Below are 40,480 nucleotides of genomic sequence, written 5' to 3'. Positions count from 1 at the left end.
CTACTTTTTTAAGAGTTCTAATATTTATTTGAGTCATATTGTTACTTAAGAGAACAAAATGGGGAAATTATACGGTATGTATCTTAAGGAAAACTTAATACAAGAGGAAAGGGGAAAGAAAGTAAATAACCCGGTTTTAAGCCCTGGAAAAATCAAAAGACAAGATACGTGAGATAGAGTGTCATTTGGTCCTCATCAGAGAAAGGGAAACCAAACGACGCCTGTTAAAGCTGAGGGGATTATTGAAAATTAACGGATGATCATTCAATGACATGCAAAACAACTTTTATCAACGCAGTTGTCTTGATAGCCATCAGTTTGCTTTGTCAAACTGCTCTAGTTATCGCTCAAGAACTGATACAGCCGAGCTTAACCTCTTCCTCCGCAGCTGGCGTTGAAAACACAGGTTTTTTTTAACCAGAAAACCTTGGCCTAGGGAAATTTTACTATAACAGCTTAAAATAGAATTGAATTTACTGTACGTAAAATTGAAGTAATTATATGCAATAAATGCGTATGCAGTTTAATAAAGCTCTCATAAAAAAACATTATTCTGGACATATACAAACCAGATTGAGCAAACAATGAGAAGCAAATATTGTATTCACCCTCTTAATCCTAATAATGGACCAGCCCTTGAATGTGACCCTAACTCTAACGAAGCTGTGACGTCATCGGATGATAACCCTTCTGTTTGGTATTTTTCTAATAATAACCGTTCAAGTGGTCGTGACTCACTATTTCGTTTAGGTAAAATACCTCATGAACAGGTCAACAAATTACACACCGAACTCTCTGTATTCGCGGGAAATATATATAAACTTATTTTGGGAAATCCTTATCCACAATACTTTGTAGGAAATATAGATCAACATGAAGATTTCGAGTTTATCGATCCTTTTGTAAGGGTGTGCAACAATGTTGAAAACTCTCTTTTGTGGAGAAAATGTTTATCTATAGATGATGAAAATCTCACCCTTTTTCAACAGTCTTACTCATTAGATGAAATAGAAAAGATCCCTCTTAAAGGTTTAACTTCATCTCTTGTAGCAGGCCTGTTTCTGGCAGAAGTTGATTGGAACTATGAAAATTTAGTCATAGCACCTGATGGAACCGTAGTAAAAATAGATCCGGGTCTATGTATTAATGATCTTTTTATGGAGGAAACAACGGAAGATATTCTTTTTAAATTAAAGAATCTTTTATTGCATTATGTTTATAAAATTGAAGATGAATCGTACTTCCCAGACTTAAAATTGCCCAATAGGGAAGGTTCAATAGAGGATTCTTATGAAGATTCAGAGCCAGCTCTTGCTGAGCTTATTCATGATAACATTTCTTTTTTATTTAATAATAAAAAAGAATTATTTCATACACTAATAGCTATAAGTAAACTTTCAGACGCAGTGGTTGAACAGGCCAAAAAAGATTTTTCACCAGAGTTCTCTGATTTTTCTAAAAAGCTTGTTGGACTTTTTTTAACCAGAATTGAACAATTTAAAAATGCGGCTGACTTACTCAAAGGGTTTAAAGAATATGCTACGCCTCGCCCTAAACAATATGCCCCCCTATTGAATAGACATTTTTTCTTTAGTCTTAACGTTACCACGCCCGAAGTAAAGGAAGACTCAAATTCAAACTTTTTTTATCTGCAGGATAAATCACTCAGCTGATTTGTATAAAACAAAATGAGGAAAATTGTAAAGGGTTCGTATTAAGGAAAAATCTACAAAAAGAAACTAAGTTTGTTAACAGAATAGGCGTTTAAGCTCTGGAAAAATCAAACGAAAGAATACTTGAAATAGAGGCTTGTCCCAAAGCTAAAGCCAATAATCTATCTATCCCTAACGCAACACCACTGCACGACGGTAAACCATGTTCCAAAGCCTGTAAGAGGTATTGATCTGCTGCAACTGGAGTCAGGCCTTGTTTTTTTCTGATCTCTTGATCGTTGGCAAAGCGTCTTGCTTGCGCTTGGGCTTCAGTTAACTCATGAAAACCATTAGCTAACTCTACTCCCTGGTAATAAACCTCAAAGCGTTCTGCAACGCCCTCGTTAATTTTTGCCAGAGAAGCCTGCGATGGAGGAAAATTATAAACCGCGACAGGAGCAGGCTCTTTACCCAGGAAAGGTTCAACTACATGACTCATTAATAAAAATAAATACTGATCTTTATCCTGCTCCTGAGGAGATAAGACATTATCCAAATGATATTGAATTAATAACTGATGTAATTGTTCTATCGAAGCAGTAAAGGGATCAATCTCACAGGCTTCAAGAAAAGCCTGTTGATAGGTTTTTATAATCATAGGCTTAGCACGAATAAGCGTTTGTAAGAGGGCATCCACCTCATCCATCAACGCATGATGATCAACGCCTAACTGATACCATTCCAATAAAGTAAATTCAGGATTATGCCATCGCCCTAACTCATCATCCCGAAAAACACGTGCTAATTGAAAAATGGGACCAGAACCTGCAGCAAGCAAACGTTTCATATGATATTCAGGAGAAGTTTGCAAACAATACGTCGCCTCCCTGAATATCGCTTTGATGTTACTCAAATAAACATCCGTTACGCCATACTGTGCCATCACCGGGGTTTCTACTTCTAAATACGAACGTTGAGTAAAAAACTGCCGAATTGCGGCCAAAAACTGAGCGCGCAGACGTAATGACTCTATAGAAGCGGAAGGTTGCCAGGATAGTTCAGACATGATTAATAAAAAATTCCTAACTCAAGACGTGCAGCTTCGGTCATTCTTTCTTGCGACCAGGGCGGTTCCCATACCAACTCAACAGAACAATCATTAACGCCTTCAACTTGATTCACCGCCTGCTCTACGGTACCAGGAAAAGTTTGAGCCACAGGACAACCAGGGGTAGTAAGCGTCATTTGGACGTCTACATGTCCTTCATCATCAATGGCCACATTATAAATCAAACCTAAATCATAAATATTGACGGGAATTTCAGGATCATACACCCCTTTAAGCGCCCCAATCACTGCCTCTTTCACTAGTTCTTTATCCTGTTTTCTCTTAAAGCCAAACATGAAGCCCCCTACAGACACCTATTCAGTTTTTACTACAGCGGTATCTTTATTTAAAGCCGCCTCCAAAGTATGCCAAGGTAAAGTGGCGCATTTGACTCGAGCGGGAAAAGCCTTAACTCCTGCAAGGACAGTCAATTTATCCATAGAACTCAGTTGAGTTTCTTCATCTAAAGTAAGCATATGATGAAAACGATGAAACAATGCATGCGCGTCCTCTATGGTCTTTCCTTTTACCGCTTCCGTCATTAATGAAGCCGATGCTTGCGAGATGGCACAACCACATCCTACAAAACTTAAATCCACGATCAAGCCGTCATTCAATTTAGCGTAAACGGTCAATTTATCACCGCATAAGGGATTAAAACCATTAGCCTGCGTCGTCGCATCATCCATGGTATGATGATTACGTGGATTGCGATTGTGATCAATAATGATTTCCTGATAAAGCTCTCGTAACTCGGCACTCATGCAAAAACCTCTTTTACTTTTTTCAGTGCTGCAACACAGTGATCTATTTCTTGCATTGTATTATAAAAAGACAAAGAAATTCGTGACGTGGCTGCAACCCCATAAAAATCCATCAAGGGCATAGCACAGTGATGCCCGCTACGTATGGCGATCCCTTCACTATCAAGAATCGTCCCTATATCGTGAGAGTGGATTTTGCCATGAACAAAAGAAATAATCGGTACTTTATGTTCCGCTGTTCCAATAATGTTAAACCCTTTTATCGATTCAATCGAAGCAGTAGCATAATTTAATAAATGGGCTTCATAGGCAGCAATCGCTTCCAAATCCAACGACTCTAAATAATCAATGGCGGCACCTAAACCAATTGCGCCAGCAATATTCGGAGTACCTGCTTCGAATTTTTGCGGAAGGGCCGCATATTCAGTCGTTTCAAAAGTAACGTAATTGATCATCTCTCCCCCACCTTGATAGGGAGACATGTTTTCTAAAAGCTCTTCTTTACCCCATAAAACACCTATGCCCGTGGGACCATACATTTTATGCCCTGAAAAAGCATAAAAATCACAACCTAAATCTTGAACGTCTATAGGTAAATGAGCTGTTGCTTGCGCTCCATCAAGTAAAACCTCAGCCCCATAGGCATGCGCCATCTCAATCATTTTTTTAACGGGATTAATGGTACCCAAAGCATTAGACGCGTAATTAATCGCGACAAATTTAGTGTTTTCATTTAATTTCTTTTCAAACTCATCAAGTAAAATTTCACCATCAAGAGAAATTGGGGCTACTTGCAGCTTGGCACCGGTTTGTTTACAGACCATTTGCCAGGGAACAATATTGGAGTGATGTTCCATATAAGTAATTAATATCTCTTCGTCGGGTAAAATACGAGGCGCAACAAGACTTTGAGCGACCAGATTAATGGCTTCGGTAGTACCGCGCACAAAAATACACTCACGAACTGATTTCGCATTGATAAAGCGTTTGACTTTGGCCCTGGCTTCTTCATAGTGCTCTGTTGCTCTAACGCTTAAAGCATGAACTCCCCGATGAACATTCGCATTATCATGCTCATAATAATTCGCCAGAGCTTGAATCACCGCCTTAGGCTTTTGAGTCGTCGCAGCATTATCAAAATAAATTAAATCATAATCATTGATCCTTTGATTTAAAAGCGGAAACTCATTACGAATCGCCTTAATTTCAAATGGTGAAAGTATTGAAGCATTTGTACTCATTTGCCTACCCCAGCTGTTGAGTTAATAAATTACCCATCCAATCAGCCAATTCACGATTGGGAATAAGTCTTAAATTATCCTGGGCAAATGCGTGGATTAAATAATGGGATGCTTCTAACCTGCCAATCCCGCGCGTCGCCAAATAAAATAAAGCTTCCTCATCCAATTGCCCCACCGTCGCACCATGAGAACACAGTACATCGTCGGCGAAAATTTCTAATTGTGGTTTGGTGTCAATTTCAGCATTGGCTGAAAGTAACAAGTTTTTATTTTGCTGTTTGGCATCGGTATGTTGTGCATCTTTCGCCACAATGACCTTGCCATTAAATACAGCTCGTGAACGGCCAGTTAAAATACCCTTATAATCTTGTTCGCTGGAACAATTGGGTACCAAATGGTGTACGGTTGTATGATGGTCTACGTGCTGCCCTTCAGCAGGGGCATAAATTCCATTCATAAGACATTGAGCATGCTCTTCTTGCAAATACATGCTGATATCACTGCGTACCAGTTTACCGCCCAAACTTAATGAATGGCTGGCAAAATGACTATGGGCTAATTGCTTAACCGATAAATGCCCCAGATGATAAGCGTCTTTACTTTCGTTTTGAATTTTATAATGGGTCAGTTGAGCCCCCGCCCCTACAAAAACTTCGGTGACTGTATTCGTCAAGTAACAACAGTCTGTCTCACCGCGATACTCTTCAATAAAAGTAGCCTGACTCTGCGCCTCAGCAATAATTAAATGCCGCAAATGAACAGCCTGGTTGGTTTGATCCTGAACATGAGTTAGAGCAATGGGCTCTTCGATACAAACCCCTTTAGGTATGTATAAAAACAAGCCGCACTGAATCATGACTGTATTTAAAAAATGAAAACCATGCTCCTGTTGTAAAATAGTTCCAAGATAAGGCTTAATAAGGTCGGCATGATCAACCAAAGCTACGGATAAAGGAAGAAGCAAAACACCAGAAGGTAACTTCTTAGCCAGTTCTTTTTCCCCGGAAATTAATCCATTGTGCATTAATAATTGGTGTTTTACCGGTAACTCAGAGCTTTTTAAACTCGTAGGATTTGCCTTAGAACTTTGGAGCGAAAAACGCTGCTTTAGCAAAGCATCTACATGGGTATATTTCCATTCCTCATCGTGTCGGGTAGGAAAACCATGACGATTTAATTCAGTTGACGCCTTAGATTGTAATTGAGCAAGCCAAGGATGGGGGGACAACCCTTTTTTTACCTGCTCTTGATAAAACTCTAAAATCTCGTTCATCACTGCTCCGTTTCCTCAAGCCAGCTATAACCTTTTTTCTCCAGTTCAAGCGCTAAAGACTTATCACCAGACATAATAATACGGCCATTCACCAGGACATGAATAAAATCAGGCTCAATATAATCCAGTAAGCGCTGATAATGAGTCACTAAAATAATGGAGCGTTCTGGCGAGCGCATGGCATTAACACCATGAGAAATAATACGCAAAGCATCTATATCCAACCCGGAATCTGTTTCATCAAGGATGGCTAATTTAGGCTCTAAAGCTGCCATTTGTAAAATTTCATTACGCTTCTTTTCACCACCAGAAAAGCCTTCGTTAATACTGCGATACAGGAAGCTTTCATCCATATCTAACAGCTGGCATTTTTCACGAATAAAACTCAAAAACTCTATAGCATCAAGGGTGTTTTTCCCCTGACCTTTACGAACTGCATTCACTGAGGCTTTAAGGAAATTGATATTAGTTACTCCAGGAATTTCTACTGGATACTGGAACGACATAAAAATACCAGCCTGTGCTCGCTCCTCAGGTGCCAAAGGCAGTAAATCATGGCCTAAATAACTAATTTCTCCACCAGTAACTTGATAAGAAGGATGACCAGCCAGTACTTTAGACAAAGTACTCTTTCCTGAACCATTAGGCCCCATAATGGCATGAACCTCACCTGCATTTACACGAAGGTTAATGCCTTTTAAAATGGATTGTGCATTTATTGCAACATTTAATTCATTAATTTTTAACATATTAGCCTACTGCCCCTTCTAAACTTATACCTAACAATTTAGTGGCTTCCACCGCAAATTCCATGGGTAATTCTTTTAATACTTGCTTACAAAAACCATTCACTATCATCGATACCGCATCTTCAGTATCAATGCCGCGTTGCTGACAATAAAACAATTGCTCTTCGCTAATTTTGGAAGTGGTCGCCTCATGCTCTACTTGAGCTGTTGGATTCTTCACCTCTATATAAGGAAAAGTATGGGCAGAACACAAACTACCCATCAGCATGGAGTCACACTGAGTATAATTACGCGCATTGGTAGCTGTCGGCGCAATACGAACCATACCACGGTATGCATTATGAGCATGACCGGCACTAATTCCTTTGGAAATAATGGTTGATCGAGTATTTTTACCAATGTGAATCATCTTGGTACCTGTATCGGCCTGTTGATAATTATTGGTTAAGGCAACAGAATAAAACTCACCGACAGAATCATCCCCTTGTAAGATCACACTAGGATATTTCCAGGTAATTGCAGAACCGGTTTCTATTTGTGTCCAGGAAATTTTTGAGCGCTTACCACGGCAAGCCCCTCGTTTGGTCACAAAATTATAAATACCGCCTTTACCCTCTTTATCACCAGGATACCAGTTTTGTACTGTTGAATATTTAATTTGCGCCCCATCTAAAGCAACCAGTTCAACGACTGCCGCGTGCAATTGATTTTCATCACGCATAGGAGCAGTACATCCTTCCAGATAAGACACATAACTGTCGGCATCAGCAACAATCAGTGTTCGTTCAAACTGACCTGTAGAGGCTGCATTAATACGAAAATAAGTGGATAATTCCATTGGGCAACGCACCCCCTTTGGAATATAAACAAAAGAACCATCGCTAAAAACAGCTGAGTTCAATGCCGCATAAAAATTATCTCTGTAAGGCACGACAGTACCCAAATATTGCATTAACAATTCAGGATATTTATGGACAGCTTCAGAGAAGGGACAAAAAATAACCCCTTTTTCCGCAAGTTTTGCCTTAAAAGTAGTCGCAACAGAAACACTATCAAAAACCGCATCTACAGCCACCCCGGCCAGCATTTCCTGTTCTCTAAGAGGAATACCTAATTTAGCATAGGTTTTCAGTAACTCCGGATCTACTTCATCCAGGCTTTTCGGTGCATCTTTTTTACTTTTAGGTGCCGAATAATAAGATATAGCTTGGTAATCTACTGGAGGATAGTGCACGCTAGACCATTCGGGATGAGGCATGGTTAGCCAATGTCTAAATGCTTTTAAACGCCATTCCAATAAGAACTCAGGCTCACCTTTAATGGCCGATAAACGACGAATAACGTCTTCATTCAATCCCGGTGGAAAGGTATCCACTTCGATATCGGTGATAAACCCATGTTGGTATTCTCTATCGAGCAGAGAATTAATTTGCTCACTGCTTTTAGCCACGATTTACTCCACTTGCTAATTGCCGGACGCGGTCAATATCCCGCGCCTGAAGAGTTGGTTTTGCCAATGCATCCAAACTCACACTATCCAGTGCTGTCTCTATTGCATGGCTTATTAATCGCCAATTACCCTGAATAGTACATACTCCTTGCAAAGAACAATCATTAGGTTGCAAGCTACACTCAGTAAAACCACGATGCTCTTCCAGGGCATAAATAATTTGAGATACTGATATTTCAGTAGCAGATCTTTGCAATCGATATCCTCCAGTCACTCCTCGTACTGAAGTCAACAGACCTGCGCCAGTTAAACGCTTCAAGATTTTACTTACCGTAGGTACAGCTAAATGAGTATGTAAGGCGATATCACGTGCGTTACACAATTCTTGCGCATGCTTGGCAAGATACACCATGACAACTGTTCCATAATCGGCCAATTTGCTAATGCGCAGCATAACACCCCCATATCAAATAATCTAGTACCGGATAAGTCTTAATTAAAGATAAATCACGGCAAGGCTTTCGTTCTCGACATCGTTTTCATTAAACTTGATGGAAACAATACTTACAGAGATCATTCCTGCGCAGGAATGGCGAGACACCTTAATTTATAGCAGTTAAACCGCCTGCAATCTCTACTTCCCAATACAAAGCACTTACTGCTAAACTTTACCCTCTATAGTATAAATATAGTACTAAATTGGTTCTATATGTGACAAAAGGCGAATAATACCTTATTGTAAAGGAACTATGCAATTAAAAGATTTTTTTTCATCTTGCTAAAGAGTTTAAAACACTTAAGAATAGAGAATAAAATCATTGTCTTAAGGAGGAAGGATGTCCCATGACAAAGAGCTCAGCGAACTGATGCAATCGGTTGCCGAAAAAAGCTTACAAATTATTGCTGACCTAAAGAAAAAACCTGCCCCACTCCCAGTCCTGGTTAACCAGTTCATTGATCTCACCGAACATTTTCAGAGTTTGATTACAGTCATTTTAAGAAATCCTGAAAAAGTAATAGAAATGCAGGTTTCTTATTGGGAAGATGCGGTAACTCTGGCTCAGTCCATGTTTCACTCCTGGCTAGAAGGCAAACCCATGCCAATCAATGATCATCGTTTTAGTGGTGATGATTGGCTTCACAATCCTTTTTTTAATCTGTTGAGCCAACAATATCTTTTAGCCAGTGAACATTTGAACTCCTTATTGGAAACCATGGAATACAGAGACAAAAATTCAGCGAAACGTCTGCAGTTTTTTACCAAGCAATATTTAGATGCCTTGTCTCCTTCCAATTTCCTCCATACTAATCCGCAAATTATGGCAGAAACCCTGGAAAGTCGAGGCAAAAATTTACTCCAGGGACTTCATAATTTACTGTCTGATCTGGAAGTAGATTCCTCCCGATTAACGATTAAAATGTCAGACCATACTGCCTTTAAATTAGGTGAAAATGTTGCGATTACCCCTGGAAAAGTAATATTTCGCAATGAAATGATGGAGTTAATTCAGTACACACCGCAAACGAAAAAAGTAAGCTCGGTTCCTTTGCTGATGATCCCACCATGGATTAACAAATATTATATTTTAGATTTAAGTCCTCATAATTCGTTAATTCGCTGGTTAGTAGCTCAGGGTATTACGGTATTTATCATCTCGTGGGTGAATCCCGATGCACGCTTTGCTAAAAAAAGTTTATTTGATTATTTACAAGAAGGCCCCAGAACTGCCGTTACAACCATTAAGAAGCAGTTAAAAGTTAAAGAGGTGAATACTTTAGGATTTTGTATCGGTGGAACCTTGCTTACAACACTCCTCGCTTATAATAAAGCCCATAATGACAAATCTATTCGCAGCGCCACCTTATTAGCATCCATGATTGATTTTAGCGATCCCGGGGACATTGCCGTTTTTATTGATGAACAACAAATTAAAAAACTGGAAGAGGAAATGGAGGCTAAAGGATACCTTGCTGGTAAATTTATGGCCTCAAGTTTTAACTCATTAAGAGCAAATGATTTAATTTGGTCCTTTTTTATCAAAAATTATCTGCGTGGCAAAAATCCAGTACCTTTTGATATCTTATTTTGGAATGCTGATTCAACGAATATGCCAGCCACAATGCACTCTCAATACTTACGGTGGATGTACTTGCATAACGATCTGGTAAAGCCGGGTAAAATTCGTCTCAATGATACCCCAATAGATGTTAGGACCATTGATAATCCTACGTTTTTCCTTTCCACCGAAAAAGATCACATAGCACCGTGGAAAACTACTTACATTGGCTTTCAATTAATGAACGGCCCCAAACGTTTTGTTCTGGGTGGTTCAGGACACATTGCCGGAATTATTAACTCACCCAATGCAATAAAGTATGGTTATCGTACCAATACCAACACCGAAGCCAGCCCAGAGGAATGGCTGGAACATTCAGCGGTCCATCAAGGCTCCTGGTGGCCGGAATGGCTCAAATGGCTTAAAACCCATTCTGGAAAATCCATACCAGCCCCGGAGTTTGACCAACTGTACTATGCCCCCTTAATGGATGCACCAGGTAGTTATGTACTTAAAAATAGTGAACATGAGGCTCATACATCCACAATCCCTGCAGAGACATCCCTGCCAAGTTAAGGATTTTTTACCTAATCCGTTCGAGTTGAGGAGGTGCTATCGCACCTCCTCAACCCAAACGCAATCAAAATAGTCCTTAAGGGCCGTATGCAGATATAGAGCTGGCTTTCGTTGTTCGGTGATATGCTCAAAAAGCATTATTAATCATGAGGTCACAGTTGATATTTCCGGAAACTATATTATTGAATACAGGCTTTTTGACACCTAAAAAGCTTTAACTTAATATATGAAAATTAGCTCTACCGTCAAAAATAATTCTACGGTCAAATAATAAAGCTCAGGATGGATTAAATGCGTAAATTGATGTTCATTGGGCTGATTATCTTACTTCAAACAGCATGCCAAAAAGAGGATAAATCGTTTAGTGGTTATGTTGATACAGATCTTGTCTATTTGTCCGCAGACTTTGGTGGACGACTTACCGATTTAGCAGTATTGAGAGGACAGTTAGTCACAAGTAATCAATTCCTGTTCCATTTGGAGCAAACCAGTGAGCTTTATCATGTTGAAATGAGTCAGCTAAACAGTAAATCCCTTCTCGCTCAACGTCAGCAAATTATGATTCAACAGCATTATAACGAAATAAATTATCGTCGAATTGTAGATATGCGTAAACAAAATGCAGCAAGTCAAAATGATCTGGATGCTGCCCAAAGAGATTTAAATGTTTCAAAACAACAATTGGCTGACATCGACTTTAAACTTAAAAGTAGCCACATTGATACCGCAGATAATAAATGGCGAGTAACACGTAAGGAAAACTTTGCTCCGGAACGTGGAATTATATTCGATACCTATTATACAAAAGGGGAATTTGTTCAAGCGGGTTACCCTATTCTCTCATTGATTACCCAAAATAATATTAAGGCCATATTTTTTGTTCCCGAGAAAAAATTGAATCAGCTACGTATTAATGCGCCAGTTAATATCAGGACCAATCAGAATGCTAATTTTGCTACGGGACATATTTTCTACATTTCAAATATCGCTGAATATACTCCCCCTATTATTTATTCCCGCGAGGAACGTGAGCGATTAGTATTCAGAGTTGAAGCAAGAATTGATGCTCCCGATTTAGAAAAAATACATCTCGGCCAGCCCGTGACTTTGGAATTAGCTTAATGAGTGATTATGCTATTGATGTTAAAGGGCTAACCAAAAAATTCGATAAAAAAGTTGCGGTGGACCACATTGCCTTAAAAGTAGAAAAAGGAGCTATCTTTGGCTTTCTTGGTTCAAATGGCAGTGGAAAAACAACTACCATCCGGATGATTTGCGGTCTTTTAACTCCCACAGATGGAGAGGGATATTGTCTGGGTTATGATATTAAAACTCAAAGCGATAAGATAAAAACACACACAGGGTACATGCCTCAAAAATTCAGTTTTTATACTGGATTAACCGTTTATGAAAATCTTCGTTTCGTTGCCGATATTTTTCAAGTCAAAAATCGAGTCGCAACAATAGAGGAAATGATTAAAGAGCTAGGTTTTGAAGACTATCGAAACATACAAGCTGGCAGTTTATCAGGGGGATGGAAACAAAGACTGGCTTTGGCCTGTAGTATACTACATAAGCCCCAACTATTATTTTTGGATGAGCCTACAGCGGGCGTCGATCCCAAAGCCCGTAAAGAATTTTGGGATTATTTACATAAGATATCCTCCCGTGATGGCACTACCATCCTCGTGACCACTCATTATATGGACGAAGCCGAAAAATGCACAAACCTCGCCTATATTAATTTAGGAAAACTATTATATACCGGCCGCACACAAGACTTAGTTCCTCAATCTAAAGTTAAAACCTACATATTGGAAGTCAGTAGAAAAGAACAAAGTCCATTACTCGAAAACATAGAGGATTCATACCCGAAGCTATTAGCTTCTATCGTCAATAATGAATTACGAATTTCATCCTCCAATCACGAACTCCTGAAAAAACTAATTGAAGATAAAAAAGATTTATTATTTAAAGAAGTTACCCCTTCTTTTGAAGAAGTTTTTATTGGATTAATGCGATGAATTATAAAAATCTAATTCAAGGAATCTCTTTATCGCGTCTGTTAGGTTTAATCCGTAAGGAATTTATTCTCATCATTCGCGATCACGGCACCATCGCTATGTTAGTAATCCTTCCGATTATGCTACTTATTCTCTTTGGCTTTGCCATTGAATTTGATCCGAAACATCTACCCACTTCGATTATTAGCTATGATAATACCCCATTAACCAGAAATTACATTAACAGTCTCGAAGCATCAGGATATTTTAGAATGACTAAAGAGATATCCGATGAAAATAAAAAAAATCAGGATTTCGCTAATGGGAAAATAAGCTTTGCCTTTACTATCCCGCCTAATTTTACTCGTAAATATATTCGTAATGAAAATCCGCAATTATTGGTTGAAATCGATGGTTCAGATCCCGGAAGCAGTGCTAGCGCTCTGGGCAATGCGCTCCCCATACTGAATCAAACACTGGACACGTTTAATAAGCAAGGTTTGGGTTCCCCATCTCCAACAAACTCCAAAAGGAGTGTTAATCTGGTTATTCACAGGCTTTACAATGAATCCAATACCAGCTCTTATAATATCGTTCCGGGGTTAATTGGTGTGTTGCTGACTTTAACCATGGTAATGCTTACATCAACTGCGATTACCTCAGAAAAAGAATCCGGTACGATGGAAATGTTATTAAGCACCCCCTTAAAACCAACTGAGATTATTCTTGGTAAGGTGATCCCTTACATCGTTTTAGGGTATTTACAACTAACAAGCATTTTAATTTTTGGCAAACTACTGATTCATATTCCTACTGAAGGAAATTTAATTTTGCTTTACCTAGCTGCTGCACCGTTTATTATTGCGAATTTAATGGTAGGTATGATTTTTTCCACTATAGCTCGCACCCCCATGCAAGCAATGCAACTTAGTGTTTTTTTCCAGTTACCTTCAATGTTTTTGTCAGGTTATATTTTTTCTTTCTATGGTATGCCAGTATGGGCACAAATTTTAGGGTACTGTGTGCCTATGACCTATTTTGTTCGCATTACGCGAGGAATTTTACTTAAAGGTAATACACTTAGCCAAATTGTCCCTAATATTTTACCCATTTTATTGATCACCATTATTTTAATTATTTTGACGGGAACAATATTTAGAACAAAACTCGATTAAATTAAGTTAATTTTAAATTGGCAAAATTATGAAACTAAAAATTATTTTATTAAGTTTATTCGCTATTTTGCTTGGAGGTTGCTGCAAAACCAGTGTGATGCATGAAAAAGTGAATTACCCTAAAAGTACCCGTAGCGGAATAAAATATATCAATGATAAAACCGATCTCAGTCGAGTCGCATGGTGGAAAAAACTAAAAGATCCAGAACTTAATCAGCTTATCAATCAAGCATTGTCTTGTAATGACACAATAAAAAGTTCCTACGCAACTATAGAGCAAGCTCAAGCCCAGCTTAAGGCGGCTCAATATGCCTGGATTCCTACTATGGGAGCAAACGCTAATGGCTTTACGGGTGGAACCTGGAACTCCCATGTAACTCCCAAAGGTCCTCTGGCCAATAATTCTGTTTTTTCAAATTTTTCTAATATGAGATTTCGGGGATATTATGCCGGCTTTGTGCCAGAATATACTTTTAACATCCTAAATAATATTAACAATGTTAAAGCAGCCAATGCCTCTTTAGCGATTCAAAACGCTCAAACTCAATCAACAAAATTGGGGATTATTAGCCAAATGAGTGGCGCTTATTTTATGCTCTTAAGTCAGCGAGAACAATTGGCGATGGAAAAAACCCTTAGTAGTGACTTAAGGAAATTACGTCAGCTTGAACAGGTTCGCTTTCAAAAAGGTGCAAGTGACATCGAAACAATAACCAACATTGATCAGCAACTGGCACAAGAAGAAGCAAACATTCCCCAAATTGAAAGTATCGTGGCACAAAGTGAAAATACCATTCGCCTCTTGTTAAATCAGAACCCTGGCTCTGTTATCACTCATCGTACGTTGCTTTCACTAAACACAGATCATCTGGTTCCTAAATATTTGCCCTCATCGGTTTTAAAAAATCGCCCAGACATTATGATTGCCCTAAATAATGTAAAAACAGCGGATGCACAAATTGGAGTGGCCTATTCGGCATTTTTCCCAACAATTTCCTTAACAGGTTTGGTTGGAGGCGCTTCTGTTGATTTAGCCAACCTCTTAAAATTGAGTACCAATATCTGGGTTGCCCAGGCGATTGCCTCAACAAAAATTTTCAACGCCAGCGCCTACCAAAATATCAAATCGGCTAAGGCTGGCTTCAAGGCAACTTATTATAATTATTTGGAAACGCTTCGCTCTGCCTTCGCAGATGTAGATGACACGCTTACGAATGAACAGAAAACTAAATTATCTTATTTACGAATACACCAAGGATATCAGGCCGCAAAAAAATCATATGACATTGCATTAGCTCAATATAAAGCCGGAGCAAAAGATTACCGCAGCGTAATCAATGCAAAAATAAATCTTGATAGAAGTCAGTTGAGTTTAGTACAGGAAAAAGCACTATTACTCGATAGCATTGTGCAAGTATATAGTGCTGTTGCCGGCGGTTATGATGCTGGTTAGCGCCCCCTATTCCGGATGAAGCGCATAGCCGCCAAGATTTTTTATTGTTTCATTGAAAAAAAATTGCATAAAAATATGTCGTCCCCGGGTGGGCGGAGATCTATTTTTGGATTAGCATGGTACTAAATCAGGAATGGATTCCGTCCCGCATCCCCTGGATATACGTCAAGCTTTTTCGTTTAATGCTTTTTCAATAGCTTTGATTACCCGTCCTGCCTCGGGAGATGTCGTCGAATAGAAATAATCAATCAACTCACCCTTACGAGAAATCAGATATTTATGGAAATTCCATTTTGGGGCGGTACCAAATCCCAGTTTCTGTCTGGCCCAGAGATAAAAAGGATGAGCATTTTTTCCTGAAACCACTTCTTTTGTGGTCATTGGAAATGAGACACCGTAGTTGATCTGACAAAAATTACTAATTTCCTCTTCGGTTCCTGGCTCTTGCTTGCCAAAATCGTTTGAGGGCACTCCAAGTATAACTAAGCCTCGCTCCCTATATTTTTCATAAAGTTTCTCTAAACGTTCGTATTGCGGAGTAAACCCACATTTAGAAGCGGTATTCACAATCATTAAGACCTTCCCGCGAAATTGCGCAAGAGGTAATTCCTCATGTCCACGCAAAGCATGAAATGAATAATCGTACACATTGTCATTAAGCTTAATAGTATTAATTAAATTAGTGGCCACGATAATTACCATCCTAGTATAAAGGTAAGAAAACACATGACTATAATCCCTTATCATCGCAAAGATCAAACTGAATTGGATTAGGAGTCAGATTAAGTGTAATACTTAATCTGTAACTCCTACATTACGATATGCCTGAAAGTTCACTTTTAAATTTTTCTCATCCAAGAAAAAGAATAAGTGTTTTGACTTGAAGCCTTAAAAGAAAGGAAAGAATTAAAGAATAAGTTATCTACAAAAGAACAACATTTGACAGCGCTTCATTAATTTTCTCTTCTTCAAGAACATCCTCTTCTAAGTTATATAAATTATCAAATTTCTGAGAACGTTTTAATGTGCTTTTAATTCTGTCTATTGCTATTTCAGAATTATGTTTCTCATCCTTAGCAATATTGAATTTAGTATGTTTTCCAATCCCTAAGCCCAACTCATCGTTCTCTTTATTATTTAATTTTTTGGGGTTTGGAGGTGCAAAGAAAGTCTTTGCTTTTTGTTCTGTTTTTTTGGGCATGTAAGTATTTCTCAGAAAGTAAAGATAAACAACTAGCATTACACTACTGTGGTGTCGTCATTTTACTCTCTAAACCTTAACAATTTATTAATATTTAAAAGTACAAATTTATGCGTTAATTGACTCAAATACCTGTTCGCAAGAAGAGGGCATAACCTGGTTTATAGTTCTGTTATTGTTTTTGTTTGTGTTATTAATATTTGATCCAGCATAACATAATCGATCTTACCTGAAGATAAAACGGGGATTTTGCTTCCGGGAAAAATGCGGTGAGGTATTAACAATTCTGAATACCCCTGTTCCTGTATTTTTCTAATAAAAGCGCCTTTATCTGCGTGAGATGCTTCGCTAAATAATAAAATCCGCTCTCCTTTTCCAGAACATTTTTGAACCACTGCCGCATTTAATAATTCAGGCCATACGGAAGCAGCAATTCCTTCTACCGCAGTAAGAGAAATCATTTCACCAGCAATTTTAGCAAAACGTTTTGCACGCCCGATAATCGTGATAAACCCGTAACGACTCATGGTGACTATATCGCCCGTATCATACCATCCATCCTCAGGAACATGGATGAACCCTGGCCTATCTCTGTTCAGATAACCTCGCATGATGTTCGGACCACGCAGCCATAAACGCCCTCCTTCGGCTATCCCCTCTACAGGTTCAATTCGACTCTCCATACCTGGAACAATCATTCCCACCGTCCCAGGTATCGATGCCAGAGGACAATTGAGCGAAATGACGGGAGAGGCTTCTGTAGCACCGTACCCCTCATAAATTGTGACGCCAAAAGTTTCACACCAATAGATTAAGGTTTCGGGTTTAACTTTTTCAGCCCCGGCAAAAATATAACGTACGCGACTAAAATCCTGTTTCTCTGCTGCACGCGCATAGCCAGTTAAAAAGGTATCTGTACCAAACATAATGGTTGTTCCTGTTTGATAAACCAGCCCTGGAATTATTTTATAATGCAAAGGTGAGGGATAAAAAAAGCAAGTAATGCCAGTAATCAAGGGAATAATACTCCCCGCAGTTAAACCAAAAGTATGAAATATGGGCAGAGAATTAAAAAATACATCTTTGGCAGTAAAATCTACCCGAGAAATCATCTGATAACAATTGGCCAAGAGGTTAGAATGACTTAACGCGACTCCTTTGGGATACCCCTCCGAACCGGAAGTAAATAAGATAAGCGCTGTTTGTTCGGGACTGACCTGCTCACCAAGGAACTGATAACTCAGCTTAGGGAACATTCCTTTGAGTAGTGCCGAAAATTTATGGCCTAAATGAATGGAGGATTTCATGTCCTCCAGAAAATATATTTTTATTCCCGCTACTTGTAATTCGTCTATTAATACTTCTAACTTGGCAAGAGTAATAAATTGTCTGGAAGTATAAATAGTATTTATTCCACCCATAGTGCATGCAGCAATCAAATGATAAAAGCCCATGCTAAAATTCAACATGGCGGGTATGCGCCGGTAAGCCTGCAAAGCAAAAAAAGTAACCATGCCAGCAGTAGAAGTAGGCATCATCACCCCTACATGCTCCCCAGGTATCGTTTGATTTTTAATTTGTCGCCCCAGAATAAAACAACGGGTAAGAAATTGCCTGTACGTCAGGGGCGTGCGATTACTGTCTTCAATTTTTGCCCTGTTTTTAATCCCCAGGGAAACACCTTGTAACAAGGCGATAAACAAAGTCTGGGGTTTAAAACACGTAAGAAAAGTTAAATCACTGATTAGACGAAAGAGACGCATAGCGATTTCTTTTCTATCTAGCTCTTGCTCAAACTGCAAAAAGGATACCGGAGGTAATAGACGCAAGGTCATTTTAGGGAACAAATGTGGCGTCCTTTCAATATGAATAGGTGTCACTTCCCCACCTATTTTTTGCAGTACCAGCCCTAAACTTTCATAGGCTTTTAAGCTGCGCTCCTGGAGATCTGCAAACTCCGCGGGGAAAATAACACAGGGTTTCCCCGGTTTTATTGCTTTTATTAACGCTCTGGTCGCGAGGGTTTTAGTGGTATCGATTACCGTAACGTCAGCAAAAAGACTCAGAATTTTCATCCATAGGGCGTTGAATACTCCGGGAGGTAAAGCAATAGTGACTTTTATCGGTAGGAAAACGGCAAGCAACAATACGTCAATAACTGAAGTTCTATTTGCAATAATCAAAGATTTGGAAACGGGCTGGTAATGTCCTGAAATATCTACTCTGAACACCAATTCCAAGAACTGTTTAATCCATTTTTTAGCTCGTGGTACCTGTCTTTTTTTCCCGCTCAAATAGTCCATATTCTTTTGTTTTCTTAACGAAACTCTTATCGGTTATACCCAATCACTCATTGTTTTGCAAGATTACTTGCGACTCCTTACAGGCTGTAATAAAGTGTGGGGCATGACTGATAGATTTAATCGCCATATTAAAGCAATATGCTTTATTTTTGCCATTTTTGCATTTATTTCGTGCGCACTGGCTTTTCAGAAACATTCACCTGAGATCATTGATTGGATTAATGATCTCGGATGGCTTGCGCCTGTACTTTTTTTGGTTCTTTACTGCTTGGCAAGTTTAATGTTCTTACCCACGATGGTACTCACTCTGGCAGGAGGAGCCATTTTCGGCCCGGTAACAGGCACAATACTTAATCTAATGGGCGCCACTTTCGGAGCCGCTTTTTCCTTTCTCATCACCCGGCATTTAATTTATGACTGGTTTTCAAAAAAACGAGGAGAAAGACTTAACAAGTTAATCGCGGGAGTCGATCAAAAAGGTTGGATGTTTGTTGCTTTCTTGCGCCTATTTCCTATTATCCCTTTTAATTTGGTCAATTACGGTTTGGGGGTAACGGGAATAAAATTTCGCCTTTACATCATCACGACTTTTATCTTTCTGATTCCTGCAGAAATTGTTTATACGTACTTTGGTTATGCTGGCATGGATGCTTTATCAAGGCCTGATCATTTTTATAGAAATGGGGGCATTATTCTCTCAGGATTGGGCGTCCTGTTTCTTTGTGTTATTAAACTGGTTAAAAGAAAATAACCGAATCCTACATCTGCTCTAGCCAAACAACCAATTGCTCAAGTAAAGGATGAGTCAAATCAAAAACAATATCGTCTACAGAAAGCACGAAACGAATCCCTTGTAAGGAATTAGTGACCAATACTGCATCTGCTTCCTCAATCATTTTTTTTGTTATGGAAAGTTCCAGACAGGAAATCTGATGCTGCAGGCCAAGGGAAAGAAGACGCGAACGAGTGATACCAGGCAAAACGCCGTCTCCTAAAGAGGGCGTTAGCAGGGTGTTATCTTTAATTAAAAACAGATTGGCACAGGTTGTTTCAGTGGCGTGATGCTGCGTATTATAAAACAAAGCATCGTCTGCCCCATGAGCAAGTGCTTGCCGGCGAGCGATTATCGCTTCCAAATAATTGACTGACTTTAATTGATACACAGGATTAGCGCCATCCCTTAACCAGGAAGCGCTAACCAAACGCACAGGCTCCTTACGCACAGTATAGTTAAACGTCTGAAACACCAGGTGACTGACTTGTCCTTGCTCAGCCAGCCCTCTGGGAGCAGAGCCTCCGCTTAAAATCGCCTTGATCCCGCCATGATACAAATTATCTCGTTTAATTTGCGCAATCAAATGATCCTGCCAATCGTCAAACGAAAGATCGAAAGGAATACCCAGTTTTCGCGCTGCATTCCCCAGTCGTTGCCAATGCAAATCGGCAAAACAAGGTTTAGAACTATTCACTCTAAGGGTTTCAAACAAACCTTCCCCAAGATAGATGCGATCGTCAATTGCAAACGCTGGACTGATATCACCTTTTTCTACTAGTACTCTTGTGTGCATAATGCGCTCATATTAATAATCTACGAAATCATCAAGCTCATCCCGCAAACGTTTTTCTTCCAACATGTTTTCCAAGCGTCTGCGTGCATCCAGATTGCCATTGGGAACTTCCGTGATTTCAGTATCAACTTCGACTTCTTCGAAATCATCTACTACTTCAATTACTTCTTCTTCATCTTCTTCAAATAATTCACTCATATCATTCTCTCAGAGAGTTAACACCGTTTTGTTAAATCGCTTTTATCAGGAATCATAAACCAGGACGGCTATATACCGTATTTTTTTTTTCTTGCCTAGTATTTTTTAATTTTTTTTAAACTGAGTCCATTTAAAGCGATTATTAAGCCATCCGGTGGCAGCCAATTAATCCGGAGACTTGAACTTTAACCATAAACAACGAATAATCTAGAGAGAGAATTAAAAATAGAAATTATATGGCCGATCAATTTAAAATTGCTATGAGAAATACCATTAAAGACGTACGCTCTAAAGTATCTGCCTCATATCGTTCTACATCTTCTAATCAGATTTGTACTCGAATCCGGGCCTTAGAACAATACAGACGGGCCAAAAATATTGCACTCTATTTTGCCGTAAACGGTGAAATAGAACTGGATGCTTTATGGAATAGCGCCCCATTACACGGAAAATTTTGTTATTTCCCGGTCTTAAATGATAATTTAACGCTTTCCTTTTTGCCGGCTACTCCTGCTACTCCATTTAAAAATAATCGATATGGTATTCCCGAACCGGATGTAAGCCTGGATTTAGCCGTAGGTGTTGAAGAATTAGATCTGATGATTGTCCCTCTGGTTGCTTTTGACATGCGCTGTACTCGTCTGGGAATGGGGGCGGGCTACTATGACCGGACTTTGGAAAAGAAACAACCGAAGCATCTCTTCGGTGTCGCCTTTCAATTCCAACAAGTAGATTTTATCGACCCCCAGCCTTGGGATATTCCTCTTGATGCGGTAATAACTCAAAAAGCTATCTATTGGCGTAATCCACCAGCATAAAGAGGGTGGTTACAAAAAATCATACTGGACGGAAGCATTTTTATGAGGCTATTTTCTTACGTCACTTCCAACTCAATAGGTTAAATGGCGTCTACTCCTATTTCTCCAGTTCGAATTCGAACTACTTGTTGCAATTCATAAACAAAAATTTTGCCATCACCAATTTTTCCGGTATATGCGGACTTACAAATCGCTTCAATAGCAGCATCAACCATATTATCAGGTAAAGCCAATTCAATTTTAATTTTAGGAAGAAAATCAACTACATACTCAGCCCCTCTATAGAGTTCAGTATGTCCTTTTTGACGTCCAAAACCTCGAGTTTCTGAAATGGTTATTCCTGGCACGCCTATATCCATTAATGCTTCATGAACGTCATCAAGTTTAAAAGGCTTGATGATTGCTGTAATCATTTTCATATTCTATCCGGTTGTATTTTCTGTAAGATTTCTTTCAAACGCAGATTTGTCAATCATAGGGTATAGTCCTTGTCAGACAGTTTTGTTAGACTGTCTGCAACTACAAACATGGAGTAACTATGTTCGATCCCAAACAATTTGACGACTTAGCTAAAAAGCTTTTTTCTACACTCCCTACAAGTCTACAGAATATTGAAAAAGACATTCAACATAAATTTAAAGAAGTTTTACAATCCACATTCGCACGTATGGACTTAATTACCCGCGAAGAATTTGATGTGCAATGTAAAGTATTAGCTCGTACCCGGGAAAAACTGGATCATTTGCAACAGCAGGTTGATGAATTAATAACCCAACAAGAAGATAAACAGTAAGAAACAATTTTAAGGATGATTGCCATTGCATTGAAATGATGGAAAAAACAATTCTTTGCCTAACAATCTCCTAAATACGGTAAATAATGGCTTGGTCATTTTTTGCCGTTTTTTTAGTCGCTCAGAGGAAATAGGAGTCGACAAACTCGTCCAACGATAGAGGAAGAAAACATGAATCTCGCATTCACCAAAACGCGAAGTACTATAGGCATCATGGCGCAATCCGTGTCCGTAGAAGTCCATTTATCCAATGGTTTACCAGGTTTTACCATGGTAGGTCTTGCGGAAACGGCCGTTAAAGAAAGCAAGGATAGAGTTCGAAGCGCCATCATCAACAGCCAATTTGAATTTCCATGTCGCAGAATTACCGTCAATCTGGGCCCTGCTGATTTACCCAAAACAGGCAGCGGCTTTGACCTGCCCATTGCATTGGGAATCCTTGCTGCGTCAGGTCAAATTCCCCATCAAAGCCTGACTGATCATGAGTTCATTGGAGAGTTAGCCTTAAGCGGTGAACTACGGGCAGTTTCAGCCATCATTCCCGTAGTTTTGGCTGCTCATAGAGACAAACAGCGGTTAATTATTGCCAATGCCAATGCTGACGAAGCTTCTCTAGCAGGATATCAAGGCGTTTATACTGCTAATAATTTACGCGAAGTCTGTAGCTATCTCTGCCAGGCCATGCCTTTGAAGAATTTACCTCCAAGACCTGAAATCAATACGACGGAGCATGAATTGGATTGGTCTGATATTAAAGGCCAATTTCATGCTAAAAATGCCATGGAAATTGCTGCCTGTGGGGGACATAGTATTTTATTAAGTGGTGCCCCAGGAAGCGGAAAAACAATGCTGGCCCGACGTTTTAGTACTTTATTGCCCGAACTATCAGAAACTCAAGCTCTCGAATGTGCCGCTATCAATTCAATACGGGGTAAATCGCCCAATTTTACTCAATGGCGTTCGCCGCCCTTTCGTGCCCCCCATCATACAGCTTCTCCCATGTCTTTAGTTGGCGGCGGCAATCCCCCCAAACCTGGTGAAATCTCATTGGCACATCATGGCGTTTTATTTCTGGACGAATTGCCGGAATTTAACAGGCAGGTCCTTGAAACGCTTCGAGAACCATTAGAGTCAGGACATATTTGCATTTCAAGAGCGGCGGCTCAAACAGAGTTTCCAGCAAAATTCCAGTTACTTGCGGCAATGAATCCCTGTCCTTGTGGGCAATGGGGTAATTCACAAGCTAATTGTCTCTGCACGCCTGATCGCATCAGCCGTTATCTGGCAAAACTGTCTGCACCTTTATTAGATCGCATTGACATGCACATTACCGTTCAGGCCTTATCTCAAGAGGAGTTAGTCAAGCCCAATACCAATCCCGATAAGCAAAGTAGTGTTATCCGTGAAAAGGTCATCGCCGTGCGGAACATCCAAATGAAACGCCAAAATTGCATTAATGCTAATTTAAGTGCCAAAACCTGTGAGGCTGTTTGCGAATTAGGTTCTGCGGAGCAAGATTTTTTAAGCCAAGCAATGAATAAGTTAAAATTGTCGGCCCGTGGTTATCATCGCTTGCTCAAAGTAGCCAGAACCATAGCAGACATGAATAACAGCCCAATAGTAAGTCTTAGTCATTTGCAGCAAGCCTTATCTTTTAAGCAAACCTTACAATCGCCAAAATAGTTTTTTAAAAGGGGGGACCCATAGTCGCCAGGATTAAGACTAATTTTTGATAATAATTATGATTTATAGGTTAATTATGAACCGTTCGGACTGAGGAGGCGTTCACGCCGTCTCGAAGTCTCACATCAGGACCGGTTGGGCTTCGAGACGAAGCTACGCGTCTCCTCAGCCCGAACGGTGCGAATTACAGGAAGGAAAAATCTTCTTAAGTTGGCGGCTATGATAATCTGTTTCGAATACCACGCGACGCTGTCTTTAAGAGTAGACTCTCGACTTCGCGAATAAAAACAGCTCTTGGGCTAATCTTAAGGGCGGTATTTATTTTCCCCACGATATTCAAAATACCTACAGAGCAGACCCTAATTTTAAAAGTCGAGCTTTTAGTACCTCTGAACTCGTTAATGGCTGTTCACAGGTATGGTTTCTACAAAGATAAGCAGCAGCCTGTTCATTAACAGCCTCTTTCCCCTGGCCAATGGAAACATCCTCGGCAAAAGCAAGTATTCTTGAAGGTAAATAAGTACGGTGAGTCACCCCAATAAGTTGCTTCAAGCCTTGCTTAGAGCGTTCTCCGGCAAACACTATTGCTACGGGTAAAGACTGCATAAAATCAAGTGCGGCAAGAAAATGGGCAAAGTTAAATGGATTTTGAGACGCGGCAGCATTGTATTGACCCAGCACCTGCTGTGCATATTCAAGATAGGATTTTTTCCCGGTCAGCTCGTGTAATCGAAGCAATGCGAACACACTACTGGAATTTCCTGAGGGACAAGCATTGTCATAAGGCGCTCGAGGTCTATGGACCAGCTGTTCACCGTCTGCAGGAGTAAAATAAAAACCCTTATCCCAAAATTTTTCCAAGATGAGCTCAGCCAGATGAATAGCACGCGTTAAATAACGAGGTAAAAAGCTGGACTCATAGAGATCGAGCAAAGCATTTGCTAAAAACGCGTAATCATCAAGAAAGCCAGCAATTTTAGGTACTCCTTCACGCCACACATGATATAAACCACCATCTGGCATAGTCATTTTTTCAGCGATAAAATCTGCCCCCTTTCGAGCTGCGGCAAGATAGCTAGTATTCCCAGTTGCCTGATACGCCATGCATAAGCCCTGAATCATGAGCGCATTCCAACTGACTATGATGTTTTCATCACGTCCAGGGCGAACTCGCTTTTCGCGAGCGTCAAATAACAATTGACGAAGGTTCTGCAATTGCTCTTCTTCTGCAGCATTAAGCGTAACAGGACGATGTAACACATTCTTATGGTCTTCAAAGTTGCCTTGTTCAGTAACTCCATAAATTCGACAAGCAGTCGCTCCGTCTGACTGGCCAAGCACTGCCTTTACTTCGGCAACAGTCCATACATAAAACTTACCTTCCTCCCCCTCACTGTCAGCGTCTTCACTGGCATAAAACCCGCCCTCAGGATGGGTCATATCGCGCAACACGTAGGTAATGGTTTCTTCAAAAATCTGCTTCCATTTTTTATGACCCGTCAGACGATAAGCATCGGCATACAAGCTCACCAGCTGGGCGTTGTCATAAAGCATTTTCTCAAAATGGGGAACCAACCATTGTTCATCCACACTGTAGCGCGCAAAACCACCACCCAGGTGATCATAAATGCCCCCATTTGCCATACCATTCAAGGTTAACTCCAAAGATTTAAGGAGTACCGGATCATGAGTTCGAGAATAGAGGCGTAAAATCAAGTTATAACAAGACGGAATAGGAAATTTAGGAGCACCATTCATACCACCATGTTTACCATCCGTATTGTTTGCAAAGAAAAGTGCCGCAGTAAGTGGGGTATCTTTTTCCTTAGATAATTTGCTGATATTTAAGTGAGAGTCAAGCCGGGTATAGCCTTGCAAAAATTGTGCAACATAGCGATCCAGTTCCGAGCGTTTATTTAACCATAAATCACTTAGAGTAAGTAATAACTGGGCAAATCCCGGTCGACCGTATCCTTCCACAGGAGGAAAATAGGTTCCACCAAAAAATGGTTCTCGAGCTGGAGTCATAAACACCGTCAACGGCCAGCCCCCACCCTGCCCCATCATTTGCACCACTTTTTGATATATGTCATCAATATCCGGACGTTCCTGGCGATCTACTTTAATATTAATAAAATGGTCATTCATTAATCGAGCTATATGAGGATTTTCAAATGATTCATGAGCCATAACATGACACCAATGGCAGGCGCTGTAACCAACGGACAAATGAACAGGCTTATTTTCTTTGCGCGCGCGATTAAATGCTTCCTCTCCCCAGGGATACCAATCTACGGGGTTATCTGCATGCTGAAGAAGATAGGGTGAGGATTCTTTTGCAAGTTGGTTAGACATCGAATTCTATCTCCCTAGAATTTAAATTAGATTAGCGTTAAATATTAATCACCTTCTCAAGCCTATTCACATATTCTCGAGCCTATTCACATATTCTCGAGCCATAATTCACGCCATCTCGAGCGTTAGCGAGAGATCTTCTGAATAGAACACAGTGCCCATTTCAGAAATCTCTCGCTAACGCCCAGCATGACGGCAGGTTGGGTCTATTGTGTCGATCTCGGAGAAATCGCAAGACATGGAAGGGCTAAAGTGTTTTCATTCACTTCTTTTTCAAAAGAAGTATATACTTAAAACACAATGGACTAAATTTACAATAAAATGAACCTTATCAAATTAACTCTCTCTATTCTGATTACTTTACCCTACCACTTGGCTCTGGCAGATGTATATACAGATCAGGCTATTGCTAAAATACAGACTTGTTACGATGCAGCAGATAAAATAGATCCTGAGTTTATGAAATGTAGCCTCGATGAACTTCGCAAATACCCCAATCCCCTAAATTACAAATGTCATGTCCATACCGATGATGAACGAAAATCCGCTAAAGGAAAGATAAGTATCATTTTTTATACTCCCTCAGGTTTTATGGTTTATTGTATAGGCACTGCAGGCGACAAACTGATAATTAATTCTTGTGCCACCAAACAAGGCAAACCCATCACAGAACGCGATGAATTAATTATCCAGCCACCAAAATAAAGAGGCTGGTATTAGCCCTATGTGAAAAGTTCGGAAAACTTATCAAATTAACCAATAAAATATATTTGCAACATGGGTCAATTTAAAATCAAAGATTCGAAAATGGCCATTCGCGCATATACACCATTCGCCACCTGTTTTAAAATAAACGAGTGATTTCCATCAGCGACATCCGTATCTATCTCGACTCCGCGATTCATTGGCCCAGGATGCATGACCATAGCGTAAGGCTTGGCATAAGCCAGACTTTTTTGAGTTAAAGCAAAATCTCGTCTATAGGACTCCAAATCTAAATGTTCTGTTTCCATTAAACGTTCACGCTGCACTCGTAAACAAATCACAACGTCAGCATCAGTCAAACCCTCTACTAAATTATTAGTTACTCGACCGTAATCAAGACTTTGAGGTTGCCAAATTTCAGGAGCAATCAAGACCAACTCACCGACTCCTAATTTATTACAGATGCTTTGAAAGGAATTAGCAACACGAGAGTGTTTGATATTTCCTAAAACAGCAATTTTTAACTGATCCAACTGTGGCTTTTGCTCGATAATAGTCATCATATCAAGAATAGCCTGACTGGGATGAGCATGAGTTCCATCCCCAGCATTCACTATATGGACTGCATTTCCCAACGTGTTAGCCAGTTGTTGCTGTATCCCCTCTTGTTTATGCCGAATCACAAAATATTGAATCCCCATAGCCGCTAAAGTCTGAATGGTATCTTCTATTATTTCGCCTTTGTTCTCTGAGGAATTCTGTAAATCAAGATTGATTACTGGCATGGATAAATGATTTGCTGCCATTTGGAAACTCACCCGGGTGCGCGTACTGTTTTCATAAAACAAATTGGCTACCGTATGTTGAGAATAGGAGGGATAATGTGCTTGTTGCTTAAACGCCAAGGCCCGTTGCAGTATGGATTCAATTTGTTGTCGTGATAACTGGCTTATTTCAAGAAAATGATTCATAAAACCTCATTTGACTTTCTTCAAACGGTTAATAAAGGAACAAAAAATATGAAAAAACGCAGTGTACACGAAGTATAGGAATATTTTAAAGGTTTTTTCCATACTTGTTCTTGCCAACAAGGTCATTCTGGGTATTGTAACCACTGCTCAAGTATAATACACGCAGCGATACCATCTATGGCCGTTTTTTTAAGTTTACGATAACCGCCCTGTTCGAATAATTGTCCTCTGGCTTCTACCGTAGAAAGACGCTCATCTACTAAATGAACTGGTAAAGCAAAACGCTTGCGTAATTGTTTAGCGAAACGACGTGCCGCCGACGTAGTATATAACTCAGTGTCATCAATACATGTCGGTATACCCACTATTAAAGCTTCCGGGTTCCACTGGGTTATCACTTTTTGCACGACATTCCAGTCAGGAATACCTAATTTGGCATCCAGAGTTGATAAAGGAGAAGCACTACAAGTTAATCGCTGACCTACAGCGACTCCAATGCGTTTATAACCGAAGTCAAAACCTAAATAAACACCATCAGGCATGGCCAGCACAAGAGCTAAGTTGATTCATTTTAATTCCCAAAGTTGATCCAGCATATTCCCAACGCGCTTCAAAAGGCACTTCATAAAGAATTTCTGACTTATAGGGGCAAACCAACCACACATTATCCATCACTTCTTTTTCCAATTGATGTTCAGTCCAGGCAGCGTACCCTAAAGTTACCAAAACGTCTTTTGGCCCTCTGTCATCCGCAATTGCCCGGATAATATCATTTGAAGTAGTAACCGTCACCTCATCTTGTAAAAACAAGCTGGAGCGCCAACCACCCATTTGTTTATGAATAACAAACCCTCTCTCCGGTTGAACAGGTCCCCCAAACATTAAAGGCAACCGATTTTGTTCCAAACGAATAGGTTCAATTTGCAATTGTTCGAAAACTATAGCCAAAGGGAATTGCATGGGTCTGTTAATTATCAATCCAACGGACCCCTGTTCATGATGTTCACAAAGGTAAATGACTGTTCGCTCAAAGTTAGGATCTTTTAACGAAGGCATAGCAATTAGCATGTGATTAGCTAGCGAGCTTATAATAGCCATCAGATCCCCCTAAACTTTGTCAGTATTTAATTCTATTATACACCATAAATGGAACATAATTTCGTCAGATAGATATTTAAATAAACAAATAACATTGGTGAAAATTAAATCTCAATCATTTAGCGCCGAGTGCTACAAAACCTAAGCCGGATACATCCATGTCATGCGCCTCTCAACTATTTAGTCGCTCCTGATGGCATGGCATTTATTATTGAAACTTTAATATATAATGTTGAACTTTGAGAATAGGTTCTTCCTGCAGAATAAGATCTAGAGGAGGAATCAGCTTGTTGTCCTCCTTCCGCACTTCCCAGGGAAACCCATTTATTTAAGGGAGCCATTATTGTTGTGTTTAAATTTTGATTATCAAATTGCTGACCACCAGCTGCATTCACTTGTTCTCGAATTCTTTTTAACTTCAACTTAACCTGAGAACCTTTTAAAACAGGAGATACTAATAAACCATTGCGGATGTTACGCTGTTCATAAGAGATACTGGCTCCTGTATAGAAGTCTGTCCCAACAGAGGTAATAATGGGCACTTCCTCACCTGTAGAAATAAAGGCTGACTCCCCACTCATTACTTTTACTGATTGGCTGCGTACCTGTTCTGAGCGAGGTTGGGTACTATAACTGACCGAGTTACTGTTTTGGGGACTGAGCCAATTAGGATCGCCTTGATAGATTGATATATTAAAAGTAACAGGAGGTACATCCACTTGGTGCAATATGGTTCTAATTTGAGTCAGTGTTTCAGGGGCTACTTTGACAATTAAGGTTTGTCCTGAACCGCTCACTTTCTCACCGGATTGTAATAAAGGCTGAATTAATTCAATGACTTTATTGGCTGGTAAATAATTTAGCTCAATCACTTTTGTCATTAAGCTTTGTGAGAACGCATTACTGGCTATAAGCAGCAACAACCCTATCCACCATTGCTTCATTATGAACACTCCCTGTAGATTGATTATCAATAAATCCTTATTATCAATTGTAGCACTATTATCCCCTTCGCAAGGAGGTATAATCAGTAGTTTAGTTCTGTGCAAAGTTTGGGTATAATCCCCCCCAACTTATCTTTATAAGAGATATAAATACCATGGGTAGCATATTCAATATGTTTGGGCCTTCACCAATAAAGCCTATAGAACAACACATCCGAAAAGCATACCAATGTGCCAAACAACTGTATCCATTTTTTGAAGCCGTACTAAAGAAAGACTGGAAAGCTGCAAAAAAAATAAAAGATAAAATAGTTACCCTGGAAAAAGAGGCAGACTTAATCAAACGTGATTTACGTCTTCATTTGCCTACTGGACTTTTTTTACCCGTTTCCCGTACTGATTTATTAGAACTTCTTAGCGCACAAGATCGAATTCCCAATAAGGCTGAAGATATTGCCGGATTGATTATGAGCAGGAAAATGATGATTCCTGAGCCATTAGTCCCTGCTTTTATGCCTTTTTTACACCGCTGTCTGGATGCTTCAAAACAAGCATGCAAAGCCATTAATGAACTGGATGAATTACTCGAAACAGGATTCAGGGGAAGTGAAGTTAAAATTGTTGAAGAAATGATCCTCACCCTTGATGAAATTGAGCATGATTGTGATGAAAGACTTGCTAATATGAGGCATCGCATTTTTGACTTAGAAAAAGAGCTATCTGCAATAGATATAGTGTTCCTGTACAAGCTGGTCCAGTGGACTGGCGAATTGGCCGATCATGCTCAGACAGTTGGTGGTCGCCTTCAAATTCTCATAGCCCGGTAGTCAACTTCTATGGATTATTCACTTATTTATTTCGCTATTGCTATTATTCTTTGCTTTTTGATGACGTGGGGCGTCGGTGCCAATGACTTAGCCAATGTCATGAGTACCACCATGGGTTCAAAGGCCGTAACCGTAAAACAAGCCATGCTTATTGCAATAATTTTTGAATTCGCTGGGGCCTTTTTAGGCGGTAGTGGGGTTACGGAAACAATGCGTGACGGCATCATTAATACCAGTCAATTATCTGATCAACCTTTAATCCTCATTGAAGGCATGCTTTGTGTTTTATTTGCCTGCACCATTTGGATGAATCTGGCCAGTTATCTTGGCGTTCCCGTATCCATTACCAATGCTTTAGTCGGTTCAATGGTTGGGTTTGGAAGCCTGGTACTCGGATCAGATGCAATACATTGGAATCAGGTCGGTCATATCGCTATAGGATGGGTTACTTCCCCCATTATTTCCGGCATCACAGCCTATGCATTGTTTATTAGCATTCAACAAACTATTTTTGTAAAAAGCAATCCTCTGGCAAAGGCTAAACTTTATATACCTATTTATCTCTTTTTAATTGGCTCTATCTTGTCTTTTATCACCGTCTTTAAAGGACTCAACCATTTTGATATCCATTTGAATTTTAAACAAGATTTGGCAGTCACCCTTGCGACCAGTATTATTATTACTATTATTGGGATGATCTTTATCAAACGTATCCCAGAACATCCTAAAATAAGACGCCGTGAACGCTTCATCCAGGTGGAAAAATATTTTGCGGTATTAATGGCAATGACTGCTTGTGCTATGGCTTTTGCTCATGGCTCAAATGATGTGGCATTGGCCGTAGGTCCGTTGACCATAGTCCACAGCCTGGTCATGCACTCTCATCAAGCCTTTGATGCCAATAATTACCCAGCATGGATCATTTTATTTGGCGTTGTCGGGGTAATCACCGGCTTATTGATGTATGGCAGAAAAGTAATCGAAACGGTAGGTAGCGCGATTACCGCGTTAACCCCCAGTCGCGCTTTCGCAGCAACACTATCGGCGGCCACAACAGTTGTTGTTGCTACCAGTACAGGTATTCCTGTGTCTGCAACGCAAACCCTGGTAGGTGCTGTACTTGGCGTGGGCTTGGCAAGAGGTATTGGCGCTTTAAATCTCATCGTCATCCGTAACATCTTTATGTCCTGGGTACTAACCCTGCCTGCCGCGTCAATTCTGACGATTATATCCTATAAGCTATTACATGCTTTTATGGGATAGATTTTGGGTCAACGGAGAAAATTGAATGTATTGGCTTTACACCTATTTCATTAGAATGAGATAGGTGTAAAGCCTCTTGTCAATTTGATTAGTTTAAATGCCAATTTGACTTTGTTTCGCCTCTTCAACTGCTAATAAGGATGGAGAGAGTGCGGGTTGGAAAAAAGAGTTCGTTTGTCCCATCGCGTCTGATTCTTCGTTAGGTACGTGTGGTATTTCTCCGCCAATCAATTGCCGGGGAAACAATATGGAAAGCTCTTGAACGTAAGCGATATGATTATTCATTCTCGCAATTTGAAGCACTGTTTTACCCATTTTGTTTGGCAGAGTAACATCAATTTCAGGAGCATTTGAATAAATGGTATTTAATAAAGTCACATCTCCCTTTTCGGCTGAGGCGTGTAGCAGTGCTTCATAGAAAATCGTTTTTAAATGGTTATAAATATTATTATTTTGGCGTAATTTACCCATAATATAAGGCCAGACTTCATGCATTTTCTCCCAATCCGTCCTCACAATTTGTTCTATTCCCTCCTCATTATCCAATCTCATATTCTTATTTAAAAAATAGTGAGTAAAGGATAGTTTTAGTTCAGAAGACATATCAGGCCAATATTCTAAGGCCAAATGAAACAAAGCATGCATCTCCTCTTCAAACTCATATTTATCATCTTGCAAAAAAGGAAGCTTATTGTTAGACAGAGCTTGCTCAATAGTATTATCGCCAGAAACAGCTATGATTGGCCCTGAGGCATGATATAACTTATTATAATCCTCATCTTCCAAATAAAATCCTACCAAGATTCTGATTTTTTTTGTTGCTGACCAATGTCCAAAACTAATAGTACGCGGTTCTGCTCCGTTGACATTAATTTCTATTGAGCCAATATTATATTTTTGAACATCCTTTTCTAGCATCATCAATTCAAATGCGGGCATTAAAATTTCTTCATTGCCTCCACTAACTCGGGATTTACTTGCAGAGAAGGACCAACCAGCACTTAAATCTTCAGCATCAACTATCTTGGATGGTCGAAGATTAAAAACGTTATTATTATTAATGTGAATTACAATGTCGTTATCTGAGTATTGTTCATGTTTAATACAGTACCAAATAAAATTGATGATACTTGTCCCCCTTTGCAAATAAGCGGGTATTATTTGTGTTTTCTGAATAAAATCAGCGACTTCTTTTTTTCCAACTAATGAGGTTGCATCTGTTCCCAATAAAATATGTAAGTAATTTTGATCTTCAAAACTTAATAATGCCTCTTCTCTAGACATTGCTAATGGAGGTCTTAGTTTAATGCCATAGCGTTGAGCCCTCCTCTGAAGCCCCATCCATCGATCATTTATATTTTTTATTTTTCGTGGCTTATCACGTTCATCAGAGTCCCCTCCAAAACCGCCAAAACTGAAGTCTGCAAAGGTACGCAATCCTGAATGTTCTGAAATATTTACAATAGGGATATTAGGGAAGCAATGCTTTAAAAGAATATTTTTTTGAAAAGTCGTGGTTGCAGTAGATATCTGAAAAATAGTCAAAGCATTATTTAAATTGTTTTGTAATTCTATTTGGCTGTCCATAAACTTTGAAAATTGTTCATTAAGCTGTTCCAATTCAGGATGTTTTTTTTCTACAGTGAAGATAAAAGGTTTTAAGTTAATATTTAATTTATTTATCTTTTTTTCTACGGTTTCTCTTATGTTGGCAAGACAAAAAATCAAAGGAACGATAACTATTCCTGATTGTAATGCTAAAGGATGAAGTTCTTTGGCAATATCAAGCAAATGCTGAAAGTCACCTATGCCATCAGAATGGACGTAATTCATTAAAATAATAGTAGGATCTTTGTGCGGTCGTGGTGGCATATAGATAATTTCTCTTTTAGGCCAAGAGCCTAGCCTTGCAACATGAAATATGTCTCGGGCTTTGGCATCAATCCTAACCCCAATGAATGTATCCATCGAGAATCAGAAATGACTCTTAAGTAATCTGCGGATTGAAGCCCGTGCTGCATTTTCTAATAAGCACTATGGGGAATTTTCTTTAAGAAAGAACATAGCGGCTTAAACTGATATGGGGTAGATAAAGCTCAAATAATCTTCTTATTTTACTCTAACTATTTTTTAATTGAGTCAGTATTTTTGCTTGAAAATAAATAATGTACAACAACAGTGATCGCCTTATAAACCCACTAATTCACTGAGTTTTAACTTTGAATTTCCCTAAGCATCAAGATTAACAATAATTCGCGGTGATTATTGAATAAGCGAATTACGCTTAAAACTCTTCCCAAATTTCACCTTTATCGTTTTTATAATCTTTGTTATCACGCATTTCGGCGATCCGCCCATTTTTTTGAATCTCTTTCATTTGTGAAGCGGATTTTTTATGAGTTGCATCAAATTCAAATAAAAACTTATCATAAGGACTTACATACGCTTTATCTATATCTATATCATTGTGACTCATCATCAATCCAAAATAACTTTATTTAAAATGACCATTTTATCGATTTTTCATCTAAAATACCATTAAACCCTTACAAAGTAATAAAAGGCTAGAAAATGGATTTAAAAAAAGCAGAATTACATGTTCACTTAGAGGGAACAATAACACCTGATTTGGCAGCAAAATTAGCAAAAAGAAATAGGCTGACTCTGCCTGATGGACTTGTCGCCGCAAATGGAACAAGTTATCTCTCTAAAGATTTTCTCGATTTTCTCAAAGTATACGATACCTTGGCCGCAGTCATCAAAGTCCCCCAAGATTACTATGATATTACCTTTGATTATTTAAAAGCTAATGCCATGGAGCAGGCCATTTATGTAGAAATGATGTATTCGCCCGATCATGCCGAACAATCAAGTGGCATTCCCTCCGCAGAACATCTGGCAGCAATCCAGCAAGCCATTGATGATGCCAAACATCAATTTGATATTGTGGGGCGTATCCTCATTACAGCAGTACGCCATTATGGAGTAGATGCCGCAGAGCGCGTCGCGCGACAAGCCCATAAAGACAGATTCCCTTGTGTCACCGGTTTTGGTTTAGGCGGAGATGAAGCCAACTTCCCCCCTAAACTCTTCAAAAAAACATATGAAATCGCATTTGACGCAGGACTACAATGCACTGTGCATGCAGGCGAATTTGCTCCAGCAGGTGGGATGGTAGAAGCGATGGAAAATCTGCCTATTAAACGAATAGGACACGGAGTAAATTGCATTTACTCACCAGAGACCATGGCCATGGTAAAAGATAGAGGGATTGCTTTGGAAATTTGTCCCACAAGTAACATCTTCTTAGGATTATTTAAAAATATGAAGGAGCATCCCTTACCTAAATTTTATGATGCGGGAATAAAAATTAGTATTAACTCAGATGACCCGCCCTTTATGAACACTACATTGGCCAAGGAGTATCAGCGGGTTCAAGAGTCTTACCAATACAGTGATGAAATAATGAATAAAATAACCGCTATGGCCATAGAGTCAGCCTTTGTGGATGAAAAAACAAAGCAAGAGTTACTTGCAAAAATCTAAGCTAGAAAATAGGGTTAATACTTCACTGCCTCCCTTATAAAATAGCGGGTGCGGTGAAAAATAATCAATAAAACCCGAATAAATCCTACCATTAAGGTATTATTGATTAATATTGTGCACTTTTTTTCAATATCCCAGTTAGACAAAGAAAGGGAAATCATTTGGTAAGTAGTTCAGTACCTGCTACTATTATTTTATTTTTCAATTAGATCTCATGAAAAAACACCAGTTTGACCTTATTGTTCTGGGCGGAGGCAGTGGCGGGATAGCCAGTGCAGTCAGGGCGGCAAAATATGGCGCAAAAGTGGCTGTTGTGGAACAAAGTTACTTGGGCGGTACTTGCGTTAATTTAGGCTGCGTTCCTAAAAAAATCATGTTTAATGCGTCAATGATTGCTGAAAATATTCATAAATGCAGTAATTATGGATTTGCTCCGATCAATTTAAAACTTAATTGGAATAAACTGGTTAACAATCGTAATCACTATATTGAGCGCTTAAGAGAGAACTACGCTAAACTTTTTAAAGAGTATAAAATTACTCTACTCCATGGTGCGGGCCTGTTTCATGACGAACATTCCATTACAGTTGAAAATGCTACCTACCAAGCGAAACATATTATTATTGCTACTGGTGGAGAGCCTTCACTACCGGTAATTGATGGAATTCACCATGTTATCGATTCTGATGGTTTTTTTTCTCTGACCAAACAGCCTAAAAAAGTAGCTGTTATCGGTAGTGGTTATATTGGAGTGGAGCTTGCAGGGGTTTTGCATGGTCTGGGAAGCGAAACGCATCTCTTAATGAGAGGCAATAGACCTTTAAGTCGATTTGATCAGATGCTTGGCGATACGTTACTGGAAATCATGCAACGGCAAGGAATTAATATTCACTCCAATCATAAAGCACAGACAATTAACCTCCAGAGCGATGGGAGAAAAACAATTGTCTGCCGAAGTGGCGCGATAATTCACGATATAGACGTCATTATCTCTGCGGTAGGAAGAAAACCAAGAACCAGCCATTTAAATCTCGATAAAATATCAGTTAAAATGGACCCGCAAGGATTAGTGCTGGTTGATAGCTTCCAAAACACTTCCGTAAACGGTATTTATGCTATAGGAGATGTTACTAACGCACCTGCGCTTACCCCTGTGGCCATAGCTGCTGGACGGCGTTTGGCGGATAGGCTTTTCGGCAATCAACCCAATGCGTGCTTAAATTATGATAATATATGCTCAGTAGTATTTAGCCATCCTCCAGTCGGTTCTGTGGGTCTTAGCGAACAGGAAGCTCTGGAAAAACATGGTAAAGAGAACATTAAAATTTATCATACTCGATTTAATCCTTTGTATGATGCGTTAACTGATGATAAAACACCTACGGCAATGAAATTAGTGACTTTGGGTAAAGAGGAAAAAATAATCGGCCTGCATGTCATTGGTTACGGTGCAGATGAGATGCTTCAAGGTTTTGGAGTAGCGGTAAAGATGGGAGCTTGCAAAAAGGATTTTGATAATACAGTAGCCATTCATCCTACCAGCGCTGAAGAATTTGTAACTATGGTATAAATAATATGTCTGATTCAATTCGTGAGTTTCAGGGTAAATACCCAAAGATAGGCAAAGCAGTATATATTGATCCTGCAGCCGTGGTCATAGGGGATGTCACATTAGGGAATGATGTATCTGTCTGGCCAATGGCGGTAATTCGCGGTGATGTCAATCATATCATTATAGGTGACTCTTGCAGCATTCAAGACGGCGCCATTCTTCATGTTACTCATGATGGTCCTTACACTGCAGGCGGTAAACCATTGTTGCTTGGTCGAGGAATCACCGTAGGTCATCAAGCAGTATTACATGGTTGCACTGTGGATGATTATTGTCTTATCGGAATGGGGGCCAAAATTTTAGATGCGGTTCACGTCCAGCAACAAGTAATAATAGCAGCAGGAAGTGTAGTGCCTCCAGGTAAAATATTAGAAAGCGGCTACTTATATCTAGGAAATCCAGCGCGCGCCACCAGAAAATTAACCCAACAAGAATTGGAACAGCTGGAATATTCTGCAAGCCATTATGTACGATTAAAAAATCTTTATCTAAATAAATAACATCTGAACGAATATTTTCCCCCAAAACTTGCCCTATCTACATTTGACCTTCTTAGCGGTCTTATGTCTCAATACTCTGTGCGCCTATGTCCTGCGTCTTGCCCGCTGGCTCCAATTTCTGGATGCCGCGAACAAGTCGCGGCACGTAGGCATGAAGAAAAACACGCGGAAAAACTTAAGCATCTGTAGCCTTGATGGTAAAACGGAATCAAGGTTTTCTTTTCCCAAAGAAACCTTGGTTACCCCTTGGCTACAAGTAATATCAGAATCAAGCGCAGGCAGGTTCTACTTACAGAACAGGACAAAATCCGGATTGATTTGAAGAGGCAGGGGAAAGTTGTTCATTGGCATTAGCCATAACTTTTAGCACCTCTTGTAACTGCTCAGGAAAGTTCTTTTCAAATTCAGTATTAATATATAAATCACCATCAAAAAATTTATTATCCCCATTAACACTCACTTTTCTAAAAGCGATAACATCCCTCCAATCCAAACCACCAGGTAAAGAATATTCTCTCTCTGCTCCATGTTGCCCCTCACCTACTTCTATAGATTTCGCATGCACAAGACCTCGTCCTCTGACCAAATAAACAAACCCTGCTGTTTGATCCTTCGCGATTCTCGATATTTTAGTTGAAAAATTAGTTGCTACACTTATAGAATCAGTAAACGAAACAAAACCACTCATATTCTGAGTGGTCGTGAGTCGATGAAAATCAATGTCGAGAGGATTATTAAAATTCCCCGGCAATTGTTCCATCTCAACCTCTGATTTCCCCCAGTTTTTATTGGCAGAAGCTGCTGCACGATTGGATTGGTAATCGCTCAAGTGCTCCATTAATTCTTGTATGTCGTCTTTACAGGCTGTAATTAACTTTTGGTCATTGGTGGTGTCTATGATTTTTTGCAGGGCAACTATTTTTTGGATAGTAATTACTTCGTCTTCAGTAATTACTTTTTTCAGTAGCATATCATCTAAAATCAGATTTAATCTATTCAGTTCTACTTGATCTTCACAACGATCAATTTGCTGTAAAAGAGTTTCGGCATCCATAGTTGCTACTGGATGAAACCCTCCACAAGACTTTATATGCTCAGGAGACCGGGTATCTCCGCGTAAAAGGCATATCGTTTGATTTGAGTGTGAATATTTATCGGACATATCGGGCTTAGAGAAAAAAGTAGCATAGGGTAATTCACTACTTTCTTTATCTGGAGGTGTTGGTAATTTAATGGTTGAACTCAACCTCATATTCCCTGCTAATGAATTGCTCTTCTTATCACTCTTGCTATTATCATTACTGCAAACATAGGTTGAAAACTCAGGAAATTGTTCTCCAGTTTCTGTTTTTGATGTGAAATGCACGCTTTTATGTTGTTCTGCTTTAATACTTGCAGCAAAATCCCTTGCATATTGTTCCCTATCAAGCACAACCTGAGCATAAATATCATAAGGAAGACCCATAACTCTAATCACGTCAAGATCAAAACCTTTCAACTTAGCCAAAGAGCGAATAATCCATCCATGAACTGCAGCACCACCACGTTGCAAAAACATATACCGCGATAAATCGTATGCAAGCAAGCCAATTTTTTTAAGCGCATCTTCATCCTTACAACTGGCTTGCTTGATTTCATTAAATAATTGTTCTTTTTCAGCTATCAGAAACTCATAAAGTTCATAACTCATAAAGTCATGTACTACTGATATCTGCACAGTGGAATTTTTTTTATGCGTTACCGGATCTTCCGTAGTAATCACGTATAAATAGGTTATTAAATCTGGCGGAATTTGTTCTTTTAGTGCAAGGTCTAATATACTACCATTCCCTGTTGAGCTACTAAAATTTTTAATCAACGAATTATCATAGGAAAACTCAGTAATGCTTACCAAATCACTAGGCTTAGACAAAGCGTGTAGTCCTGTTTTTGCCACTACCTTGTCAACTTCACTTTGATTCTTTATTACTCTAACTTTTAACTTTTCCTTTTGAGATAATAAGATGACCTTCAAAAGCTCATTTTTAACTAAATCAGGAGCGCCCCCTGCAAAGTTTTGGTCATCATATTTATCTGACCTTAAATAGTGAGTCTCTCTCAATGAGTTTCTTATTGTTCCAAATTGGTTAGCACTCTCGTCTTTTTGTTCTTCTGCTATCAACCCCCGCTGTTTACGGGAAAAATTGTAAATTGCAGATAAAGAAACTCCTGACTGAATATTTTCTATGATCTTTTGTTCGATTTCTGCTGATTTTTTTGCCCATTTATCTTGGGCTGCTTCAGCAAATAATTTTACGCGCGATTCTTCCGTCCGCGCACCAATAGATGTTACCGTCAGTCTTCTCTTCATAATAGAGTACCTAATAATAGGCCCAAAAAATTTTGTTATCTAAAGATAGATATAGATCATTATAGAACAACTAGATTGAAAAGAACTTGCTAAAAAATCAATAGCTCCATTAAGGTCTGCTAAAATTTGAAGTTACACAAACTTTTTTCATTATTTAATGTGGGTTGGGCTATTAGCCCAAAAGCCTGTTGGGCCAAGGCCCAAACTACAGTAAAAAAAAGCGGCCATTAAGCCGCTTTTCAAG

The 40,480-nt window shown here is 39.4% G+C and carries 38 protein-coding genes; 16 read left to right on the top strand and 22 right to left on the bottom strand.

Translation table 11 applies throughout. The annotated features are described in order from the left end of the window. Nucleotides 1-584: 584 nt before the first annotated feature. Nucleotides 585-1,673: a hypothetical protein gene (locus tag LOX96_RS15205; RefSeq protein WP_250423928.1), complete on the top strand. Its 1,089-nt coding sequence runs from the start codon at nucleotides 585-587 to the stop codon at nucleotides 1,671-1,673. Nucleotides 1,674-1,764: 91 nt separating this feature from the next. Here the strand turns inward: LOX96_RS15205 and epmA are convergent, their stop codons facing one another. The 8 genes from epmA to LOX96_RS15165 are packed head-to-tail and all read right to left on the bottom strand — an operon-like array spanning nucleotide 1,765 to nucleotide 8,691. Beyond that, nucleotides 1,765-2,718 carry an elongation factor P--(R)-beta-lysine ligase gene (gene epmA, locus LOX96_RS15200; protein ID WP_250423926.1) on the bottom strand — a complete coding sequence of 318 codons (954 nt, stop codon included), beginning with the start codon at nucleotides 2,716-2,718 and terminating at the stop codon, nucleotides 1,765-1,767. Nucleotides 2,719-2,720: 2 nt separating this feature from the next. Continuing rightward, nucleotides 2,721-3,056: an SUF system Fe-S cluster assembly protein gene (locus tag LOX96_RS15195; RefSeq protein ID WP_250423924.1), complete on the bottom strand. Its 336-nt coding sequence runs from the start codon at nucleotides 3,054-3,056 to the stop codon at nucleotides 2,721-2,723. Nucleotides 3,057-3,074: 18 nt separating this feature from the next. Next, entirely contained in the window at nucleotides 3,075-3,524 is a 450-nt protein-coding gene (gene sufU, locus LOX96_RS15190) for a Fe-S cluster assembly sulfur transfer protein SufU (protein ID WP_250423915.1), read from the bottom strand. Beyond that, on the bottom strand, nucleotides 3,521-4,765 hold the full coding sequence (locus LOX96_RS15185; RefSeq protein WP_250423907.1) for a cysteine desulfurase: 1,245 nt from the start codon (nucleotides 4,763-4,765) through the stop codon (nucleotides 3,521-3,523). Before LOX96_RS15185 ends, sufU begins: the two co-directional genes overlap by 4 nt. Before the next feature lie 4 nt (nucleotides 4,766-4,769). Further along, nucleotides 4,770-6,038 carry a Fe-S cluster assembly protein SufD gene (gene sufD, locus LOX96_RS15180; RefSeq protein ID WP_250423905.1) on the bottom strand — a complete coding sequence of 423 codons (1,269 nt, stop codon included), beginning with the start codon at nucleotides 6,036-6,038 and terminating at the stop codon, nucleotides 4,770-4,772. Next, the gene (sufC, locus tag LOX96_RS15175; protein ID WP_250423896.1) at nucleotides 6,038-6,787 is read right to left on the bottom strand and encodes a Fe-S cluster assembly ATPase SufC; all 750 of its coding nucleotides are present in this window, start codon (nucleotides 6,785-6,787) and stop codon (nucleotides 6,038-6,040) included. Before sufC ends, sufD begins: the two co-directional genes overlap by 1 nt. Nucleotide 6,788: 1 nt before the next feature. Continuing rightward, the gene (gene sufB, locus LOX96_RS15170; protein ID WP_250423895.1) at nucleotides 6,789-8,237 is read right to left on the bottom strand and encodes a Fe-S cluster assembly protein SufB; all 1,449 of its coding nucleotides are present in this window, start codon (nucleotides 8,235-8,237) and stop codon (nucleotides 6,789-6,791) included. Beyond that, entirely contained in the window at nucleotides 8,230-8,691 is a 462-nt protein-coding gene (locus tag LOX96_RS15165) for an SUF system Fe-S cluster assembly regulator (RefSeq protein WP_250423892.1), read from the bottom strand. The genes sufB and LOX96_RS15165 overlap by 8 nt, the downstream gene beginning before the upstream one ends. A 382-nt stretch (nucleotides 8,692-9,073) precedes the next feature. Here LOX96_RS15165 and LOX96_RS15160 point away from each other — a divergent pair, with 382 nt between their 5' ends. The 5 genes from LOX96_RS15160 (at nucleotide 9,074) to LOX96_RS15140 (ending at nucleotide 15,501) form a co-directional block, all read left to right on the top strand. Beyond that, nucleotides 9,074-10,870 carry a PHA/PHB synthase family protein gene (locus LOX96_RS15160; protein WP_250423885.1) on the top strand — a complete coding sequence of 599 codons (1,797 nt, stop codon included), beginning with the start codon at nucleotides 9,074-9,076 and terminating at the stop codon, nucleotides 10,868-10,870. Nucleotides 10,871-11,161: 291 nt separating this feature from the next. Then, nucleotides 11,162-11,992 (top strand): HlyD family secretion protein, encoded by an 831-nt coding sequence (locus LOX96_RS15155; protein ID WP_250423884.1) that lies wholly within the window; start codon nucleotides 11,162-11,164, stop codon nucleotides 11,990-11,992. Next, nucleotides 11,992-12,894, top strand: a complete 903-nt coding sequence (locus tag LOX96_RS15150; protein ID WP_250423882.1) for an ABC transporter ATP-binding protein — start codon at nucleotides 11,992-11,994, stop codon at nucleotides 12,892-12,894. Before LOX96_RS15155 ends, LOX96_RS15150 begins: the two co-directional genes overlap by 1 nt. Continuing rightward, complete coding sequence (locus LOX96_RS15145; RefSeq protein ID WP_250423880.1) at nucleotides 12,891-14,048, top strand: ABC transporter permease; 1,158 nt, start codon at nucleotides 12,891-12,893, stop codon at nucleotides 14,046-14,048. The genes LOX96_RS15150 and LOX96_RS15145 overlap by 4 nt, the downstream gene beginning before the upstream one ends. A 28-nt stretch (nucleotides 14,049-14,076) precedes the next feature. Beyond that, nucleotides 14,077-15,501 carry a TolC family protein gene (locus LOX96_RS15140; protein ID WP_250423879.1) on the top strand — a complete coding sequence of 475 codons (1,425 nt, stop codon included), beginning with the start codon at nucleotides 14,077-14,079 and terminating at the stop codon, nucleotides 15,499-15,501. A 165-nt stretch (nucleotides 15,502-15,666) separates the two neighbouring features. Here the strand turns inward: LOX96_RS15140 and LOX96_RS15135 are convergent, their stop codons facing one another. The 3 genes from LOX96_RS15135 to LOX96_RS15125 all read right to left on the bottom strand — a co-directional run bounded on the left by LOX96_RS15135 (nucleotide 15,667) and on the right by LOX96_RS15125 (nucleotide 19,005). Next, nucleotides 15,667-16,203: a glutathione peroxidase gene (locus LOX96_RS15135; protein ID WP_348645904.1), complete on the bottom strand. Its 537-nt coding sequence runs from the start codon at nucleotides 16,201-16,203 to the stop codon at nucleotides 15,667-15,669. Between the two features lie 220 nt (nucleotides 16,204-16,423). Continuing rightward, a complete protein-coding gene (locus LOX96_RS15130) occupies nucleotides 16,424-16,702 on the bottom strand; it encodes a hypothetical protein (protein WP_250423874.1) in 279 nt (92 codons plus the stop codon). Nucleotides 16,703-16,863: 161 nt separating this feature from the next. Continuing rightward, nucleotides 16,864-19,005, bottom strand: a complete 2,142-nt coding sequence (locus LOX96_RS15125; protein ID WP_250423866.1) for an AMP-binding protein — start codon at nucleotides 19,003-19,005, stop codon at nucleotides 16,864-16,866. 103 nt (nucleotides 19,006-19,108) lie between these two features. On the opposite strand from LOX96_RS15125, the gene LOX96_RS15120 reads away from it, so the two are divergent. Further along, nucleotides 19,109-19,756 (top strand): TVP38/TMEM64 family protein, encoded by a 648-nt coding sequence (locus tag LOX96_RS15120; protein WP_250423857.1) that lies wholly within the window; start codon nucleotides 19,109-19,111, stop codon nucleotides 19,754-19,756. Between the two features lie 7 nt (nucleotides 19,757-19,763). Here the strand turns inward: LOX96_RS15120 and LOX96_RS15115 are convergent, their stop codons facing one another. Continuing rightward, nucleotides 19,764-20,573 carry an aminotransferase class IV gene (locus LOX96_RS15115; protein ID WP_250423855.1) on the bottom strand — a complete coding sequence of 270 codons (810 nt, stop codon included), beginning with the start codon at nucleotides 20,571-20,573 and terminating at the stop codon, nucleotides 19,764-19,766. A 12-nt stretch (nucleotides 20,574-20,585) separates the two neighbouring features. Continuing rightward, nucleotides 20,586-20,771, bottom strand: coding sequence for a PA3496 family putative envelope integrity protein (locus LOX96_RS15110; protein ID WP_250423853.1), 186 nt, complete (start codon nucleotides 20,769-20,771; stop codon nucleotides 20,586-20,588). Nucleotides 20,772-21,007: 236 nt separating this feature from the next. On the opposite strand from LOX96_RS15110, the gene LOX96_RS15105 reads away from it, so the two are divergent. Continuing rightward, nucleotides 21,008-21,589: a 5-formyltetrahydrofolate cyclo-ligase gene (locus LOX96_RS15105; RefSeq protein WP_250423844.1), complete on the top strand. Its 582-nt coding sequence runs from the start codon at nucleotides 21,008-21,010 to the stop codon at nucleotides 21,587-21,589. Between the two features lie 80 nt (nucleotides 21,590-21,669). Here the strand turns inward: LOX96_RS15105 and LOX96_RS15100 are convergent, their stop codons facing one another. After that, the gene (locus LOX96_RS15100; protein WP_250423842.1) at nucleotides 21,670-22,008 is read right to left on the bottom strand and encodes a P-II family nitrogen regulator; all 339 of its coding nucleotides are present in this window, start codon (nucleotides 22,006-22,008) and stop codon (nucleotides 21,670-21,672) included. 119 nt (nucleotides 22,009-22,127) lie between these two features. Here LOX96_RS15100 and ubiK point away from each other — a divergent pair, with 119 nt between their 5' ends. Both ubiK and LOX96_RS15090 read left to right on the top strand, forming a co-directional pair. Further along, nucleotides 22,128-22,382, top strand: a complete 255-nt coding sequence (ubiK, locus tag LOX96_RS15095; RefSeq protein WP_250423840.1) for a ubiquinone biosynthesis accessory factor UbiK — start codon at nucleotides 22,128-22,130, stop codon at nucleotides 22,380-22,382. A gap of 171 nt (nucleotides 22,383-22,553) precedes the next feature. After that, the gene (locus tag LOX96_RS15090; protein WP_250423828.1) at nucleotides 22,554-24,065 is read left to right on the top strand and encodes a YifB family Mg chelatase-like AAA ATPase; all 1,512 of its coding nucleotides are present in this window, start codon (nucleotides 22,554-22,556) and stop codon (nucleotides 24,063-24,065) included. A gap of 345 nt (nucleotides 24,066-24,410) precedes the next feature. Here the strand turns inward: LOX96_RS15090 and LOX96_RS15085 are convergent, their stop codons facing one another. Beyond that, nucleotides 24,411-26,420, bottom strand: a complete 2,010-nt coding sequence (locus tag LOX96_RS15085) for a thioredoxin domain-containing protein (protein WP_250423826.1) — start codon at nucleotides 26,418-26,420, stop codon at nucleotides 24,411-24,413. 321 nt (nucleotides 26,421-26,741) lie between these two features. On the opposite strand from LOX96_RS15085, the gene LOX96_RS15080 reads away from it, so the two are divergent. Next, nucleotides 26,742-27,125 carry a hypothetical protein gene (locus LOX96_RS15080; protein WP_250423824.1) on the top strand — a complete coding sequence of 128 codons (384 nt, stop codon included), beginning with the start codon at nucleotides 26,742-26,744 and terminating at the stop codon, nucleotides 27,123-27,125. Between the two features lie 77 nt (nucleotides 27,126-27,202). On the opposite strand, the gene LOX96_RS15075 is transcribed toward LOX96_RS15080, so the two are convergent. From LOX96_RS15075 to LOX96_RS15060, 4 genes are all read right to left on the bottom strand, one after another. Beyond that, nucleotides 27,203-28,096, bottom strand: a complete 894-nt coding sequence (locus tag LOX96_RS15075; RefSeq protein WP_250423817.1) for an aspartate carbamoyltransferase catalytic subunit — start codon at nucleotides 28,094-28,096, stop codon at nucleotides 27,203-27,205. A 122-nt stretch (nucleotides 28,097-28,218) separates the two neighbouring features. Further along, the gene (gene ruvX / locus LOX96_RS15070; RefSeq protein WP_250423815.1) at nucleotides 28,219-28,638 is read right to left on the bottom strand and encodes a Holliday junction resolvase RuvX; all 420 of its coding nucleotides are present in this window, start codon (nucleotides 28,636-28,638) and stop codon (nucleotides 28,219-28,221) included. Then, complete coding sequence (locus LOX96_RS15065; protein WP_250423806.1) at nucleotides 28,631-29,194, bottom strand: YqgE/AlgH family protein; 564 nt, start codon at nucleotides 29,192-29,194, stop codon at nucleotides 28,631-28,633. The genes ruvX and LOX96_RS15065 overlap by 8 nt, the downstream gene beginning before the upstream one ends. 176 nt (nucleotides 29,195-29,370) lie before the next feature. Further along, a complete protein-coding gene (locus LOX96_RS15060) occupies nucleotides 29,371-30,138 on the bottom strand; it encodes a type II/III secretion system protein (protein ID WP_250423804.1) in 768 nt (255 codons plus the stop codon). 173 nt (nucleotides 30,139-30,311) lie between these two features. Between LOX96_RS15060 and LOX96_RS15055 the strand changes: the two genes are divergently transcribed. Both LOX96_RS15055 and LOX96_RS15050 read left to right on the top strand, forming a co-directional pair. Next, nucleotides 30,312-30,965 (top strand): TIGR00153 family protein, encoded by a 654-nt coding sequence (locus LOX96_RS15055; protein ID WP_250423802.1) that lies wholly within the window; start codon nucleotides 30,312-30,314, stop codon nucleotides 30,963-30,965. A gap of 9 nt (nucleotides 30,966-30,974) precedes the next feature. After that, nucleotides 30,975-32,228: an inorganic phosphate transporter gene (locus LOX96_RS15050; RefSeq protein WP_250423800.1), complete on the top strand. Its 1,254-nt coding sequence runs from the start codon at nucleotides 30,975-30,977 to the stop codon at nucleotides 32,226-32,228. Between the two features lie 93 nt (nucleotides 32,229-32,321). Here the strand turns inward: LOX96_RS15050 and LOX96_RS15045 are convergent, their stop codons facing one another. After that, nucleotides 32,322-34,196, bottom strand: coding sequence for a hypothetical protein (locus LOX96_RS15045; protein WP_250423798.1), 1,875 nt, complete (start codon nucleotides 34,194-34,196; stop codon nucleotides 32,322-32,324). A 316-nt stretch (nucleotides 34,197-34,512) separates the two neighbouring features. Continuing rightward, the gene (locus tag LOX96_RS15040; protein ID WP_250423796.1) at nucleotides 34,513-34,704 is read right to left on the bottom strand and encodes a CBU_0585 family protein; all 192 of its coding nucleotides are present in this window, start codon (nucleotides 34,702-34,704) and stop codon (nucleotides 34,513-34,515) included. Nucleotides 34,705-34,799: 95 nt separating this feature from the next. Here LOX96_RS15040 and LOX96_RS15035 point away from each other — a divergent pair, with 95 nt between their 5' ends. The 3 genes from LOX96_RS15035 to LOX96_RS15025 all read left to right on the top strand — a co-directional run bounded on the left by LOX96_RS15035 (nucleotide 34,800) and on the right by LOX96_RS15025 (nucleotide 37,886). Further along, nucleotides 34,800-35,774, top strand: a complete 975-nt coding sequence (locus tag LOX96_RS15035) for an adenosine deaminase (RefSeq protein ID WP_250423795.1) — start codon at nucleotides 34,800-34,802, stop codon at nucleotides 35,772-35,774. A gap of 214 nt (nucleotides 35,775-35,988) precedes the next feature. Continuing rightward, nucleotides 35,989-37,344, top strand: coding sequence for a glutathione-disulfide reductase (gene gorA, locus LOX96_RS15030; protein ID WP_250423793.1), 1,356 nt, complete (start codon nucleotides 35,989-35,991; stop codon nucleotides 37,342-37,344). Between the two features lie 5 nt (nucleotides 37,345-37,349). Then, nucleotides 37,350-37,886 (top strand): gamma carbonic anhydrase family protein, encoded by a 537-nt coding sequence (locus tag LOX96_RS15025; RefSeq protein ID WP_250423791.1) that lies wholly within the window; start codon nucleotides 37,350-37,352, stop codon nucleotides 37,884-37,886. Between the two features lie 289 nt (nucleotides 37,887-38,175). On the opposite strand, the gene LOX96_RS15020 is transcribed toward LOX96_RS15025, so the two are convergent. Further along, nucleotides 38,176-40,236, bottom strand: a complete 2,061-nt coding sequence (locus LOX96_RS15020) for a hypothetical protein (RefSeq protein WP_250423789.1) — start codon at nucleotides 40,234-40,236, stop codon at nucleotides 38,176-38,178. Nucleotides 40,237-40,480 lie beyond the last annotated feature (244 nt).

The sequence above is a fragment of the Legionella maioricensis genome, from assembly GCF_023618015.1.
GTDB classification, from domain to species: Bacteria; Pseudomonadota; Gammaproteobacteria; order Legionellales; family Legionellaceae; genus Legionella; species Legionella maioricensis.
The sequence above is the reverse complement of the archived record's forward strand: the minus strand, read 5'-3'. Positions and strand labels throughout refer to the sequence as shown.

Coding starts and splice junctions, on each gene's coding strand:
- LOX96_RS15025 (WP_250423791.1), top strand. CDS start 37,350: ATGTCTGATTCAATTCGTGAGTTTCAGGGTAAATACCCAAAGATAGGC.
- LOX96_RS15040 (WP_250423796.1), bottom strand. CDS start 34,704: ATGAGTCACAATGATATAGATATAGATAAAGCGTATGTAAGTCCTTAT.
- LOX96_RS15020 (WP_250423789.1), bottom strand. CDS start 40,236: ATGAAGAGAAGACTGACGGTAACATCTATTGGTGCGCGGACGGAAGAA.
- LOX96_RS15085 (WP_250423826.1), bottom strand. CDS start 26,420: ATGTCTAACCAACTTGCAAAAGAATCCTCACCCTATCTTCTTCAGCAT.
- LOX96_RS15055 (WP_250423802.1), top strand. CDS start 30,312: ATGTTTGGGCCTTCACCAATAAAGCCTATAGAACAACACATCCGAAAA.
- LOX96_RS15115 (WP_250423855.1), bottom strand. CDS start 20,573: ATGCACACAAGAGTACTAGTAGAAAAAGGTGATATCAGTCCAGCGTTT.
- LOX96_RS15165 (WP_250423892.1), bottom strand. CDS start 8,691: ATGCTGCGCATTAGCAAATTGGCCGATTATGGAACAGTTGTCATGGTG.
- gorA (WP_250423793.1), top strand. CDS start 35,989: ATGAAAAAACACCAGTTTGACCTTATTGTTCTGGGCGGAGGCAGTGGC.
- LOX96_RS15125 (WP_250423866.1), bottom strand. CDS start 19,005: ATGGACTATTTGAGCGGGAAAAAAAGACAGGTACCACGAGCTAAAAAA.
- sufC (WP_250423896.1), bottom strand. CDS start 6,787: ATGTTAAAAATTAATGAATTAAATGTTGCAATAAATGCACAATCCATT.
- LOX96_RS15080 (WP_250423824.1), top strand. CDS start 26,742: ATGAACCTTATCAAATTAACTCTCTCTATTCTGATTACTTTACCCTAC.
- ubiK (WP_250423840.1), top strand. CDS start 22,128: ATGTTCGATCCCAAACAATTTGACGACTTAGCTAAAAAGCTTTTTTCT.
- LOX96_RS15195 (WP_250423924.1), bottom strand. CDS start 3,056: ATGTTTGGCTTTAAGAGAAAACAGGATAAAGAACTAGTGAAAGAGGCA.
- LOX96_RS15045 (WP_250423798.1), bottom strand. CDS start 34,196: ATGGATACATTCATTGGGGTTAGGATTGATGCCAAAGCCCGAGACATA.
- LOX96_RS15185 (WP_250423907.1), bottom strand. CDS start 4,765: ATGAGTACAAATGCTTCAATACTTTCACCATTTGAAATTAAGGCGATT.
- LOX96_RS15060 (WP_250423804.1), bottom strand. CDS start 30,138: ATGAAGCAATGGTGGATAGGGTTGTTGCTGCTTATAGCCAGTAATGCG.
- LOX96_RS15100 (WP_250423842.1), bottom strand. CDS start 22,008: ATGAAAATGATTACAGCAATCATCAAGCCTTTTAAACTTGATGACGTT.
- LOX96_RS15065 (WP_250423806.1), bottom strand. CDS start 29,194: ATGGCTATTATAAGCTCGCTAGCTAATCACATGCTAATTGCTATGCCT.
- LOX96_RS15160 (WP_250423885.1), top strand. CDS start 9,074: ATGTCCCATGACAAAGAGCTCAGCGAACTGATGCAATCGGTTGCCGAA.
- sufD (WP_250423905.1), bottom strand. CDS start 6,038: ATGAACGAGATTTTAGAGTTTTATCAAGAGCAGGTAAAAAAAGGGTTG.
- LOX96_RS15150 (WP_250423882.1), top strand. CDS start 11,992: ATGAGTGATTATGCTATTGATGTTAAAGGGCTAACCAAAAAATTCGAT.
- sufU (WP_250423915.1), bottom strand. CDS start 3,524: ATGAGTGCCGAGTTACGAGAGCTTTATCAGGAAATCATTATTGATCAC.
- LOX96_RS15140 (WP_250423879.1), top strand. CDS start 14,077: ATGAAACTAAAAATTATTTTATTAAGTTTATTCGCTATTTTGCTTGGA.
- LOX96_RS15205 (WP_250423928.1), top strand. CDS start 585: ATGAGAAGCAAATATTGTATTCACCCTCTTAATCCTAATAATGGACCA.
- LOX96_RS15110 (WP_250423853.1), bottom strand. CDS start 20,771: ATGAGTGAATTATTTGAAGAAGATGAAGAAGAAGTAATTGAAGTAGTA.
- LOX96_RS15135 (WP_348645904.1), bottom strand. CDS start 16,203: ATGGTAATTATCGTGGCCACTAATTTAATTAATACTATTAAGCTTAAT.
- LOX96_RS15050 (WP_250423800.1), top strand. CDS start 30,975: ATGGATTATTCACTTATTTATTTCGCTATTGCTATTATTCTTTGCTTT.
- LOX96_RS15120 (WP_250423857.1), top strand. CDS start 19,109: ATGACTGATAGATTTAATCGCCATATTAAAGCAATATGCTTTATTTTT.
- LOX96_RS15075 (WP_250423817.1), bottom strand. CDS start 28,096: ATGAATCATTTTCTTGAAATAAGCCAGTTATCACGACAACAAATTGAA.
- LOX96_RS15090 (WP_250423828.1), top strand. CDS start 22,554: ATGAATCTCGCATTCACCAAAACGCGAAGTACTATAGGCATCATGGCG.
- LOX96_RS15035 (WP_250423795.1), top strand. CDS start 34,800: ATGGATTTAAAAAAAGCAGAATTACATGTTCACTTAGAGGGAACAATA.
- ruvX (WP_250423815.1), bottom strand. CDS start 28,638: ATGCCTGATGGTGTTTATTTAGGTTTTGACTTCGGTTATAAACGCATT.
- LOX96_RS15155 (WP_250423884.1), top strand. CDS start 11,162: ATGCGTAAATTGATGTTCATTGGGCTGATTATCTTACTTCAAACAGCA.
- LOX96_RS15105 (WP_250423844.1), top strand. CDS start 21,008: ATGGCCGATCAATTTAAAATTGCTATGAGAAATACCATTAAAGACGTA.
- LOX96_RS15145 (WP_250423880.1), top strand. CDS start 12,891: ATGAATTATAAAAATCTAATTCAAGGAATCTCTTTATCGCGTCTGTTA.
- epmA (WP_250423926.1), bottom strand. CDS start 2,718: ATGTCTGAACTATCCTGGCAACCTTCCGCTTCTATAGAGTCATTACGT.
- LOX96_RS15130 (WP_250423874.1), bottom strand. CDS start 16,702: ATGCCCAAAAAAACAGAACAAAAAGCAAAGACTTTCTTTGCACCTCCA.